Origin of the sequence: Mycobacterium sp. ENV421 (genome assembly GCF_002887815.1) — a bacterium.
Lineage (GTDB): Bacteria > Actinomycetota > Actinomycetes > Mycobacteriales > Mycobacteriaceae > Mycobacterium.
In genome coordinates this window covers 57,359-111,893 of sequence record NZ_PDHO01000018.1, presented here as the reverse complement: position 1 = coordinate 111,893, position 54,535 = coordinate 57,359, and the positions used below count along the sequence as shown (strand labels likewise).

At 66.1% G+C, this 54,535-nt stretch carries 52 protein-coding genes and 1 pseudogene (1 of these 53 only partly in view); 36 read left to right on the top strand and 17 right to left on the bottom strand.

From position 1 onward, the window contains the following. Positions 1 to 140 precede the first annotated feature (140 nt). The 4 genes and pseudogenes from CRM90_RS20195 to CRM90_RS20180 all read right to left on the bottom strand — a co-directional run bounded on the left by CRM90_RS20195 (position 141) and on the right by CRM90_RS20180 (position 3,582). Positions 141 to 1,124: a phosphotransferase family protein gene (locus CRM90_RS20195; RefSeq protein ID WP_102808721.1), complete on the bottom strand. Its 984-nt coding sequence runs from the start codon at positions 1,122 to 1,124 to the stop codon at positions 141 to 143. Continuing rightward, positions 1,121 to 1,906: pseudogene (locus CRM90_RS20190) on the bottom strand (SDR family NAD(P)-dependent oxidoreductase). The gene CRM90_RS20195 and the pseudogene CRM90_RS20190 overlap by 4 nt, the downstream one beginning before the upstream one ends. Positions 1,907 to 1,981: 75 nt before the next feature. After that, positions 1,982 to 3,088 carry an NAD-dependent epimerase/dehydratase family protein gene (locus tag CRM90_RS20185; RefSeq protein WP_102808708.1) on the bottom strand — a complete coding sequence of 369 codons (1,107 nt, stop codon included), beginning with the start codon at positions 3,086 to 3,088 and terminating at the stop codon, positions 1,982 to 1,984. Continuing rightward, a complete protein-coding gene (locus CRM90_RS20180; protein WP_233209412.1) occupies positions 3,088 to 3,582 on the bottom strand; it encodes a nuclear transport factor 2 family protein in 495 nt (164 codons plus the stop codon). Before CRM90_RS20180 ends, CRM90_RS20185 begins: the two co-directional genes overlap by 1 nt. Positions 3,583 to 3,670: 88 nt before the next feature. Between CRM90_RS20180 and CRM90_RS20175 the strand changes: the two genes are divergently transcribed. Genes CRM90_RS20175 through CRM90_RS20150 form a run of 7 tightly spaced genes read left to right on the top strand, consistent with a single transcriptional unit; the run spans position 3,671 to position 9,482 of the window. Continuing rightward, positions 3,671 to 4,312, top strand: coding sequence for a TetR/AcrR family transcriptional regulator (locus tag CRM90_RS20175; RefSeq protein WP_102808706.1), 642 nt, complete (start codon positions 3,671 to 3,673; stop codon positions 4,310 to 4,312). A 26-nt stretch (positions 4,313 to 4,338) separates the two neighbouring features. Continuing rightward, complete coding sequence (locus tag CRM90_RS31355) at positions 4,339 to 4,704, top strand: TauD/TfdA dioxygenase family protein (protein ID WP_286145648.1); 366 nt, start codon at positions 4,339 to 4,341, stop codon at positions 4,702 to 4,704. Further along, entirely contained in the window at positions 4,682 to 5,155 is a 474-nt protein-coding gene (locus CRM90_RS31350) for a TauD/TfdA dioxygenase family protein (protein WP_286145647.1), read from the top strand. The genes CRM90_RS31355 and CRM90_RS31350 overlap by 23 nt, the downstream gene beginning before the upstream one ends. Then, positions 5,155 to 6,282, top strand: a complete 1,128-nt coding sequence (locus tag CRM90_RS20165) for an LLM class flavin-dependent oxidoreductase (RefSeq protein ID WP_102808705.1) — start codon at positions 5,155 to 5,157, stop codon at positions 6,280 to 6,282. Before CRM90_RS31350 ends, CRM90_RS20165 begins: the two co-directional genes overlap by 1 nt. Further along, positions 6,279 to 7,448: a sulfotransferase family protein gene (locus tag CRM90_RS20160; protein WP_102808720.1), complete on the top strand. Its 1,170-nt coding sequence runs from the start codon at positions 6,279 to 6,281 to the stop codon at positions 7,446 to 7,448. Before CRM90_RS20165 ends, CRM90_RS20160 begins: the two co-directional genes overlap by 4 nt. Before the next feature lie 6 nt (positions 7,449 to 7,454). After that, positions 7,455 to 8,258: a sugar phosphate isomerase/epimerase family protein gene (locus CRM90_RS20155; RefSeq protein WP_102808704.1), complete on the top strand. Its 804-nt coding sequence runs from the start codon at positions 7,455 to 7,457 to the stop codon at positions 8,256 to 8,258. Positions 8,259 to 8,273: 15 nt separating this feature from the next. After that, positions 8,274 to 9,482, top strand: coding sequence for a DUF1214 domain-containing protein (locus CRM90_RS20150; RefSeq protein ID WP_102808703.1), 1,209 nt, complete (start codon positions 8,274 to 8,276; stop codon positions 9,480 to 9,482). 8 nt (positions 9,483 to 9,490) lie between these two features. Here CRM90_RS20150 and CRM90_RS20145 read toward each other — a convergent pair whose 3' ends face one another. Beyond that, a complete protein-coding gene (locus CRM90_RS20145) occupies positions 9,491 to 10,207 on the bottom strand; it encodes an enoyl-CoA hydratase/isomerase family protein (protein ID WP_102808719.1) in 717 nt (238 codons plus the stop codon). A 73-nt stretch (positions 10,208 to 10,280) separates the two neighbouring features. Between CRM90_RS20145 and CRM90_RS20140 the strand changes: the two genes are divergently transcribed. After that, the gene (locus CRM90_RS20140) at positions 10,281 to 11,816 is read left to right on the top strand and encodes an AMP-binding protein (RefSeq protein ID WP_102808702.1); all 1,536 of its coding nucleotides are present in this window, start codon (positions 10,281 to 10,283) and stop codon (positions 11,814 to 11,816) included. A 57-nt stretch (positions 11,817 to 11,873) separates the two neighbouring features. Here the strand turns inward: CRM90_RS20140 and CRM90_RS20135 are convergent, their stop codons facing one another. From CRM90_RS20135 to CRM90_RS20125, 3 genes are all read right to left on the bottom strand, one after another. Beyond that, complete coding sequence (locus CRM90_RS20135; protein ID WP_102808701.1) at positions 11,874 to 12,701, bottom strand: putative endonuclease domain-containing protein; 828 nt, start codon at positions 12,699 to 12,701, stop codon at positions 11,874 to 11,876. A 108-nt stretch (positions 12,702 to 12,809) separates the two neighbouring features. After that, on the bottom strand, positions 12,810 to 14,456 hold the full coding sequence (locus CRM90_RS20130) for an FAD-dependent oxidoreductase (protein ID WP_102808700.1): 1,647 nt from the start codon (positions 14,454 to 14,456) through the stop codon (positions 12,810 to 12,812). A 137-nt stretch (positions 14,457 to 14,593) separates the two neighbouring features. Continuing rightward, positions 14,594 to 15,295: an IclR family transcriptional regulator gene (locus tag CRM90_RS20125; protein WP_102808699.1), complete on the bottom strand. Its 702-nt coding sequence runs from the start codon at positions 15,293 to 15,295 to the stop codon at positions 14,594 to 14,596. Positions 15,296 to 15,466: 171 nt separating this feature from the next. On the opposite strand from CRM90_RS20125, the gene CRM90_RS20120 reads away from it, so the two are divergent. The 8 genes from CRM90_RS20120 to CRM90_RS20085 are packed head-to-tail and all read left to right on the top strand — an operon-like array spanning position 15,467 to position 24,568. Continuing rightward, the gene (locus tag CRM90_RS20120; RefSeq protein WP_102808698.1) at positions 15,467 to 16,330 is read left to right on the top strand and encodes an alpha/beta fold hydrolase; all 864 of its coding nucleotides are present in this window, start codon (positions 15,467 to 15,469) and stop codon (positions 16,328 to 16,330) included. A 2-nt stretch (positions 16,331 to 16,332) separates the two neighbouring features. After that, positions 16,333 to 18,012: a bifunctional 3-(3-hydroxy-phenyl)propionate/3-hydroxycinnamic acid hydroxylase gene (locus CRM90_RS20115; protein ID WP_102808697.1), complete on the top strand. Its 1,680-nt coding sequence runs from the start codon at positions 16,333 to 16,335 to the stop codon at positions 18,010 to 18,012. Beyond that, complete coding sequence (locus CRM90_RS20110; RefSeq protein WP_233209411.1) at positions 17,960 to 18,877, top strand: 3-carboxyethylcatechol 2,3-dioxygenase; 918 nt, start codon at positions 17,960 to 17,962, stop codon at positions 18,875 to 18,877. Before CRM90_RS20115 ends, CRM90_RS20110 begins: the two co-directional genes overlap by 53 nt. A gap of 29 nt (positions 18,878 to 18,906) precedes the next feature. Then, positions 18,907 to 20,637: an FAD-binding protein gene (locus CRM90_RS20105; protein WP_233209410.1), complete on the top strand. Its 1,731-nt coding sequence runs from the start codon at positions 18,907 to 18,909 to the stop codon at positions 20,635 to 20,637. Then, the gene (locus tag CRM90_RS20100) at positions 20,634 to 21,938 is read left to right on the top strand and encodes an LLM class flavin-dependent oxidoreductase (protein WP_102808694.1); all 1,305 of its coding nucleotides are present in this window, start codon (positions 20,634 to 20,636) and stop codon (positions 21,936 to 21,938) included. Before CRM90_RS20105 ends, CRM90_RS20100 begins: the two co-directional genes overlap by 4 nt. A 4-nt stretch (positions 21,939 to 21,942) precedes the next feature. Next, entirely contained in the window at positions 21,943 to 22,755 is an 813-nt protein-coding gene (locus CRM90_RS20095; RefSeq protein ID WP_102808693.1) for a coniferyl-alcohol dehydrogenase, read from the top strand. 14 nt (positions 22,756 to 22,769) lie between these two features. Then, positions 22,770 to 23,750 (top strand): cyclase family protein, encoded by a 981-nt coding sequence (locus CRM90_RS20090; protein ID WP_502693294.1) that lies wholly within the window; start codon positions 22,770 to 22,772, stop codon positions 23,748 to 23,750. Further along, on the top strand, positions 23,747 to 24,568 hold the full coding sequence (locus CRM90_RS20085) for an alpha/beta fold hydrolase (RefSeq protein WP_102808692.1): 822 nt from the start codon (positions 23,747 to 23,749) through the stop codon (positions 24,566 to 24,568). The genes CRM90_RS20090 and CRM90_RS20085 overlap by 4 nt, the downstream gene beginning before the upstream one ends. Positions 24,569 to 24,646: 78 nt before the next feature. On the opposite strand, the gene CRM90_RS20080 is transcribed toward CRM90_RS20085, so the two are convergent. Genes CRM90_RS20080 through CRM90_RS20070 form a run of 3 tightly spaced genes read right to left on the bottom strand, consistent with a single transcriptional unit; the run spans position 24,647 to position 28,885 of the window. Continuing rightward, positions 24,647 to 26,821: a molybdopterin-containing oxidoreductase family protein gene (locus CRM90_RS20080; protein WP_102808691.1), complete on the bottom strand. Its 2,175-nt coding sequence runs from the start codon at positions 26,819 to 26,821 to the stop codon at positions 24,647 to 24,649. Further along, positions 26,809 to 27,648, bottom strand: a complete 840-nt coding sequence (locus CRM90_RS20075; RefSeq protein WP_036344180.1) for a mycofactocin-coupled SDR family oxidoreductase — start codon at positions 27,646 to 27,648, stop codon at positions 26,809 to 26,811. Before CRM90_RS20075 ends, CRM90_RS20080 begins: the two co-directional genes overlap by 13 nt. A 31-nt stretch (positions 27,649 to 27,679) precedes the next feature. Beyond that, the gene (locus CRM90_RS20070; protein ID WP_102808690.1) at positions 27,680 to 28,885 is read right to left on the bottom strand and encodes a cytochrome P450; all 1,206 of its coding nucleotides are present in this window, start codon (positions 28,883 to 28,885) and stop codon (positions 27,680 to 27,682) included. Between the two features lie 194 nt (positions 28,886 to 29,079). Between CRM90_RS20070 and CRM90_RS20065 the strand changes: the two genes are divergently transcribed. Beyond that, positions 29,080 to 30,480 carry a xylulokinase gene (locus tag CRM90_RS20065; RefSeq protein WP_102808689.1) on the top strand — a complete coding sequence of 467 codons (1,401 nt, stop codon included), beginning with the start codon at positions 29,080 to 29,082 and terminating at the stop codon, positions 30,478 to 30,480. Here the strand turns inward: CRM90_RS20065 and alr are convergent. The 4 genes from alr to CRM90_RS20045 form a co-directional block, all read right to left on the bottom strand. Further along, a complete protein-coding gene (gene alr / locus CRM90_RS20060; RefSeq protein WP_102808688.1) occupies positions 30,441 to 31,622 on the bottom strand; it encodes an alanine racemase in 1,182 nt (393 codons plus the stop codon). The genes CRM90_RS20065 and alr overlap by 40 nt on opposite strands. Then, entirely contained in the window at positions 31,585 to 32,604 is a 1,020-nt protein-coding gene (locus tag CRM90_RS20055; RefSeq protein WP_102808687.1) for an aminotransferase class IV, read from the bottom strand. The genes alr and CRM90_RS20055 overlap by 38 nt, the downstream gene beginning before the upstream one ends. 22 nt (positions 32,605 to 32,626) lie before the next feature. Next, positions 32,627 to 34,147, bottom strand: coding sequence for an APC family permease (locus CRM90_RS20050; protein WP_102808717.1), 1,521 nt, complete (start codon positions 34,145 to 34,147; stop codon positions 32,627 to 32,629). An 89-nt stretch (positions 34,148 to 34,236) separates the two neighbouring features. Continuing rightward, complete coding sequence (locus CRM90_RS20045) at positions 34,237 to 35,133, bottom strand: LysR family transcriptional regulator (RefSeq protein WP_102808686.1); 897 nt, start codon at positions 35,131 to 35,133, stop codon at positions 34,237 to 34,239. 185 nt (positions 35,134 to 35,318) lie between these two features. Between CRM90_RS20045 and CRM90_RS20040 the strand changes: the two genes are divergently transcribed. Genes CRM90_RS20040 through CRM90_RS20000 form a run of 9 tightly spaced genes read left to right on the top strand, consistent with a single transcriptional unit; the run spans position 35,319 to position 45,349 of the window. After that, positions 35,319 to 36,134 (top strand): SDR family NAD(P)-dependent oxidoreductase, encoded by an 816-nt coding sequence (locus CRM90_RS20040; RefSeq protein WP_102808685.1) that lies wholly within the window; start codon positions 35,319 to 35,321, stop codon positions 36,132 to 36,134. A 46-nt stretch (positions 36,135 to 36,180) separates the two neighbouring features. Continuing rightward, entirely contained in the window at positions 36,181 to 36,846 is a 666-nt protein-coding gene (locus CRM90_RS20035) for a TetR/AcrR family transcriptional regulator (protein WP_036344187.1), read from the top strand. 7 nt (positions 36,847 to 36,853) lie between these two features. Continuing rightward, positions 36,854 to 37,048, top strand: a complete 195-nt coding sequence (locus tag CRM90_RS20030) for a ferredoxin (protein WP_047331619.1) — start codon at positions 36,854 to 36,856, stop codon at positions 37,046 to 37,048. A gap of 3 nt (positions 37,049 to 37,051) precedes the next feature. Further along, positions 37,052 to 38,290 carry a cytochrome P450 gene (locus tag CRM90_RS20025; RefSeq protein ID WP_102808684.1) on the top strand — a complete coding sequence of 413 codons (1,239 nt, stop codon included), beginning with the start codon at positions 37,052 to 37,054 and terminating at the stop codon, positions 38,288 to 38,290. 40 nt (positions 38,291 to 38,330) lie between these two features. Beyond that, positions 38,331 to 39,500 (top strand): amidohydrolase family protein, encoded by a 1,170-nt coding sequence (locus CRM90_RS20020; RefSeq protein ID WP_102808683.1) that lies wholly within the window; start codon positions 38,331 to 38,333, stop codon positions 39,498 to 39,500. 28 nt (positions 39,501 to 39,528) lie between these two features. Next, on the top strand, positions 39,529 to 40,797 hold the full coding sequence (locus CRM90_RS20015; protein ID WP_199189967.1) for a M24 family metallopeptidase: 1,269 nt from the start codon (positions 39,529 to 39,531) through the stop codon (positions 40,795 to 40,797). After that, complete coding sequence (locus tag CRM90_RS20010; protein ID WP_102808681.1) at positions 40,787 to 41,935, top strand: M24 family metallopeptidase; 1,149 nt, start codon at positions 40,787 to 40,789, stop codon at positions 41,933 to 41,935. Before CRM90_RS20015 ends, CRM90_RS20010 begins: the two co-directional genes overlap by 11 nt. Beyond that, complete coding sequence (locus CRM90_RS20005; RefSeq protein WP_102808680.1) at positions 41,928 to 42,938, top strand: enoyl-CoA hydratase/isomerase family protein; 1,011 nt, start codon at positions 41,928 to 41,930, stop codon at positions 42,936 to 42,938. Before CRM90_RS20010 ends, CRM90_RS20005 begins: the two co-directional genes overlap by 8 nt. Positions 42,939 to 42,943: 5 nt before the next feature. Then, a complete protein-coding gene (locus CRM90_RS20000) occupies positions 42,944 to 45,349 on the top strand; it encodes a CaiB/BaiF CoA transferase family protein (RefSeq protein ID WP_102808679.1) in 2,406 nt (801 codons plus the stop codon). Here CRM90_RS20000 and CRM90_RS19995 read toward each other — a convergent pair. Both CRM90_RS19995 and CRM90_RS19990 read right to left on the bottom strand, forming a co-directional pair. Next, positions 45,346 to 45,933, bottom strand: a complete 588-nt coding sequence (locus tag CRM90_RS19995; protein WP_102808678.1) for a TetR/AcrR family transcriptional regulator — start codon at positions 45,931 to 45,933, stop codon at positions 45,346 to 45,348. The genes CRM90_RS20000 and CRM90_RS19995 overlap by 4 nt on opposite strands. Then, positions 45,930 to 46,364, bottom strand: coding sequence for a nuclear transport factor 2 family protein (locus tag CRM90_RS19990; RefSeq protein WP_102808677.1), 435 nt, complete (start codon positions 46,362 to 46,364; stop codon positions 45,930 to 45,932). The genes CRM90_RS19995 and CRM90_RS19990 overlap by 4 nt, the downstream gene beginning before the upstream one ends. Before the next feature lie 119 nt (positions 46,365 to 46,483). On the opposite strand from CRM90_RS19990, the gene CRM90_RS19985 reads away from it, so the two are divergent. The 10 genes from CRM90_RS19985 to CRM90_RS19940 all read left to right on the top strand — a co-directional run. Continuing rightward, positions 46,484 to 47,674, top strand: coding sequence for an amidohydrolase family protein (locus CRM90_RS19985; RefSeq protein WP_102808676.1), 1,191 nt, complete (start codon positions 46,484 to 46,486; stop codon positions 47,672 to 47,674). After that, entirely contained in the window at positions 47,671 to 49,116 is a 1,446-nt protein-coding gene (locus CRM90_RS19980) for a FadD3 family acyl-CoA ligase (RefSeq protein WP_102808675.1), read from the top strand. The genes CRM90_RS19985 and CRM90_RS19980 overlap by 4 nt, the downstream gene beginning before the upstream one ends. Positions 49,117 to 49,368: 252 nt before the next feature. Next, on the top strand, positions 49,369 to 50,112 hold the full coding sequence (locus CRM90_RS30525) for an Rv1363c family protein (RefSeq protein ID WP_158249037.1): 744 nt from the start codon (positions 49,369 to 49,371) through the stop codon (positions 50,110 to 50,112). Then, positions 50,109 to 50,789: an Rv1363c family protein gene (locus CRM90_RS19970; protein ID WP_199189966.1), complete on the top strand. Its 681-nt coding sequence runs from the start codon at positions 50,109 to 50,111 to the stop codon at positions 50,787 to 50,789. Before CRM90_RS30525 ends, CRM90_RS19970 begins: the two co-directional genes overlap by 4 nt. A gap of 25 nt (positions 50,790 to 50,814) precedes the next feature. Beyond that, positions 50,815 to 52,311, top strand: a complete 1,497-nt coding sequence (locus CRM90_RS19965; protein WP_102808674.1) for a class I adenylate-forming enzyme family protein — start codon at positions 50,815 to 50,817, stop codon at positions 52,309 to 52,311. Between the two features lie 15 nt (positions 52,312 to 52,326). Then, a complete protein-coding gene (locus tag CRM90_RS19960; RefSeq protein ID WP_102808673.1) occupies positions 52,327 to 52,629 on the top strand; it encodes a hypothetical protein in 303 nt (100 codons plus the stop codon). Positions 52,630 to 52,637: 8 nt separating this feature from the next. Beyond that, positions 52,638 to 53,276 (top strand): fatty-acid--CoA ligase, encoded by a 639-nt coding sequence (locus tag CRM90_RS19955; protein WP_102808672.1) that lies wholly within the window; start codon positions 52,638 to 52,640, stop codon positions 53,274 to 53,276. 10 nt (positions 53,277 to 53,286) lie between these two features. Beyond that, positions 53,287 to 53,490 (top strand): (2Fe-2S)-binding protein, encoded by a 204-nt coding sequence (locus CRM90_RS19950; RefSeq protein WP_102808671.1) that lies wholly within the window; start codon positions 53,287 to 53,289, stop codon positions 53,488 to 53,490. 2 nt (positions 53,491 to 53,492) lie between these two features. After that, entirely contained in the window at positions 53,493 to 53,951 is a 459-nt protein-coding gene (locus CRM90_RS19945; RefSeq protein WP_102808670.1) for a nuclear transport factor 2 family protein, read from the top strand. Continuing rightward, positions 53,948 to 54,535: the 5' portion of an SDR family NAD(P)-dependent oxidoreductase gene (locus CRM90_RS19940; protein WP_102808669.1), read on the top strand. The gene runs 150 nt beyond the window's last position; only the first 588 of its 738 coding nucleotides appear in the window; its start codon is at positions 53,948 to 53,950; the stop codon falls past the right edge of the window. Before CRM90_RS19945 ends, CRM90_RS19940 begins: the two co-directional genes overlap by 4 nt.

The following is a 54,535-nucleotide window of genomic DNA, read 5'->3' as shown; positions in this document are numbered from 1 at the left end:
GACAACGCCGCATCGATCGCGTCGAGCGCCTCACCCACCTCGATCGAAAGCATGTTCGAATTGTATGCCCAACCAACGACAAAAACCGGCGCCAAAATCGATCTGTGGACGAACGCGGAACTGTGGAAAGAACTGCATCGCTACATGATTGGAATGTCCTGGCCGAGATGAGCCGAGGCTCGGGCGAGCAGCCCGGGCAGGCTGGCGGCCATCGCCTCCAGTTCAGGGTCGGGTGAAGGTCGGCGTCGGTTGTGTTTGACGATCAGCGACCAGGTCGCCGTCGATTTGAAACAGGCGAGCGCCTGGAACCACGCCAGCCGAGGCGCGTCGCGCCCCAGCGCATCCTCGTACTCGGCGACCAGTTCCCGCACCGGCGGGGTCGTCCCGCGATGGGGCGTGGCTCGCCGATAGGTGTCCGGGTCGGAGTTGATCAAAAACCAGCCCACGTCGACACGCGGATCGCCGACTGACCAGATCTCCCAGTCGATCACAGCGGTGATGCCCTGCTCGCCGGCCAGCAGGTTGCCCAACCGGAAGTCGCCGTGCACGATCGCAGGCGCGACCGGGGGCGGGGCGGCAACCCGTAGCGCGGACGCAACCTGTTGCCAACCGGGCGCGAGCGCCGGATCCACCGTTTCCAATGTGCGACACCACTTGTCGACTTCCGCCACGGGCGCGACCACGGGCTCCGCGGCGAGGCCGAGCTCGGCAGGGATCAACTCGTGCAGCGCACCCAGTGTCCGTGCGGCGTGACGGAACCGCGCGGCGACAGCGGGCTCGGGACCCGCGTCGTCGGTGTCGAACAGCGGCTCCACCGACGTTCCGGGGGCGAACGACATCACAAACAGCGGTGGGACCTCGGGGGGTTCGCCCGCGTCGTCGAACAGGATCTCCGGTACCGGAACCTGGGTGCCCTCCAGGATTCGGATGATCCTGGCCTGGCGGAGGACATCGCGGTGCGCGATGGGCGCATGACCGGGCGGGGCAACCTTCACCACGACGCGACGATCGGCGAGGTCACCGGCGAAGGTCAGGCTCGACGCCCCACCGGCCAACGGTCGCAGCCCGGAAATCCCCCGGGGGGCAAGACGGGTCTGCAGCTCGTCGAGGAGATCGGTTGTCAGTTCAGTGCGCCGATCTCGCGAAGAAATGTCTGGGTCTGCACGATGCGCCCTGTCACGGTCGACGAGTCGCAGGTACACAACTCCAACGCGGTCCGGGTGATCAGCTCGATGTCCTCGGTATCGGTCTTGGCCAGGTCCAGAGTGCCGGCACCCGGGGTGGCGACAGGGTTGGTCGGCGCGGCGGCGTTCACCGCAATACCGTCGTCGTACAGTTCGGCGGCAAGGCTTTTCGTCATCCGGTTCATCGCGGCCTTGGCCGTGCCGTAGATCCCGAACCCGGCGGTGCGGTCGAACTCGGAGAACGGCGGTCCCGGGGGCAGATCGCCGCCGACCGAGGTGAGGTTGAGCACCCATCCGCGGCCGCGCTCCCGCATGGCAGGGATGGCGAGCTGGGTCAGGTGCAGCGGTGCAACGACGTGCATCTCCAGCATCAACCGGACCCGCCGCGCGGGGAAGCCGTCCAGTGGGCGCAGGAAGGTCACCGCGGCATTGTTGACGACGATGTCGGGGGCGCCGACCTGAGCCACGGCCTCGGCGAACAACCGCTCGCGGTCCGCGGAGTCGGACAGGTCCGCAGCGATGGTGACCGCGGTGCCGCCGGCGTCGGCGATCTCTTGCTGGGTCTGCACCAGTCAGCCGTCGTATTTCGGATCGGGTTCTGCGGTGCGGGCGGTCAGCACCACGGTGGCGCCCTCCGCGGCCAGTCGCTGGGCAATTGCCTTGCCGAGGCCCCGGCTGCTGCCGGTCACCAGTGCCACCTTGCCCGCGCACCGTCCTGACACGTCGGCTCCTCTCGCGACCATCCGAGAACCGGTTCTCGGATATTTGTGTTGCCAGGCCTTCTCGAACTGAGATGCCTAGTTGCCGGCACCGGCCAGGATTTCGGGCCCGTACTTCCCGGCGATGAAGTTCCACGGGTCGGCGTACTTGCCGCGGCCTTCTTGGCGGCGTTGCGCGGCCAGCACCAGCCGCAACGCCGGCCTGATGACCGGTCCGGCCAGTGCGAGAACGGTTTTCAGTGCGCCGCTTTGCGAACCGGATACCCAGGCCACGGTCTCGGACCAGGGGTGCTCTTGAAAGTCCAGCAGCGCTTGGGATTCCGTTGTGTCATACCACCCGGTGAAGCTCCAGCCCCGGTCGTCGTCGGGGTCGCCGGGAAGACTGGCACCGGTCCCCAGTCGGCCCAGCCCCATCGCGGACATCATGTCGTCTTCGACGTCGCGGTGGGTGTGCAGGTGGGTGTCGTCGCCGCCGATCAACAGCACCTTGCCTGCGATGGCCTTGGCGCGGTCCACTCCGTTGGCGAAGGCCAACGCGACATCGCGGGCGTCGACGGTGTGCAACCGGTTGTCGCCGGGAGTGGCCCGCATCAGAACCAGGTAGTCGCTGTTCATCGAGCCTGCGGCATCGGGGGAGATGACACCGGCCAGGCGCAACATCGCGTACGGCAAGCCGCTGTCGGTGATCACCTTCTCGGCCAGCACCTTGTCCTCGCCATACTGGTCGATCGGATTCACCGGTGTCTGCGGAGTGATCAATTCGGGGTAGCGGTAGGGATTGCGGGATCCGTACACCGACGCACTCGACGCGTACACCATCGTCGGCGGCGCAGACAGCGCGGCTGCGCCGTTGACCAGATTGGTGGTACCGCCGACATTGACCCGGCGGGCCAGCTTCGGATTGCGGTACGACGCAGGCGAAAGCATCGCGGCCAGATGCACGATAGCGCTCGGAGAATGCTCGGTGAGCATTCCCTTCACCGCGTCGGCGTCGGTCAGGTCGGCGTACACCGGCAGGAAGGTTCCGGGGTGTGCCGCGGCGGCCAGTCGGGCAGCGACGGTCCGGGACGTCTCGGTCGGCAGATCCGTGGCGACGACGGTGTACCCCCGGTGTAACAGGATTTCTGCCGTGCGCCAGCCGACTTGACCGAACGCTCCGGTGACCAGAACTGTGCGCTGCGACATCAGACCATGCCTCGCTTTCGTGCCAGCCGCGCCGCGAAGTCCCGTAAGCGTGGCGAAATCCGGACAGAGAACAGGGGATTGAACACGTCCTCGCGCAGCCTGGTCAGCGTCGACGTCTTGATCCGCCACTGCCCGTCGGCCTTCTCGTAGGTCTCGTGATAGTGGCCGTATCCCGCGAGGTTGACCCCGGGGGCCAGGCGCACAACATCATTCAGCGCCCAGATACCTGACGCGGTCGTCGGCGAGGTCAGCGCGATCTCGGGGGCGTGCACCTGGTGCACCGTGGGTTGGGAGGGCTTGCCGAGAGTCTTCTTGATGAACGCGACCATGTTGTCGGCGCCGGTGATGAGCACTCCGCCGGACGCGGTGGTGTCGCTGACGAAGTCGTCGGCGAAGACCTCCCGCCAGCCCGCCCAGTCTTTGGTGTCGAGTAGACGGCAGTACCGGGCTTTCAGCTGTTTGATCGCTTCGATGTCCGCTGCCTCGTCGGTCACCGGCATAGGTTAGCGAACTGGCGCTGCGCGGGAGACAGACTCAGACGGTCGCCGCCGATGTGATAGACCGCGACGTAAACTCTCGCGAATGGCAAAGGCATCGCCGGCGCAGCGGCGGGGCGGTCGGCCGACACAGGTGGAGGCCGCCGCCCTTCACCAGCGGCTCAGGGAAGCCGCGGTGCGCACCTTCCTGGAGAACGGCTACGACGCGACCACGATGGTGGCGATCGCCGACGCCGCCGGAATCGCCAAGCCCACGCTGTATGCCCGCTACCCCGACAAGCGTGCCGTGTTCCTCGATGTCATCCCGTGGGCGTTCAGCCGTGCCGTGCCGGTCGACGCGGACGACACCGTCGACAAGAAGGATTTGCGCGCCGCCTTGATCGCCATCGGCCAGGGCGCGCTGCGTCATGCACTTGATCCGGACATCGTGCAGCTGCATCGAATCGCGCGAACTGAAGCGCATCGTTTTCCCGAATTCGCGCTCAGTGCCGACTCTCTGGGCTGGGCACGTCGCCAGCAGCAGGTGATGGATCTGCTGCGGCAACACGTAGCGGCCGGTGCCATCGACGTCGATGACATCGAACTCGCCGCCGAGCACTTCCTGGCAATGGTCGAGGTCCTGCCCGCCCGACTGGCAGATTTCGGCCTTTACCGCAGCCGTAGGGAAGAACGCCGACGTCTGCTGCACGCGGTCGATTTGTTCTTACGCGGAGTTCTATCCCGGTAACTGTACGCCTGTGTATAGTTTCGTCCATGGCATTGTCGGTCGTCGATATCGCACCGGCCATCGCGTCCGAAATCCGGGCGCCCAAGGCGGAGTTGCTCAACGGCGTGCATGCCGACACCATTCGCGACCTCCTCGAACGCCGTGGTGTGCTGGTGTTCCCGGGAATCGGATTCAGTGACTCCGAGCAGATCGAGTTCACGCAGACGCTGGGGACATTCGCACCCGAGCGCACGGGTGAACAGGTCTACTCCGTCACGCTGGACACCAGCATCAACGAGCTGGCCGACTATCTGAAGGGCTCGCTCTACTGGCACATCGACGGGACCATGAACGAGGTGCCGATCCGCGCCTCGTTGCTGTCCAGCAAGGTTGTGCCCGGACGGTTCCGGTGATACCGAGTTCGCCAATACCTACGCGGCCTACGACGCGCTGGACGATCCTGACAAGGATGCGCTCGAATCGCTGCGGGTGATGCACTCGGCGTGGAACACGCTGTTCTACTACGACCCCGAACCCAGCTTCAAGACTCTGCGGACGATGATGGCTATCGGGGATCGCGAGCTGCCACTGGTGTGGACTCACCGCTCTGGGCGCAAGTCGCTGGTGCTGGGTTGCACGGCTCGCCATGTGGTTCACATGGATTTTCGCAAGAGCGTGGAACTGCTTGTCCGACTGCGTGAATGGACCACACGGCCCGAATTCATCTACCGTCACCGATGGTCGGTCGGTGATCTCGTCATCTGGGACAACACCGGCACCATGCACCGGGCAACACCGTACGACCCGCAGTCGGGCCGGTTGCTGCACCGCACCAAGTTGGAGGGCGAGGAGCCGTTCGCCTGATGGACGTCAAGCCCGCCGCGTTCTTGCGCACGACTCTTCCCCTGGACTTGTCGGGTCTCGACGACCTCGACGACGGTCGGTACCACTCGGTCTGGCTGCCCGACCACATGGTGAGCTTCTGGCCGGATTCGCTGTGGACACCGGAATTCACCGACCTGGCCACCGTGTCACCGTCACCCCACCGCCACCTCGACGGCATCGCGGTCGCCGCGGCCGCCGCCGTGCTCACCACCACCGTCCCGCTGGCCACCAGTGTGGTCGACACGGTGCGCCGCCATCCCGCCTCGCTCGCCCAAAGCGCTCTGACCGTCGACCACCTGTCCGGCGGGCGGTTCATTCTGGGTCTCGGCAGCGGTGAGGCGGAGAACATCGTTCCGTACGGTTTTGATTTCGCGAAGCCGGTCAGCCGATTCGAGGAAGCGCTGGAAGTGATTCGGCTGCTGTGGGATAGCCCGGGTCCGGTCGATTTCGAGGGTCGGTTCTACCGGCTCGAACACGCCCGCCTGGACGCCGAACCCTACGAGGGGCGGTTCCCGCCGATCTGGATCGGTGCCAGCGGCCCGCGCATGCTCGAGATCGTCGGGCGCTACGCGGACGGCTGGTGGCCGGCCGGCGCCTGGACACCCGAGCATTACGCGGACATGCTCGCCACGGTGCGCCAGTCGGCCGAACGGGCCGGACGTGATCCACTGGCGATCACCCCGTGCTTCGTGCAGGTCTGCCTGATCGCTGACGACGACGCCGCTCTCGAGCGCATCGTCCGCGCGCCGTTGGTGGCGAGCTTTCTGCTACAGGTATCGGCGCCGGTGTTGCGGCGCTTCGGATTCGACCATCCGATGGGGGAGAACTGGGGCGGATTCCACGACATCACCCCCGCGACGCTCACCCGGGAACGTCTGGTCGAGTTCCTGGCGAAGGTCGAGCCCGAGGCGATCCTCGCGGTCGTACCGCACGGCACACCCAAGCACGTCGCGCGGACCATCAAATCGTATGTGGATGCAGGCTTGAGGGTTCCGAAGATCTTGGATTACAGCGCGATGGCCGGTCTGGAATTCAGCGCCGTGTCGGCAGCCAATGTGCGCCGAACCGAGGATGAGCTGTTGACGTTATGCGGGGTCCGGTCATGAGTGTCCGACTGAATGCCGAAGCCCTACTCGCGCGAGCCCGATCCGAGACGGGTTGCGTTGACTTCGGTGACCCGAGCCTACCGGAGCGGTTCACCCTGGCTGTCGACCACCTCAACGATATCGGCATGGGGGCCAAGGGAATTGCCGAAGCGGAGCGCGTCTGCCACTGGCTGCTGACGTCGCGACTGGAACTGATCGCCGACCGGAGCCGGTTTCCGATCGGCGAGGAGATGATCGACCGGCCGATGTTCGTCACGGGGGAACCGCGCTCGGGTACCACACTGATGCACGCGCTGATGTCGGTCGATCCGCACGGCCGCGCGCTGCGCTTCTGGGAGGTGATGTATCCATCGCCGCCGCCAGGTCTCACCGGCGTCGATGACCCGCGCCGGGCCACAGCAGACGCCGACTGGCGGGAGATCAACACCAAGATGCCCAAATGGCTGCACAGCCATCCGTACAACGACATGCTCGGTGACGGTCTCCCGGAAGACGAACGCACTTGGGCGTTCGATTTCCGGGTGATGACCCCGACCGCGTGGTGGCGAGTGCCGATGCAGACGCTGGTCGGCGGGCTGCCGACCGATCCAGCCGCGCAGTACCGGCTGCACAAGGCGATGCTGCAACAGTGCCAGTACCACCGGCCACGCAAGTACTGGGTGTTGAAGGGATTCCACGGGTTCCGTCTTGAAGCACTCTTCGACACCTATCCTGACGCGAATTTGCTCTGGCTACACCGCGATCCGGTTCAGGTCGCCGCATCGCGCACCATGATGATGGCCGACATTCTCGAGGGCATCGTCGGGCCCGTCGACCTGCAGGCGGCCGCAAAAATGCACCTTGAACTGACCCGGGACAGCGTCGCCAACACGATGAGCGCCCCGCTGGTGGACGACCCGCGGATCATGCACGTTCCATACCTCGATTTCATCGCGGATCCCGTCGCGACCGCACGGAACTATTACGCCTTCTGCGGACGGGATCTCACCGGTGAGGCCGAGGTTGCTATGTGTACCTACCTGGCCCAGAATCGCGGCGACCGATACGGCAAGTTCCGCTACTCCACCTCGCTGCTGACCGACATCGGCGAGGACCTCGACGATCTGCACGCCGAGTTCGCACCGTTTCGGCAACGGTTCAACGTTGCCATCGAGAAGCGGGACTGACCGGTCATGTGCGAACAGCTGTCCGTTCACGACGTCACCTTCCTCGGATCGAGTCCGGCTGAACTGCAGTGCAATTGGGCCGAGCTCGGGGTGCGGTGCCTCAGTGTGATCGACACAGAGTTGGTCGATCCTGAATTCCGGCGGATTGTCGCATCAGGTGACTATCTGGTGCAGGCCGTCTGTCACGTCTTCGGTGCCGGCTTAGTGCCTGCCGATGCGAGATCGGTCGACGCCGCCCGCGGCGCACTGTCGCAGCTGATAGAGGTTGCCGCGTCCGTGGATGCCCGCTGCATCTACCTGCTCACCGGTGGTCGCGGCGCGCTCGGCTGGGAGCAGGCCGCCGACGCTTTCAGTTCGGCGATCGAGCCGTGCGCGCGCGAGGCCGAGCAGGCCGGCATCAGCCTCGCCATCGAAAATGCTTCGGCCCTGTACGCCGACATCCACATGGCGCACAGCCTTCGCGACTGCATCACGCTCGCGGAGTTGGCCGGTCTCGACATCTGCATCGACCTGTTCCACTGCTGGGCCGAGGCAGACCTCGCGGGCCTGCTGCGCGCAGCGCTTCCGCGGACGCGGCTGATCCAGCTGAGCGACTACGTGCTCGGCGACCGTGGGCTTCCTGCCCGTGCGGTGCCCGGGGACGGTGTGATCCCGATTGAAACCGTTGTTGCGCAGGCATTGGCCGGCGGTTACTCGTTCGGGTTCGACTTGGAACTGCTGGGCCCGCGGATCGACGCGGAGGGCAGACTGGCGGCCGCCCGGCGGGCGTGCGATGTGGTCCGCCGGATGTTCCACAGGCTCGGCGACTGAGGAGAGGGGAGTCCGGTGGCGTTTGGCGACGGCCCGGAGGACGAGGCGCTGGATGATGCGTGGAGCGAGTTCTGCGACCGATTGAAGGCCGCAGGCCGACAGTCGTTCAAAGACTTCAACGCCACCTCAGGGATTCAGCGGGCCGATGCGTTCCGCTTCCTCACCCAGAACCTGGGGCAGGCCTTCGACCTTGCGCTGGAAACCCGGGATCCGCGGTACCCGAGCATCCACGCCTTCTGCAGTCCGACGCGCAAACTCGGCGGCGATAGTGCGGATTTCACCTATCAGCAGGCCTGGATTGACGGGGAATCGGTTTATCGGCTCGCCGGGACACGAGGTTCCGCGAAATTTTTCAACGTCACCGTACAGGGTGCGCGGCCGGTCGGCCCACACGTCCTGCACGAGCCGTTCGGTGATGTGCCGGAAGCGAATCTCTTAGGCCACCAACTGCATGTCGAACCCGACGGTACTTTCGAGCTGTACGTCGGTGGGCCCGAGCGTGGCCCGAACTGGCTGCCGACCACTTCCGCATCGCGAAAGTTGTTCATTCGCCAGGGCTTCGACGGATGGGATGAGCGGCCCGGGCAACTGCGCATCGAGCGCATCGACATGGCCGCACCCAAGCCGGTGCCGACGGCGGGCGCCATGGTCGAAGCGATGGGATGGGCGGGTGACTTCGTCACCGGCCTGATGACCAGCTGGCCGGAATTCCCGTACACCTACGGTGGTGTCGACAGCGAGCACCCGAATCGGTTTCCGGTTGTTGAAGCCACCGAGGCCGATACCAAGCGGGGCCGCGTAGCGACGAACATGTTCTGGGAGTTGAGCCCTGAGGACGCACTGATCGTCGAGTTCGACGCGCACGAGGGACTCTGGATGATCACCAATATGGGCGCGTTCTTCACCAGCATGGACTTTCTGTACCGTCCGGTCAGCTACACCCCGAGCCGGGCGTCGGTGGACGGTGACGGCAAGGTCCGCCTCGTCCTCGCCCACGACGATCCGGGCGTGCACAACTGGGTCGACACCCAGGGCTTCGAGCGGGGCAACCTCACCTACCGTCACATGCTCGGGGGAGAGCCCGCCGTCCTGTCCACCCACCTGGTCGCTCGTGCCGAACTGGACGACGCGCTACCTCCGGATACCAATCGCATCACCGCATCCGAGCGCACCGCGCAGATGTGGGAACGATTCACCGCGGTGCGCGCCAGGTTCCCGCTGTGATGCCGTCGCTACTTCCCGCGGTTCATCACCCGGTCGGCGGCGGCCCAGTGCTCGTCGGACACCCACAGTTCGGCGAAGGCGTCGATGGCTTCGGCCGGTGTCACGCCGCCGATCACCTTCTTGATACGGCCGGCCGGCCGGTTTGCCAACGACGTTGCCAGCGTGCGCCATTCGTCGTCGAACGAGTCTCGCGCCACGACGCGATCGATCAGCCCCCACCGTTCGGCCTCGCCGGCGGTGAGGACCGTGCCGGAGCCGGCGAGCAGCAGGGCTTTGCTTTTGCCGACGAGTGCCGCCAACCGTTCGGCGCCGCCCCAGGCCGGCATGATTGCCAACGTCACCTGGTTGAAGCCGATCTTGATGTCGTCCGCGGCGATCCGGATGTCTGCGGCGACGGCGACTTCGGCCCCGCCGCCGAGGGCATGCCCGTTGAGGGCGGCGATGACGGGGGCGGGGAAACCGGCGATGCGGTCGCAGATCGCGCGCATGCGGGCAGCCATCGCGGCGGCCTCCTCGGTGGTGCGCAGCGCGCTCAGTTCCTTGAGGTCGCCGCCGGACACGAATGCCCGGTCGCCGCCGCCGCGGATGACCAAGGCCTGCGCCCCGGCCGCCGCGTCGAGCGCCTCTTCGAGTTCACCCATGGTCGACAGGGCGATCGCGTTACGGGCATGCGGACGGTCGATGGTGAGGACCGCAAGGCCGTCGCTCGTCTCCAGATCGACCATGTTCACGTTCTCCAATTTCGGTATTGGCATTCTCAGTGACGGAGAATAGCATCGCCAAGCGGAGGTGCTGTAGTTGAGGAATATCCCGGTTGAGCTGAGCAAACGCTACATCGACGAGGGCTGGTGGACCCCGGATACTCTCGGTGAGCTGCTGGCCAGGGGGCTGGCGGCCAACCCTGACACCGGGTTCTGGGTGCACTCCGCGGTGCGGCCGTTCAGCGGGACCTTCCACGACGTGGAGGTCCTGGCACGCCGGCTGGCGGCGGGGTTGCGGGCCCGCGGGGTGGGCCCGGGCGACGTGATCGCGTTCCAGCTGCCCAACTGGGTCGAGGCCGCGGTGACGTATTGGGCGAGCTCGTTCCTCGGTGCTGTCGTCGTGCCGATCGTGCACTTCTACGGTCGCAAGGAATTGACCCACATCATCGGAACGGCACGGCCCAAGGTGTTCATCACCACCGAGCACTTCGGACACATGACGTACCAGCCGGACCTGTGTGCCGGGGTCCCGATCGTGGGTCTGGTGGGGGACAACTTCGAAGACCTGCTGGCCGACGAGCCGATGGACGGCGAGCTGCACACCGACCCGGCCGGCCCGGCGCTGATTGCATTCACCTCCGGAACCACCCGCGACCCGAAGGGCGTGATCCACAGCCATCAAACGCTGGGGTTCGAGACCCGCCAGCTGCTGGAGAACTACGCGCCCGACCGCGGCAGGCAGATCACCGCCACGCCCGTCGGTCACTTCATCGGCATGGTCGGGGCCTTCCTGATCCCCGTGCTCGAAGGCGCGCCCATCGACCTGACCGACGTCTGGGATCCCGGCCGGGTGCTGGAACTGATGGAGTCCGAAGGTATGTCGATCGGCGGTGGCCCACCGTACTTCGTCACCAGCCTGCTCGATCACCCCGAGTTCACCGACGCACACATGAGCCGGATCAAGCATGTCGGCCTCGGCGGCTCGACGGTGCCGATCGCGGTGACCCGTCGGCTCGCCGATCTGGGTGTGCACGTCTTCCGCTCGTACGGCAGCACCGAGCATCCGTCGATCACCGGGTCACGGCCGAGCGCGCCGGAGGACAAGCGGCTGTTCACCGATGGCGACGCGCGTCCCGGGGTGGAGGTTCGTCTGACCGACGAGGGCGAGATTCTCTCCCGAGGGCCGGATCTGTGCCTGGGCTACACCGATGACACGCTGACCGCCAAGGCTTTTGACGCTGACGGTTGGTACCACACCGGAGACATCGGCGTGCTCGACGAGGACGGCTACCTGACGATCACCGACCGCAAGGCCGACGTGATCATCCGCGGTGGCGAGAACATCAGCGCCCTCGAAGTCGAGGAGCTGCTGCTGAGTATGCCTGCCGTCGCCGAGGCGGTGGTGGTCTCCGCGCCGGATGCCCGTCTCGGTGAGCACACCGCCGCCGTGCTGCGCGTCAGGGAAGGTCACCAGATGCCGACGATGCAGGAGATTCGCGCACACTTCGAGAGCTGCGGAGCCGCACGACAGAAGTGGCCCGAGGAATTGCACGAGGTCGCCGACTACCCCCGCACCGCCAGCGGCAAGGTGCAGAAGTATCTGGTGCGCAAGCAGATTGCCGAAGTCCAGTAAGCGTTGACATCGCACTGGGAGCGAACTTTTCGCCGAAGGCTCGCTCTCAGTGCGCTTTCAACGCCACGCCTCGTGGACTCGTCGCAGGATGTCGTACCTTCGGTGACCTGCCAGCACTCTGACGCGCCGCCAGCCGACCTGTGCGATGTACTCCGATCGGATCACGTCGCCGCCGTAGATCTCGCGATCGAGGCGGTGTTGCTCGCCGTCGTATTCGACCGCGACCATGACATCGGGCCAGCCCATGTCGAGAAAGTAGTGCGAATACCCGTCGGCTCGCAGCACTGGAATCTGAGTCTTTGGGCGTGGAAATCCCGCGTCCATCAACAGCAGTCGCAGCCAGGTTTCACGCGGCGACTGCGCGCCGGCGTCGACAAGGTCCAGCAGCTCAGGCACGCGACGCAGACCTTTGACGTGGGGATGACTCTCGGCCACCGCGAGCACATCACCGACTCGGAAGTCGGTGGCCGCGGCCAGCGCGTCGAGCCGCTGGACAGCCTTGGCCGTGGGCCCGTGTCGCGCGAGGTCGAACGCGGTCCGCTCGATGCTGGTGACGGCCACACCGTGCCGCGACGTGATTTCCGCGTCGAACAACGTGTCTCGGCTGATCTGAACGCCCGCCGGAGACTTGCGACCGGGCCAATTCATTTCGATGACGGCGTTGTGGTCCACCCACTTTGCGCCATGCAGTGCTGACGCGGCCGCACCCGAGATGACACCTTGGCGTCCGGACCACAACCACGTGGCGATAGTCCTGTCGCGGAGCGAAGGCGCACGCTTCGCGGTGTAGACGTCAGGCAGCACGCGTTGGTAGTGCGCCCGCAGGTCGTACTTCGTAACCCTGCCCGCCGCCAATGCCTCGCTGCCGATGAACACCTGCGCCATGGGTTGCAGGGTGTCAAAGAGCGCACATGGACGTGTTCACCCATCCACAGGGCGTTGAGAGCGCACTCAGAGCGAAGATTTCGCGAAATCTTCGTCCTCGATGCGCTGTCAACGCGAAGGCGCGCCCGCTGCCGCCAGGCCCGCGCGGTAGCCGAACACCATTGCCGGCCCCAGGGTTCCGCCGGCCCCACCGTAGGCGCGGCCCGTCACTCCTGCCATCGCGTTGCCCGCGGCGAACAGCCCGGGGATCGGCATGCCGTTGACGTGCAGCACTCGGCCGTCGCGGTCGGTGCGCGGGCCGCCCTTGGTGCCCATGGCGCCGATGCCCACCGGCACGGCGTAGTACGGCGGGGTGTCCAGCGGGCCGAGAGTCTGCAGAGCCGGGGTGGACGCCGAGTTGTCACCCCAGTACCCGTCGTATGCACTTGCGCCACGGCCGAATTCGGGGTCCACCTCGTCAGCGACGGCGGCGTTCCACGCGGCCAGGGTGGCGCCCAGCCCGTCGGCGTCGATGCCGGTCTTCTCCTCCAGTTCGGCCAGCGTCGCGGCCTTGTTGAACCAGTCGGGCGCCTCACCGCCGGGCTCGACACCCAGGAAGCCGTAGCGCTTCAGGTGCTGATCATCGAAGACGATCCACGCCGGATCGTTGACGTACCCCAGGCGCGGGTCGAGCTGATGGAACGGTCCGGACATCGAGTTGTATTCGCCGGCCTCGTTGAGGAAACGCTTCCCGAACCGGTTGACGATGATGCTGCGCGGCCGGGTGCGCTCCAGGCGCACACTGCGACTGCGCGGCCTGCCGCCGAGCGTGTCGCCGGGGATCTGAATGACCGGCACCCACCAGGCCTCGCCCATGTTCGCCAGATCGGCGCCGTGCGCCATGGCCATCCGCAATCCGTCGCCGGTGTTGTTCGGCGGTGACACCGGTCCGCGCAACGGCCCCCGCAGATAGGCCTCGACCAGTCTCTGATCCCATTCGAAACCACCGGTGCCGAGGATTACCCCTTTGTCGGCACGGACTCGAATCTCACGATCACCCAGGGCGATCCGTACTCCGGTGATCGCCGACGCTGAGCCGGTCAGCTCGAGCGCGCGGGCCTCGGTGACCGGGGTGACGCCGAGATCCAGCAGGCCCTTGAGAAGGCCCGCGATCAACGCGGTACCGGCGACGCAGTAGTCGCCGTCCATATCGTCGACGGCGGCGTGGATGCGTGCCCGGGTCTCGGCGTCGATGCCGACGTTGCTGAAGTCGATGGGGAACGACGTGATGCGCGACGCCCAATCGTCCAGGGCGGCAAGGTCAAATGGCTTGGCGTTCAACGACCGTCCGCCACCTGGCTGACCACCCGGCAGTTCGGGCTTGTAGTCGGGGAAGCCTTCGGCGACCTCGAACTGCAGCGCGCTGTTGCCTTCGACAAAGTCCAGCATCGCCGGGCCGGTGCGCACAAAGGTTTCGACCAGTTCACGATCCATGACGCCCAGTGATTGGGCCTCAAGGTATTTCAGTGCATCGTCGACGGTCAGCTCACCACCGGCCGCCCGGTCATGCGCGGGAATCCAGACGATTCCGCCGGACACCGCGGTCGTGCCCCCGACGCTGGGGGCCTTCTCGAACACCGCGACCGATGCGCCACTGGCCGCCGCGGCCAGTGCGGCGGTCAGGCCGGCCGCGCCGGTACCGAGCACCACGACGTCGACTTCACGGTCCCACGTAGGTGGGCCAGACTGGCCGGAGTCCCAGGTGGTGTCCGCCATCGCTTCACTCCTCTTGCCGCACACTGGTATTGGCGTGTGCATCTACCGAACGTGGGTGTTCGTTGTTGTCACGCTAATGACGGCGATCGCACAGTGTCAAGCGCTCCATCCGGCAAAACCCCAGTTCAGCGGGGTGCTTAACTCAGAACCACCGAAAGGCGCTGCGCCGCTGCGATCGCTGACTCCCGCCCGCGCAGCACCACGTCTTCGCGGTGTGAGATCAGGTTGATGCACGTGTGCGGCGACCCGGCCGGCCGGTGCACCGGCACCGCGAGACCGTAGGTGTTGGGCTCGACCTCCCCGTAGGTGATGATCCAGCCCTGCTGGCGCGCGCGGGTGACCAGCGGGCGTTCGCCGGGCCGCCCCGGCATGCTGGCCAGCAGTGCGATACCGGCCGCGCCGCGGTCGAGGGGATAGCGGCTGCCCTCGTGGAAGGACAGCTGATAGGACACCCGGGTCGGCACGATCACGGCGATCGCGACCTGCTGATCACCCTCGGCCACCAGTAACGACACCGTGGTGTCGAGCTCGTCGGCGAGGTCGCGCAGCGTCGGCATCGACAGCTCGCGAATGTTGTTGTCGAACGACGCGCCCAGGGCGGCGAGCCCGGCCGCGGCGCGGAATCGCCCGTCCTCGGCTTTGGCCACCATCCGGTACGACGCCAACGTGCTCAGCAGCCGGTAGGCGATGGTCCGGTGCACCCCGATGTGGTCGGCGACCTGCTGAATGGTCAGCCCGCCCTTGGCGGCCGCGACCAGCTGCAACGCGTGCAGTCCGCGGGCCAGGGTTTGCGACCCGGGCGCAGCGCTGATCGGGCTCTCGGTGGGTGTCTGCGTCATGTCGTCCCCGTGCGTGAGGTGCGAAAGCGGGCTCGAGTCACCCCGAAGTGCCTTGACAGACCGCACTCCGAGAGTGATGCTCTTAAACTATCGCACACCGTAGTTCAATAATTACACATACCGCTTACAAAAAGCGAGAATCCCATTATCACCGAGGATAGGGGCAGCTGGGTGCCGGAGTTCGAGAGCGTCTGGAGTGATCTGCAGGGCGTTGCGTTCTCGCAGGGTTATCTGGATGCAGGCGGAGTGCGCACCCGCTATCTGCATGCCGGCGATCCGGGTAAGCCGACCCTGGTGTTGCTCCATGGCTCGGGCGGCCACGCCGAGGCGTACGTCCGTAACATCGAGGCGCACGCCGAGCACTTCTCGACCTGGTCGATCGACATGCTGGGGCACGGCTACACCGACAAGCCCGGGCATCTGTTGGAGATCCCGCACTACGTCGATCACCTTGCCGCCGTCCTCGACACCATCGGCGCGCAGCGGGCGCACATCTCCGGTGAATCGCTGGGCGGCTGGGTTGCGTCGCGCTTCGCCGTCGACCATCCCGACCGGCTCGAGCGGCTGGTGCTCAACACCGCGGGCGGTTCGCAGGCCGACCCCGAGGTGATGAAGCGGATCATCACGCTGTCGATGGCCGCCGCGGAGAACCCGAGCTGGGAGACCGTGCAGGCCCGGATCAAGTGGCTGATGGCGGACAAGTCCAAGGACTACGACGACATCGTCGCCAGCCGCCAGCGGGTGTACCGGCAGCCCGGGTTTGTCAACGCGATGCGCGACATCATGGCGTTGCAGGATCCGGATATCCGGCAGCGAAACCTGATGAGCCCCAGCGACTACGGCGCTATCACCGCGCCGACGCTGGTGCTGTGGACCAGTGACGACCCGACCGCCGACACGACCGAGGGCCGCCGGATCTCGGAGATGATCCCGGGTGCGCGCTTCGAGGTCATGCAAGGCTGCGGGCACTGGCCGCAATACGAGGACCCCAAGACGTTCAACCGCCTGCACATCGACTTCCTGATGGGCCGGTGAGTATGGAGTTCGACGTCGTCGTGGTGGGAGCCGGGCCAGTTGGACTGACGCTGGCCAATATCCTTGGCCTGCAGGGGGTCCGGACACTGGTCGTCGACGAGCGGGACGCGCTCATCGACTATCCGCGCGGAGTGGGCCTCGACGATGAAGCCCTGCGCACCTTTCAGGCGATCGGCCTGGTGGACGCCGTCCTGCCGCACACCGTGCCCAACCAGATCTTGCGGTTTTACGACGGCAAGCGCAGATTGCTCGCCGAGATGGCACCGCCCGACGCGCGGTTCGGCTGGCCCAAGCGCAACGGCTTCGTGCAGCCCCTCGTCGACGCCGAGTTGTACAAGGGGCTCAGCCGGTTCGACAATGTGGAGGTGGCGTGGGGTCATCCCATGACCTCGATCACCGAGACCGCCGATGGGGTCGTCGTCGAGTTGTCTCCGGCCGATTCCGAGCCCCGAAAGGTCAGCGCCCGCTACGTCGTCGGCTGCGACGGCGGCCGTAGCGCCACCCGTCGCCTGATGGGGGTGTCCTTCGACGGCACGACGTCCTCGACCCGCTGGCTGGTGGTCGACATCGCCAACGACCCACTCGGACATCCCAACAGCGAGGTCGGCGCCGACCCGGTTCGGCCCTACGTCTCGATCGCCATCGCCCACGGCATCCGGCGCTTCGAGTTCCTGATCCACGGCCACGAGACCGACGAGCAGGCCGAGGATCCCGCGTTCGTGGCGCAGATGCTGTCCCGCCTGGTGCCTTACCCGGACAGGTGCGACATCATCCGACGCCGCCTGTACACCCACCATTCGCGGATCGCGAGCTCATTCCGCAAGGGCCGCATTCTGATCGCCGGGGATGCCGCCCACCTCATGCCGGTGTGGCAGGGGCAGGGCTACAACAGTGGTATCCGTGATGCCGCCAACCTCGGCTGGAAGCTGGCGGCTGTGGTCAAGGGACGGGCCCGCGATGCGCTGCTGGACAGCTACGACGTCGAGCGCCGCAAGCACGCCCGTGCGATGATCGACCTTTCGACCACAGTGGGAAAGGTCATCTCACCGACCAACTCGCGTGTCGCCGCCGCCCGGGATGTGGTCGTTCGGGCCGCGTCGCTGGTCCCGACGTTGAAGCGCTATGTGCTGGAGATGCGGTTCAAGCCGATGCCGCGCTACGACCACGGTGCGGTGGTGCACAGCGAGCCACGGTCTCCGTCGTCCGCGGTGGGCACCCTGTTCATCCAGCCGCGGGTGGACACCCGGGACAACCAGAACGTCCTGCTCGACGACGTCATAGGCCCGTGGTTCGCGTTCGTGTGCTGGAGTAACAATCCCCGACAACTGTTGGGGGAGAAAGACTTCGCCGCGTGGAAATCGCTCGGTGCGGTCTTCGTTGGGCTGCGCCCGATCACCCAGTTGCACTGGACCGGACACGACGACCCCGACGTCATCGTTGTCGGGGACCGCACCGGCGCGCTCAAGGCGTGGTTCGACACGCACGAAGAGTCGGTGATGTTCCTGCGGCCGGACCGCTGCATCGCCGGCGCCTGCATCGCCCAACGCACACCGGAACTGAGCACGGCCCTGCTCGACACACTCACCTTGACCCCGGGAGGAGGCACCGATGCCACTGGCGCTCTGCTGTATGTCACACAGCCCGCTGCTGAACCTTCCCGGCCCGTCGGCGGAACTGCTTGACGACATCACCGCCCGGCTGGCCGAAACCCGGCAATTCGTCGCGGAATTCGACCCCGAGCTCGTGGTGATCTTCTCGCCGGACCACTACAACGGTTTCTTCTACCGGCTGATGCCGCCGTTCTGCATCGGCACCGCGGCCGCCGGCGTCGGCGACTACGGCACATACGCCGGACCGCTGAACGTGCCGGCCGCGCTCGCCAATGAGATGGCGGCCGCGGCGTGGGACGCCGGCGTCGACGTATCCCTGTCGTCGGCGATGGACGTCGATCACGGGACGGTGCAGCCGCTCGAGGTGCTGTTCGGGGATGCCGCCACGAGGCCGGTGATTCCGGTGTTCATCAACTCGGTCGCCACCCCGTTGGGCCCGCTCAAGCGCGCCCGCGCGCTGGGTGCCGCCATCGGTGACTACCTGGGCTCCCTGGATAAGCGGGTTCTGGTCGTCGGATCCGGTGGGCTGTCGCATGATCCGCCGGTGCCCACCCTGGCGACCGCGCCACCGGCCGCCCTGGAGCGCATCGTCGGTGGGGCGCCGATGTCACCGGAGGGGCGAGCTGCACGGCAGGAGGCCGTGATTGCGGCGGCACACGAATTCGCCCACGGGGACAGCACGTTGCAGCCGTTGAACCCGGACTGGGACCGTGCCCTGCTCGATCTCATCGACACCAACCGGCTGGCCGAGGTCGACGGTTGGACCAACGACTGGATCGCCCGTGAAGCCGGCAACTCCGCACACGAGATCCGAACCTGGGTGGCGGCATTCGCCGCGCTGGCATCCCAGGGTGATTATCAGACGCAGCAGCGCTACTATCGCGCTGCTCCAGAGTTGATCGCGGGATTCGCGATCCGGACGGCGGTACCCGAATGAGCGACGCTTGCGGAGCGAATCAACAGCAGGTGAGCGACAACCACTTCGATCATTCCGTCGACGTCCTCGTCATCGGCTCCGGCGCCGGCGGGATGACCGCGGCGCTGCGCGCCGACGCGTTGGGGCTCGACACCCTGATCGTGGAGAAGTCGCCCAGATTCGGCGGATCCTCGGCACTGTCCGGTGGCGGCATCTGGGTACCCGGAGCGCCGTCGCAGCGCAAAGCCGGCTATTCCCCGGATCCTGACGGAGTGTTCACCTACCTCAAGACCATCACCGGCGGTCTGGTCAGCGACGAACGGCTGCGCGCCTACGTGGAGAACGCCCCGGCGATGATGGAGTTCCTCGAAAACGCGAGCAGCTGGTTCGAGTTCGTCTGGAAGCCGGGATACGCCGACTACTACCCCGAGCTGCCCGGCGGCTCCGAGCGGGGCAGCACCATCAATGTGCCCGAGATCGACCTGCGCAAACTCGGCGACGAGGAATCGAAGCTTCTCGCGCCTCTGGCGTTGGCGCCGAAGGGAATCTGGTTCGCTCCCAAGGATCTTCGGCTGTTCTATCAGGTTCGGCAGAACTGGCGCGGCAAGGCCGTGCTGCTCAAGCTGATCTGGCGGATGTTCCGGGCCCGGGTGTTCGGCGATCGGATGGCGGCCATCGGGCAATCCCTGATGGCGAGGATGCGCCTTGCGCTCAAAGAGAAGGACATCCCCCTGTGGCTGTCGGCGCCGATGACCGAGCTGATAGTTGATGCCGACGGCGTAGAAGGGCGAGTGGTCGGCGCGGTGGTGGAACGCAACGGCAAGCCCCTGCGAATCTCCGCGCGGCGCGGCGTGGTGGTGGCTTCCGGCGGATTCGACCACGATATGGCCTGGCGCCGTGAGCATCTACCGGTGCTGGAAAAGGACTGGAGCTTCGGCAATCCCGCGGCCACCGGCGACGGTATCCGGGCGGGGGAGAAGGTCGGCGCCGCAACCGACCTGCTCGACGAGGCGTGGTGGTTCCCGGCCATGTGCTGGCCGGACGGCCGCCTGCAGTTCATGCTGAACGAGCGGATGATGCCCGCGCAGTTCGTGGTCAATGGCGCCGGCAAGCGGTTCATCAACGAGGCCGCACCGTATATGGATTTCGCGCACGCGATGATCGACGGCCAGCGCTCTGGTGTGGAGCACATCCCGTGCTGGCTGGTCACCGACATCGCGTCGTTCCACCGCTACGTGGTCGGCGGGCACCTGCCCATCCCGAAGGTGCCGTTCGCCCCGGTACCCACCGGTCGCAAGATCCCGCAGGCCTGGCTGGACTCCGGAATCGTCAAGACCGCAGACACCTTCGGCGAGTTGGCCACCAAGATCGGTGTGCCTGCAGACGAATTGCAGCGCACCGCAGCCCGATTCAACGAACTCGCTCGCAAGGGCCACGACGATGATTTCAACCGGGGCGACAGCGCATACGACAACTACTACGGTGATCCGACGCTGCCCAACCCCAACCTGGCTCCGTTGGGCAAGGCACCGTATCTGGCGTTCCAGATCATCCTCGGCGACCTGGGCACCTCCGGCGGATTGCTCACCGACGAGCACGCCCGGGTGCTGCGCGAGGACGGCACCGTCATCGGTGGTCTCTACGCCACCGGCAACGCCTCGGCCGCCGTCATGGGTCGCAGCTACGCCGGCGCCGGGGCCACCATCGGACCCGCTATGACGTTCGGATACGTCGCAGCAGAACACATCTCCCACAATTCCAATCGAGAGGTAACCGCATGAAGATCTCGCTGTTCTACGAGTTTCCGCTACCGCGGCCGTGGTCGGAGGACGACGAGCACCAGCTGTTCCAGCATGGCCTCGACGAGGTGGAGCTCGCAGACAAGGCCGGCTTCTCCACCGTGTGGCTCACCGAGCACCACTTCCTGGAGGAGTACTGCCACTCCACCGCACCCGAGATGTTCCTGGCCGCGGCCAGCCAGCGCACCAAAGACATCCGGCTCGGCTTCGGCGTGATGCACCTACTGCCGAACATCAACCCGCCGGCCCGCATCGCCGAACGCGTTGCCACCCTCGACCACCTGTCCAACGGACGGGTCGAATTCGGCACCGGTGAGGGTTCGTCGGTGGCCGAGCTCGGCGGCTTCGACGTCGACCCCGCCGACAAGCGCGCCCAGTGGGAAGAGGCGCTCGAGGTGTCGATCCGGTGCATGACCGAAGAGCCGTTCAGCGGGTTCAAGGGCGAGCATGTCGAGATGCCGGCCCGCAACGTGGTTCCCAAGCCCCTGCAGAAGCCGCACCCGCCGGTCTGGGTGGCCTGCACGCGCCCGTCGTCGGTCGAGATGGCCGCGCAGAAGGCCATCGGCGCACTGAGCTTCGCCTACACCGGCCCGGAGGCGCTCAAGGAGCGGGTCGACGGCTACTACCGCGACTTCGCGGAGCAGGGCGCGCCGATCACCCCGGCGATCAACCCCAACATCCTGGCCATCGGCGGCGACCTGTCGATGATGGTGGCCCGCTCCGACGAGGAGGCGCTCAAGCGGATCGGGATCGGTGGCGGCTTCTTCTCGTTCGGCATCATGCACTACTACCTGACCGGTATGCACACCCCTGGCCGGACGAAGGTCTGGGAGCGCTACGAGGAGGCCGTCAAGGAGGATCCGACGCTGGCGTACGGCCCGGGCCGCGGCGCCATCGGTTCGCCCGAAACCGTGCGGGAGTTCCTGCGGGGATACGAGGCCAGTGGCGTCGACGAGATCATCCTGCTGCTCAACCCGCGTAGCCACGAAGGCACGATGGAGTCCATCGAGATCATGGGCAAGGAGATCCTGCCCGAGTTCATCGAGCGGGATGCCAAGGCCGTCGCGGAGAAGGCCAAGCGCCTGGAGCCGGTGATCGAGAAGGTCGAGGCGCGCCGGCGGCCCTCGGAGGCACCGCTGTTCGACGAGACCTACGCCTTCGGCGGATTGCCGACCGGCCGCAACAAGTTCACCGCCGGAGAGATTCCGGAGGCGATGGCCGAGATCAACGAAGGCCGCGTGAAGGCCGCGCAATTGGAGAAGGAGAAGCGAGAGGCCAAGTAAGGCTGTGGTTCACATCGATGATCTGCTGCGGTATGACGGCCGCCGCGTGGTGGTCACCGGCTGCGCGTCGGGTATCGGCGCGCAGCTGTGCGATCAGCTGATCGCTCTGGATGCCGAGGTGGTCGGTCTCGATGTGCGCCGTCCGGCGAGCAGGCTCACCGAGTTCGTCGAGATCGATCTGGCTGACCCCGGCTCGATCGACCGGGCCGTGGACGCGGTAGGTGGCCCCGTCGACGCGCTGTTCAACGTGGCCGGGGTGTCGTCAGGGATCGGCAACCCCCTGTTGGTCGTGACGATCAACTTCCTGGGGACCCGTCACCTCACCGAGGCGATGCTGCCGCAGCTGGTGCCCGGCTCGTCGATCGTTTGCGTGTCGTCGCTGGCCGCCGCGAACTACCGTGAGAACCTGCCGCAGACGGCCGGCCTGCTGGCGACGGGATCGATGGCCGAGGGTGTCGGGTGGTGCCACGACCATCCCGACGCGCTGGCTGACGGCGGTTACCGGCTGTCCAAGGAGGCGATCATCGGTTACGCGGTCACCAATGCCGTGCCGCTGGGCGCGAAGGGCATCCGGATCAATTGCAGCGGACCGGGTGTCACCGACACCCCGATCCTCGACCAGCTGCGGTCGGCGTACGGGCAAGGACGACTCGACGACATCCCCAAGCCCCTGGGCCGGGTGTCGAACCCGGCGGAGCAGGCGGCGGTGCTGGCGTTCCTGGGCAGCAGGGCCGCCGGCTACATCACCGGTCAGGTCATCTGGGCCGACGGCGGCACCATCGCGGCGCGCCAAGCCGCCGACTACGAGAAGGGATGACCAGGGTGGCCACTATGAGCGATTTCCGTCGGGTCGCCGACGACGTCCGCAACTGGGGCCGGTGGGGCGACGACGACGAACTCGGCACGCTGAACTTCATCACTGCCGACAAAGTCGCGCAGGCAGCGGCAACGGTCAAGCATGGCAGGGTGTTTCCGCTCGGCGTCGACTTCGGTTCGTCAGGTCCGCAGGGGGCGTTCCAGTATCGGCAGAACCCCACTCATGTGATGACGATCGACGGCGGCGACGCGAACACGTTGCTGGAGTACGGGCCCTCGTGGCTGAGAAACCCGGCGGCCGTGCAGTTGAGCGGGTATTCCACGGCTGGGCCGATGCGGTTCAACGACGACATGATCATCATGCCGCTGCAGGCTGCCACGCAGTGGGATGCGCTGTCGCACGTGTACTACGAGGACAAGCTGTACAACGGCTTTCCCGCCGACTCGGTGACCAGTCTCGGCGCGTACTACCTGGGCATCGACAAGGTCGACGAAAAGGGCATCACATCCCGCGGCGTGTTGCTCGACATCGTGAAGCTGCGCGGGGTTCCCACGTTCTGTGAACTCGGTGAGCCGATCACACCGGCCGAACTCGACGAGGCGGCCCGCAGGCAGGGCGTCACCATCGAACCGGGCGATATCGTGCTGATCCGAACAGGTTGGTGGGCAAGGTTTTTGGTGACGCGTGACGGCCAGGAGCCCGGCGCAGGATTGGACTGGACGTGCGCATCGTGGCTGCACGATCATCAGGTCGCCGCGGTGGCGGCCGACAACCTGATGGTGGAGAACCCGGCGTCCGGTGTCGACGGCACCATCCTGCCGATGCACATGTTGTGCCTGCGGGATATGGGGTTGATGCTGGGCGAGTACTGGAATCTCACCGAACTGGCCGCCGACTGCGCGGCCGACGGTCGCTACGAGTTCCAGCTCGTCGCCCCGCCGCTGTCGGTTACCGGTGCGGTCGGCTCGCCGGTCAACCCGATCGCGATCAAGTGAGCATTCAGCATCGGACCCTCGTCGTCGACGGGCTGGTCACCCACTTCCTCGAGGCGGGGGAGGGCGAGCCGGTCATACTCCTGCACGGCGGCGAGTTCGGGGTGAGCGCCGAAATCGCCTGGGAAAGACTGATTCCCGAGCTCTCCCGGCGCTACCGGGTGTTGGCCCCGGACATGCTGGGTTTCGGTGAGTCGGCGAAGGTCGTCGACTTCACCGATGGCCGGGGTATGAGAATCCGGCACATCGCCCGGTTCTGCGCTCTGCTGGGCATCGACTCGGCGCACTTCGTCGGCAACTCGATGGGTGCCATCAACCTGTTGGTGGACATGACCTCGGCGTCGCCGGTGCTGCCGGTGCGCACCGCGGTCACGATCTGCGGCGGCGGTGAGATCCAGAAGAACCGGCACACCACGGCGTTGTATGAGTACGACGCGACATTCGAGGCCATGCGGGCGATCGTGGAGGCGTTGTTCTTCGACGCGTCGTACCCTGTCGACGAGGATTATGTGCGACGACGCTACGAGTCGAGCGTGGTCCCCGGAGCCTGGGAGTCGCTGGCGGCAGCCAGATTTCGGCGACCAGGAGTGGAGGCGCCGGCCACGCCGTCCAGTAAACGCGCCTACGAGCGCATCGCGGTGCCGGTACTGGTCGTGGAAGGGGCCGGCGACAAGTTGTTGCCCTCAGGGTGGGCCGCCGAGATCGCCGGGCAGATCACTGCGGGCCGTTCGGCGGTGATCGATGATGCCGGGCACTGCCCGCAGATCGAGCAGCCCGAGGCACTCGCCGAATTGCTGCTCGGGTTCTTCGCCGAGGTCTAGTCGCCGAAATCGACGTTGCGCAGCGTTCTACTCGCACCTCCCCGGCGAAACGTCGGTTTGGGCGAGGAAGAGAAAGGGTTAGGGCCGGACTCGCTCGATCCCCACAAACGCCGAGCTCAATGCCGGCGTCTGCGACAGCGGGTCGACGGGGGAGCCGTCGACGAGCAGGTTGCGGTTGACGCCGAACGATATCGGCTCGGCACCGCCGCGCGGGTCGAACACCCGCGAGCCCCAGCCGTGGTCGACGATCACGACGCCGGGTCGGGGCTTATCGCTGAGCACGGCGGTGAGTTCGATCGAACCGATGTCGGAGAACACCCGGACCCGGTCCCCGTCCGCGACGCCCAGCGCGGCCGCATCGTCCGGGTTGATCACCGCGTGGTTGTCCTTGCCCGACGGGTGCAGGCCGTCAATGTCGTTGAGCCACGAGTTCATCGAGTGCCGGCGCCGGCTGTTCGCCAGCTGGAACGGACGCCCGGCCGGTGCCACCGGATGCGGTTCGGTAAGCAGTTCGTGGGTGCGTGCCACGAACTCTGCGGGCGCAACGTGAATCTTCTTGTCCTCGGTGCGCAACGCCTTTCTCAGGTGGCCGAATTCGCGCTTGCCGAACACCCAGCCGTGCGGATGCGCCATCACGGCGCGCCAGCTGATCCCGCGACTCGATGCGATGATCATCCGGTCGATCCAGTGCGGCCCGAATGCCAGTGACGGCCTGCGGGTCACCCTCGCCAGCGCCCGCGTCGCTTTCACGAACCCGTTCACACCCCGGATCCCGAGAAAGGGCCGTTTCATCGCCAGCGTGAGATCGAGGAAGAACCGCCACTCCTCGCGAGCGTCATCTGGTGGGTCGACGGCCCGCCGCCCGTAGTGGACGTAGGGCTCGTCGTGCAGGCCGCTGGTGAGGGCCAGCAGATCGTCCCGCTCCAGCCAGTGCGCCGCCGGCAGCAGCCAGTGCGCGTGCCGGTGGCTTTCGCGCTGCAGGAAGTCGATCACGACCAACAAATCAAGCTGCTCCAGCGCGGCATCCAGGCGCGCGCCGTCCGGTCCGGAGATAACGGGGTTGCCCGCATTGATCACCATCGCGCGGATCTGCCCCGCCCCGGAAGTGGTGATTTCGCCGGGCAATTCGTCGAGTCCGTGATGACCGGCCACCATGGGCCGGCCCTGCACCCGGCTGAGGTGGTCCACCGGCTTGGCGAACGCCGCCAACTTCAGTGCGTCGACGTAGCCACGCTCGAAGCGCCGCCCACCCGGCCGGTCCATCCGCCCGGTGATGACGTTGAGGACATGCCCCAGCCACTCGCCGATGGTCCCGGACACATGGAGTGACACCCCGGTGCGGGTGATCGCCATGGCGCCCGGCGCGGCGGCGAAATCTCGTGCCAACGTTTCGATCTCGGCGCGGGGGATACCGCAGCGCGTAGCCAGCTCGTCGAGGTCGGCGTCGGCGGCCAGCGCGCGCAGTGCGGCCATCCCCATGGCGAGGTCGCGGCAGTCGCCACGGTGCTCGAGGCCATCGTCGAGGATCACCTTCACCATGGCGAGTAGCAGCGCCCAGTCCTGGCCGGGGCGGACAGCCAGATGAGTGTCAGCCTTCTCAGCGCTCTCGGTGCGGACCGGGTCCACCACCACGATCCTGGCGCCCTGCCGCTGCCGTGCCAGCGCCCGTTTCCAGCCGCCCGGCACCGTCTCCACCCAATTCCAGGCGCTCACAGCGGGATTGGCGCCCACCATTAGGAAGAAGTCGCAGTTGTCGACATCGGAGACGGGAACGAACAGTTGCGACCCATACATGGCCTGCGCCACGACATGCAACGCGTTCTGATCGACCGAGCCGACGTAGTAGCGGTTCTGGCTACCGATGGCGTCCAGCCAGCCGGTCATGAACAACAGGTTCGACGACGAGAAGCCGGACGGATTGCCGGTGTAGGTGGCGACGGCATCCGGTCCGCCTGCGGAGATGATCGCCGACATCCGCGCGGAGATGTCGGCGACGGCATCGTCCCACGTCGCCTCGACGTAACCGTCGCCCACCCGCCGCATCGGACGGGTGATGCGGCGCGGATGTTCGACCAACTGGGCGGCGGTGCGGCCCTTGGCGCAGAAGTCGGCCCAACTGTGCGGATTCTGTTTGTCCGCAGAGATTTTCACCACCCGACCCGCCTCGACGGTGACCTCGACACCGCACGAGGCAAGGCAGTACCGGCAGAACGTGTGGACGGTCTGCGGCGGTGTGGGGGTTACTTCAAACAACTGCCGCCGTCGACGGGCAGTGTGACGCCGGTGATGTAGCGGGCTTCGTCGGAGGCCAGGAACAGCACCGCGTTGGCGATGTCTTCGGGTTCGACCCAGCCGATCGGTAGGGTGTGCATGAGCTGTCCGACCACCTTCATGTCCTCCGGACCCGGGTTCTCCAGGTCGGGACGGAACAACTTCATCGTGCCCTCGTTCATGAACAGAGGGGTGTTGACGTTCGTCGGGTGTACCGAGTTGACCCGGATGTTCTGCGCTCCCAGCTCGACGGCGAACGTGCGCATCAGGCCGACCACGCCATGCTTGGCGGCGACGTAGTGCCCGGTGTGCGGGTAGGCCTTGAGTCCGCCGACGGAGCTGGTCAGGATGATCGATCCACCGCGGCCGCCTTCGAGGATATGCGGCACACCGGCTTTCACCGTCTTCCACACGCCGCCGAGGTTGATGTCGATCATCGCGGTCCAGTCGGTCTCGCTGGTCTTGTCCAGCGTCTGGCCGCCGTTGCCGATGCCGGCGTTCGCCACGATGATGTCGAGGCGGCCGAGGGCGTCGACTCCGGCGTCGACTGCGTTCTTGAGCGCGTCGTAGTCGCGGACGTCGACTTCGGCGGTGTAGATCTGCCGGTTGTGGCCCTTGACCAGATCAGCGGTCTCGGCCAGGTCCTCCGGCGTGGAGGCGGCGATCAGGTCGACGGTGTCGATCTTCTTGCAGATGTCGACCGCGATGATGTCGGCGCCTTCCGATGCCAGCCGCACGGCGTGCGCGCGGCCTTGCCCGCGGGCCGCGCCGGTGACGAACGCGACTTTGCCTTCTACCCGTCCTGCCATGGTTGTTCAGTCCCTTCGTAGGTGATGGATGTCAGGGGACGATCGTCGGCATGGCGTCCCAGCCTCGGACCGCCGTGGTCTGAGACTTTTGGGCGCCCGCCCAGTCGACTTCCCAGGTGGGGAACCGTTTGAGGATCTCTTCGAGCGCGATCCGACCCTCCATCCGAGCCAGCGCGTTGCCCATGCAGAAATGGGTGCCGGCCCCAAAAGTCATGTGCGACTTAAGCTCACGGTGAATGTCGAACACGTCGCCGTCGGGTGCGAACCGACGATTGTCGCGGTTGGCCGCGCCAACCAGCATCAGCATCGCCGACCCTGCGGGGACGGTCTGGCCGTAGTACTCGACGTCGCGGGTGACGTAGCGGGCGATCTGAAGAGCGGGCGGTTCCCAGCGCAGGATTTCTTCGATCGCCTGTGGGATCAAAGCCGGATTCTCGGCGAGTTCACGACGCTGGTCGGGGTATTCGGCGAGGGTTTTTCCGGCCCAGCCGATCAGCCGGGTGGTGGTCTCGGACCCGGCGGTCGCGATGACCGTCAAGTACAGGAGCAGTTCCTCGCGGTGCAGCCGCCGAACTGTGCCGGTCTCGTCGGTGAATTCGGCGTTGAGCAGATCGGTCATGATGTCGTCCGACGGGTGATCGCGCCGGTAGTCGATGAACTCGGCGAACACCTCGCCGGTGGCCAGGAGATCGACTTCCTTCTTCTGCAGGGTCGCCTCTCCGTGATCGGTGATCGCCCGCTGGCGGTCCTCCGGGATGCCGAGGAGCATGCCGATGACCCGCATCGGCATCTGCTCGCCGAGGTCGTTGACGAAGTCGAACCGGCCGGTACCGATCAGGGGATCCAGGCACCGGGTGGTGAATTCGCGGATCTGCGGCTCCAGTGCGGCAACTTTGCGAGGGGTGAACACTCGCGACAACAAATTGCGGTGGATGTTGTGGATCGGCGGATCCTCGAAAATCAAAGTGCCTGGCGGAATTTCCATGCCGGACTTGATGATCTCCAGCAGAGCACCCCGGCCGGAGATGAATGTTTCGTGGTCGATGACGGCCTTGTTGACATCGTCGAACCGGCTCAGCGCGTAGAAGTCGAGATCCGGGTTGTGGTACAGCGGTGCTTCCTCGCGAAGGCGCGCAAACATCGGAAACGGATTGATGTTCTGGTCGACGTCATAGGGGTCGTAGTGAAGATCGCGAGCGGCACTGACTGTCACCGGAATGTTCCTCCCATGGGCCATCGGTGGAGCAACAATTGCAGTTCTGTTCAAAACGTGTCAATGGCATGTGCGGAATGCGTGAGCTTTGCTGACCAAGTGAGAGAACATCGTTCTCATCCCGCTCGTTTAGGTGGTCGCAGCTGTTTGGTCGGCTAGGTCGTGACCAGGTTGAATAGGGGAGTGTCGCGCAGCGAATCGCCCATGAGGGCCCAGGTATGACGCTTGTTGCCGGCGTGGACTCGTCCACCCAGTCGTGCAAGGTCCTGATCTGTGATGCCGCCACCGGTGCGGTCGTGCGGTCGGCGACCACCCCGCACCCCCCGGGCACCGAGGTCGACCCCGAGCTCTGGTGGGATGCCCTCCAGCGCAGCATCGCCGACGCCGGTGGCATCGACGACGTGGCCGCGGTGTCGGTCGGTGGCCAGCAACACGGCCTGGTCTGCCTCGACCGGCGTGGCGCGGTGGTGCGGCCCGCCTTGCTGTGGAACGACACCCGCTCCGGTACGGCCGCCGCCGAACTGGTGACAGAACTGGGCGGAGCTGCCTGGTGGGCAGCTCAGATCGGCGTCGTGCCGGTCGCATCGGTCACCGTCACCAAGCTTCGCTGGCTGGCCGACCACGAACCGGGCAACGCCGACTCGACCGCCGCGGTGTGTCTCCCACACGATTGGCTGACCTGGCGACTGCGCGGTACCACCGACATCGGTGAGTTGTGCACCGACCGCAGTGACGCCAGCGGCACCGGCTACTACTCGGCGGCGGCCGGTGGGTACCGAGACGATGTGCTCACCACCGCCATGCGCGGCCGCCGGCCGGCACTGCCACGGGTCCTGGGTCCGCACGAGCCGGCTGGGCAGACCGCCACCGGCGCGGTGTTGGGGCCTGGCGCCGGGGACAACGCCGCCGCCGCATTGGGACTCGGTGCCGGCGTCGGTGACTGCGTCGTCTCGTTGGGCACCTCCGGAGTGGTCAGCGCCGTGAGTGAAGCGCCGCCGCGTGACTCACACGGGCTGGTTGCCGGCTTCGCCGACGCGACAGGCCGGTATCTACCGCTGGTGTGCACTCTCAACGGCGCACCGGTTCTGGCCGCGGTCGCGGAAATGCTGGGGGTGACCCTCGAGGACTTCTCCCGCCTGGCGCTCAGTGCGCCTGCCGGTGCCGAAGGCCTGATCTGGGTGCCCTACTTCGACGGCGAACGCTCACCGAATCTGCCCGCCGCCTCCGGTGCGCTGCACGGTGTGACCAGTCGTAATCTGTTGCCGGCCAACATTGCCCGAGCTGCCGTCGAAGGATTACTCGCCTCGATGCGATTCTGTCTGGACAAGATCGCCGAGCAGGGAGTCGGCGCCGAACGGGTGATGATCGTCGGCGGCGGGGTGCGCTCCGAAGCGGTCCGGCGGATCGCACCGGCCGTGCTGTCCATGGCGGTCGCGGTGCCTGAACCGGCCGAGTACGTCGCCCTCGGTGCCGCCCGTCAGGCAGCGTGGACGCTGAACGGCGGCGACTGCCCGAGGTGGTCGTCGGTCCGGTCCGTGGTCTATGAGGCCGAGCCGACTCCAACGGTGATGGAGCGCTATCAGGATGCCTGCCTGCTGACGCTGGGCCGAGATAGATAGCGCCGCACGGTGCGCCCTCTCACACCGGAGAGGATCTCGTAGTCGATCGTGCCCGCGGCGCGTGCCCAGTCCGCGGCCGTCTGCTCGCCGGTGATGCCCGACCCGAACAGCACTGCTCGGTCACCCTCGGTCACGCCGGTTGCGCCAGGGCCGAGGTCGACGACGAACTGGTCCATACAGACTCGTCCCGCACTGGGGAATCGTCGCCCGTCGATCATGACCGCGAACCCGTCCGACAGCACCCGAGGGACACCATCCGCGTAGCCACAGGCCACCACCGCGATCGTGGTGTCGCGCGGCGCGATCCACGTGTGGTTGTACGAAACGCCCTGTCCTGCCGAGATCTTCTTGACGAGCGCGATCTCGGCCGTCAGCGTCATCGCCGGTTCGAGACCGAAATCGCCGAGCTGTGGAACGGGGGTGCGCCCGTAGATGGCGATTCCGGCGCGGACCAGATCGCGGGACAGGTCCGGGCGAGTCAGTGCCGCAGCCGAATTCGACACGTGCACCACCTGCGCGGGTGTGGCCGCTCGGCGCAGGTCTGCCACGCAGTCATCCAGATGTACCGCCTGCCGAGTATTCAGCGGGTGGTCCGGTTCATCGCCTCTGGCAAGGTGTGTCATCGCGGTCCGCATCACCACCGAACCGGATGCCGCAGATGTGGCGATTGCGTCGCACAGCTGCGGCCACTCCGACAGCGCGGCGCCGCCGCGTCCGAGGCCGGTGTCGACCTTCACCCCGATCGTCGCGGCGGCGCCAACGGACTCGGCAGCCGCCACCACTGCCGACAACTGACCGACCGAGGACACCACCACTTCCACGCCTGCGACAATCGCGGCGGCGAAATCGCTTGTGGGCGTGTGGAGCCAGGCCACGATTGGAGCAGACACCCCGTCGCGGCGCAGTGCCAGGGCCTCGTCGACCGTGGCAACTCCGATCTCGGCAGCACCGGCCGCCAATGCTGCACGCGCGACCTGGGTGGCGCCGTGACCATAACCGTCGGCTTTGACAACTGCCATCAGACCCGATCGCGCACGCTCACCCACCACGCGCACGTTGTGGGCGATCGCGCCCAGGTCGACGACGGCCTCGACGGCCGCCACGTCAGTAGTCGATGGCTTCGATGAGCGGCGACGGCTCATCCATCAACGCCCAGAAGCGATCCCGGATCGCCACCGTCAGTGGGCCTGGTCGGCCGTCGCCGAATGCCTCGCCGTCCAGTGAGACGATCGGCGTCACGCCGCCCGCGGTGGTCACCGCCATCAGCTCGTCGGCATCGTAGAGTTCGCGGCTGGTCACGTCGCACAAGGTCGCTTCGATGCCCATGGCGTCGGCGATCTCGAAGACCGTCTTGCGGGTGATCCCGGGCAGCGCGTTGCGCGACGGGGAGAACAGGTTGCCGTCCTTGACGATCACGACGTTGAAGCCCGGCCCCTCGGCCACACAGTTGTCGGCGTCCAACAGGATGGCGGTACGCGCCCCGCGGTCCTTGGCCTCGAAGCTGGCCGCGGTCAGATCACCCCACTGGTAGTTCTTGATGGTCGGATCCACGGTGTTGCGGCCGGCTCGCCGGACGTGGCGCGGCACGATCGCAGTGGTGCCGAAGATCTGTTCCTCGGGCGGAAATGCCCAGAGGTAGGGGATCGCGTAGATGTAGACCTGATGGTTGAGTTTGGACAAGTCTTTCTCACCCTTGCGTTTTCCGTAGCCGCGGGTGACGGTCAGGTTGACGAACGACTCTCGAAGTCCCGACAGCGCGACGCAGCGCTTGGTGATGTCGGCCAGCTCCTCCTTGGTCATCCCGGGGTCCAGCCGCAGCTTGCGAGCGCCGTCGAGCAGCCGGTCCAGGTGATCGCCGAGCCGGAAGATGTTGCCATGCCAGACATGCGCGACGGTGTAGGTGAGATCGGAGTGGCCGAAGCCGGTGTCGAAAATGGAGATCCTGGCCTCCGAAGCCGGCACGTACTCTCCTTCGATCCAGGCGGCGCCGCCGGCGAATTCGGTGGAGTAGTCCAACTCGTAGTCACTGTATTGGATGACCGACCCGGGTGGGGTGTCCTCGCGGATGGCGCCGGGCTCGACGCTGACCAGATTGCTGGTGGCGAATTCGGTGTGAATTGTCATGTGGGTGCTTCCTTTTCGGGGTCTAGTCGTTGACCAGGTGGGTGCGGGCGAAGTCTGATCCGGCCTCGCCGCGGCTGAGCCGGCCACGCAGTCCGGTGCCCCACCACAGGGCGCCGACCGCGACGATGCCGAGGAACACCCAGCCATTACCGGCGAACTGTGGCAGGAATATCAGCGCCACCGCGACGGCGAGGAACACGACCAGCGCGGTGACGTAGACCGGTACGCGGAAGCGGCCCAGATCGAAGGTGCCCGGTTCGCCCTGCGGGATGGTGCCTTTGCGCACGCCGACCAGCAGGCCGATCGTCTGCAGGATGTAGACCGAGAAGAACAACAGTGAGGCGATACCGAGGATGTAGTTGAACGCCTTCTCGTTGACCAAAGCGGATAGCAGCAACACGGTGGACAGGCACCCGAGACCGATGACCGCATACGTGGGGGTCTTGCTCTTGGCCGAGACATGACGCCACAGGTGGGAGGCCGGCAGCATGTTGTCCCGCGCCATCGAGTAGGTCAGCCGGGTGGCCACCAGGATGTTGGACAGCAAGCAAGCCAGGATGTTGGTGAGCGCAACGGCGACAACGATTTTGGTGACGACCGGCCCGGCTTGCTGGTTGATGATCTCCTCGATCGGCGCGGCCGAATTGGCCTGCACGGCCGTTTCGTCCCGGATCGCCAGCACGTAGACGACGTACATCAGCAGTTCGATCACGATCGAGGTGACCAGTGCGTAGAACATGGTGCGCGGGACCACGTGGCGGGCGTTCTTGGTCTCTTCGGCGACGTCGGCGCCGGACTCCACGCCGATCAGGCCGAAGAACGGGCCGAGTGCGGCGGCCAGCCAGGCCACCGCGTAGGAGTCCTTGTCGCCGGATTCACCGCCGGTGAACAGTGCCGAGATGGGTTGGTGGTGGTCGGGGGCGGACAACGCGATGATCGCCACCAACAGTGTCGCGCCGACGGTGACGATCAGCTCCAGGCTCACGCCGATGTTGTTGACCATGGTGGCGAAGCGCACGCCGTAGATGTTGATGAGCACGCAGAGGAACACCACGCCGATGGCGACGAGGATCTGCTCGCTCTGCGTCATGTTCCAGCCGAACAGGCCGCCGAGGTAGCCCGACAAGATGAAGCCGACGCCTGTCATGCCACTGATCCAGCCGAGCAGGGCGACGAACCCGGTGAACCAGCCGAGGCTGGGGCCGTTGATCCGGCTGGTCCACTGGTAGGCGTAACCCGCCAGCGGAATCTTGGCTGTCAGGTCGGCCGCGATGAAGGCCCACAGCGAGAAGACGACTCCGGCCAGCAGCAGCGTCCACACGAACGGGCCGCCGGCGGTGAAATAGCCGGCGCCGAATCCGGTGAAGACCGCGGTCGTGGCACTGATGGTGGCGAATCCGATGGCGAACGAGGCAAGGGAGCCCACCGACCGGTCAAGTCGCTGCTGGTAGCCGAACTCGGCGAGCCGGGCGTCCTCGCTTTCGCCCGGACGGGCTGGGGGCGGTAACGGTGAATGAGTGGAGGGGGTCAGCGCATCGGTCATGGTCACTCCAGGTCAGGGCGGCTCATAGAACAACTGAAGCCAGGAAAACGCGCCGTGAACGGTTTCGGAAGTTCCACATTTCAATGGACTTATAAACGTGATTTATCAGCGGGTTCCTCGCCGAAGTTCCAGTGCTCCTGAACATGCGAGACCAGCGCCGCTGCCTGCGGAGACAGTCGCGCAGGGTGCCACGCGAGCGCGGTGTAGCTGGGCGGGCGCCCGGTGATCGGCACGTAAACAATTCCGGGCCGGTCGTAGAAATGCGCCACCGAGGATGTCGTGAAGCTGATCCCGAGGCCCCGGGCGATCATCGTGGTCTCGGCTTCGTACGTTGCGGCGATGCCGGCAATGGACGGCGGGCGGTTGCCGCGCACGTCCATCGCCAGCCAGTAGTCGCGCCAGACGCCGGCGGTCATCGGGGCGCACACGATCGGTTCGTCGAGCAGGTCGGTGATGTCGACCTCGGGGCGGGTGGCCAGCCGGTGATCCCGGGGCAGGCACGCCACCCAGCTTTCGGCGTCCAGTAGAAGCATCCGGTGATCGGGCAGATCCACCGGCGGCCGGATCAGCGCGACCTCTGTGCTTCCGTCGCCGAGACCCGCGGTGGGGTCGGCGAAGTCGTACTCGCTGGGTTCGACGACCACGCCCGGGTGCGCCGCCTCGAAGTGTCGAACGATGCGGAACAACAGATCTGCTCCGGTGCCGATCAGGTATCCGAGTCGCAAGACGCCCTGCTGTGTTCCCGACATCGTCACCAGGTTGGCGACGACGGCGTCAACACCGCTGAGCGCCTGCTGCACCTGGGGGAGCCACGCCGCGCCCAAATCCGTCAACGCGACCTCGCGGGTGTTGCGGGTGAACAACGCGACACCGAAGTGGAGCTCGAGTTGCTTGATCGCCGTCGACAACGCCGGCTGGGTGATGAACAGCTTGTCGGCGGCGCGCCGATAGTTCAGCTCGGTGCCAAGGACCGCGAAGTACCTCAACTGGCGCAACGTGACATCGACTTTCGTGGTGCCCTCCTGGCTCGAGACTGGTTGCGAGCTTCCAGTGTGCGTCGATCTCGGCGAGATCGGGCCATTTAAATCACGCGCTTGACTTACCACGCGGACTGCGAGTTGACTGCGAACGCGCACCGGATCGGCGTGCGGACGAGAGGGATTGGGCCGTCATGGGCAACGAATTGGCAGGCAAGGTCGCGGTCGTGACCGGCGGTGCGTCGGGGCTCGGGGCCGCCATCGTCGAGCGATTTCTCGGTGAGGGCGCGATCGTCGTGTTCGGCGACATCGACGCCGAACAGGGGCAGGCGCTGGCCGCGCGGCACGGGGAGAAAGCGCTGTTTGTACCGACCGACGTCGCCGTCACCGAGCAGCTCACCCGCCTCATCGATACTGCGGTCGAGAAGTTCGGTGCCCTCGACGTAATGGTGAACAACGCCGGCGTCTCCGGAAAGATGCACCGGAGTTTCCTGGACGACGGCCTCGAGGATTTCGAGCAGGTGATGGCCGTCAACGTCAAAGCCGTGATGGCGGGAACCCGGGATGCCGCCCGGCACATGACAGAACGCGGCGGCTCGATCATCAACCTGACCTCGATCGGCGGAATGCAGGCCGGCGGCGGTGTGATGACCTATCGGGCGTCCAAGGCCGCGGTCATCCACTTCACCAAGTGCGCCGCGATCGAACTGGCCAACCATGAGATCCGGGTGAACTGCCTTGCGCCCGGCCACATTCGGACGGCCATCGTGTCGAAGTCCGCGCACGGCATGGATCCCGAGCAGGTGGCGAAGTTCGAAGCGGGCATTCGCGCGACCATGCGCGCCGACCGGCCGCTGGAGCGGGAGGGAACCGCCGAGGACGTGGCCGAAGCGATCCTGTACTTCGCAGGCGACCGCTCGCCGTACGTCACCGGCACTGTTCTGCCGGTCGACGGGGGAACCGCGGCGGGCAAGCCGGTGCCGAAGAAGAAAAAGCCGGCAGATTCTTAAATCAATCGCTTGACTTAATCACGCTCGCGGCGTTGACTGGGCTGCGATGACCACCGCCACCACCCCTTCCGGGAGCACCCGCACCGATCGGGCGAGCCTGACCCGCGAAGCGATTCTCACCGCCGCCGAGCGGCTGTTTGCCGAGCACGGCGTCTTCGCGGTGTCCAACCGTCAGGTCAGTGAAGCGGCCGGGCAGGGCAACAATGCGGCCGTCGGCTACCACTTCGGCACCAAGACCGACCTGGTCCGCGCGATCGAGCACAAGCACGCCATACCGGTGGAACGGCTTCGCGAGCAACGGGTTGCGGCGATGGCCGACAGCACGGAGCTCCGGGACTGGGTGGAATGCCTGGTGCTACCGCTGACCGATCACCTGACGGAGCTGGGCAACCCCACCTGGTATGCCCGATTCGCCGCACAGGTGATGGCTGACCCGGCCTACCAGCAGACCGTCAGTCGCGACGCGCTCACGTTGCCCGCTCTGATCACGGTGCTCGAGGGCATCAATCGCTGCCTGCCGGACCTGCCGGCTCATGTCCGCGTCGAGCGCAAGATCATGGGCCGCAACCTGCTGATCCATACCTGTGCGGAATACGAACGTGCCCTCGCCGAGGGTTCAGCCCTGCCTCTGACCAATTGGCGCACAGCCGCTTCCGGACTGGTCGACGCGATCGTCGGTCTGTGGCTGGCCCCCGTGACACGACAAGGTTAGTACCGCGATGAAGGTCACCGTCGACCAGGACAAGTGTGTTTCCTCCGGCCAATGCGTGCTCAACGCGGCCGAGGTCTTCGATCAGCGCGACTCCGACGGTGTCGTGGTGTTGCTCGAAACCAATCCGCCTGCCGACCAGGAAGACAACGCACGCCGGGCGGCCGCGGCCTGTCCCGCACAGGCCATCTACGTCGAGGAGTGAGGCATGTCGGACACATTGACGTCTGACCCGACCGAGGCGGCAACCGCCCCGGAGTATCCGATGGCACGTGAGGCGCGCTGCCCGTTCGCTCCGCCGCCTGGGCTGCTCACGATGAACGAGACCAAGCCGCTGTCGCGGGTGCGGATCTGGGACGGGAGCACCCCGTGGCTGGTGACCGGCTACGAAGCCGCTCGAACGCTGTTCGCCGATTCTCGGATCAGCGTCGACGACCGAAACCCGGGCTTCCCGCATTGGAACGAACACATGCGTGCCACGGTCGACAAGAGGCCGCGCTCGGTGTTCACATCCGACGCCGAGGAGCACACCCGGTTCCGGCGAATGCTGTCCAAGCCGTTCACCTTCCGCCGGGTGGAGACGTTGCGCGAAGTCATCCAGCAGGTCACCGATGAATGTATCGACGAGATCCTGGCCGGACCACAGCCCGCCGATTTGGTCGCCAAGCTCGCCCTGCCGGTGCCGACCCGAGTCATCAGCGACATGCTCGGCGTGCCCTATGAGGACCACGAGTTCTTCCAGGAGCACGCCAACGCCGGCCTGGCCCGCTACGCCGCGGCCGACGCCATGCAAAAGGGCGCAATGAGTCTGCACCAGTACCTCATCAACCTGGTGCGCAAGAAGCAGGAAGAGCCCGCCGAGGACGCCATCTCCGACCTCGCCGAACGTGTCACAGCCGGCGAGATCGACGTCAAGGAAGCCGCGCAGCTGGGCACCGGATTGCTCATCGCCGGGCACGAGACCACGGCCAACATGATCGGGCTCGGCCTCCTCGCGCTGCTGGAGAACCCCGAACAGGCAGCGTTGCTTCGTGATTCGGACGATCCGAAGTTCATCGCGAATGCCGTCGAGGAATTGATGAGGTATCTGTCGATCATCCAGACCGGCCAGCGCCGGGTGGCCCTCGAGGACATCGAGATCGGCGACGAGACCATCAAGGCCGGCGAGGGCGTGATCCTCGATCTGGCCCCGGCCAACTGGGATCCCGCCATGTACCCCGACCCGGGCACGCTGGACCTGACTCGTGATGCCAGCCAGCAGTTGGGATTCGGCTACGGCAGGCACCAATGTGTCGGCCAGCAGCTGGCCCGTGCCGAGATGCAGATCGTGTTCCCCACAGTCCTGCGCCGCATACCCAACATGACATTGGCGATCCCGTTCGAAGAGGTGCCGTTCGCGGAAGACCACCTCGCCTACGGGGTCTACGAAGTCCCCGTTACCTGGTAGCCACCGAATACACGTTCCACAGCCCCGAATGGAGACCAGAATGACCAGCGCAAAAGCCACGCTGTATCCGCCGGAAGGTTTCGGTGCGCCGAAGAACCGCCACGGCCATTCCACCGGCGGGGTCGTGGGACTTCCGGCCGGTACCGAGATCTTCTCGGCCGACAACCACATCTCGGTGGCCGACGACATCTTCTACGACCGCTTTCCCGAGGAACTCAAAGGTTCTGCCCCGCGCATCTGGTACGAGGACGGCGCCTACATGGTCGGCATGAAGGGCAAGGCATGGACCGGTGGTGACTTCGGCCGGGTGCTGATGCAGTACGACGACCTCGCCGGCGCGGCGTCGAACAATATCGAGGCCCGCATCCGCGAGCTCAAAGAGGACGGCATCGACACCGAACTCGCCTTTCCGAACGCTGTACTCGCCTTGTTTCATTACCCGGACAAGTCGTTGCGGGAGCGGGTGTTCCGGATCTACAACGAGCACATCGCAGATCTGCAGGAGCGCTCCAACGGCCACTTCTACGGCGTCGGGCTGATTAACTGGTGGGACCCGAAAGGCACGCGCAGCACCCTGGAGGAGCTGAAAGCGCTGGGGCTCAAGACGTTCCTGCTTCCGCTGAACCCCGGCAAGGATGACGACGGCAACATCTACGACTACGGCAGCACCGACATGGACGCCGTGTGGGACGAGATCGAAGCATCGGGCGTACCCGTCAGCCACCACATCGGCGAGACGCCGCCGAAGACTCCGTGCCAGAACAACAGCGTGGTGGTCGGCATGATGGTCAACGTCGACTCGTTTCGCGAGCAGTTCGCCAAGTACGTGTTCTCCGGAATCCTCGACCGGCATCCCAGCCTGAAGGTCGGCTGGTTCGAGGGGGGCATCGCCTGGGTGCCCACCGCGTTGCAGGACGCCGAGCACATGCTGGCCTCCTATCGACACATGTTCAATCACGAGCTGGAGCACCCAGTGCGCGACTACTGGTCCAAACACATGAGCGCGTCGTTCATGGTCGACCCGCTGGGGCTGCAACTGATCGATCAGATCGGCGTCGATAACGTGATGTGGTCGTCGGACTATCCGCACAACGAGAGCACCTTCGGCTACTCGGAGAAGTCGCTGGCATCGGTGGTGGAGACGGTGGGTCCCGAGGCCGCAGTGAAGATAGTCAGCACCAACGTGCAGAAGTTCCTGGGGATCGCATGAGCGAGCGTGCGAGCGAATCATGGAGCTGATGACGACATCGACCCAGTCCGGCGTCGTCCAGATCGCCCGGACCGGGTATGCGTCGCTGGACATTCCGCAGGAACCCGACTTCAACCGGATGCGCAGCGAAGTCGGCGCGCGGCTGCATGCCGCGATGGCCGATCAGGGCGTGGACGCCCTGGTGCTACTGGGCAACGGCAACGTCATCTACGCGACCGGTATCAGCTGGCCGCTGGCGGACGCCGGGTTGTCGCATGTCGAACGGCCGGTGGCGGTGGTCCTGGCCGACGACGAGCACCCGCATCTGTTCCTGCCGTTCCGCGAGGGGGCGGCGATGGAGTCAGGCCTGCCTGATGACCATCTGCATGGGCCGATCTACCTCGAATTCGACGAAGGGGTAGCGGAATTCGCGAAGATCCTCGCCGGATTGGTCCCGGCGGGTGCGACGGTCGCGACCGATGAATTGACCGGGGCGATGCGACGAGCGGGCGGGGCGCTGTTCCCCAGCGCGCCGGTGGACGCGGCCCCTGTGGTCGGTGCGGCGAAACTCGTCAAGACCATCGACCAGATAGCCTGCATCCGGCGTGCCTGTCAGATCACCGAACTGGCGGTCGCCGAGATTGCGAAGTCGCTGGCACCCGGCGCTCGTCAGATCGACCTGTCTGCCGAATTCGTCCGTCGCACTTTCGAACTCGGCGCGACCACGAACATGTTCGACTCGATCTGGCAGGTCATGCCCACATCGAAGGCGCAGGGAACCTGGACCACGACCGGCGATCTCGCCCTGCCGCTGTTGACGACCGAGCGCGAATTGGCACAAGGCGACGTGTTGTGGACCGACGTGTCCATCTCCTACCACGGCTACTGCTCCGACCACGGGCGCACCTGGATCGTCGGTCAGGAGCCGACCCGGGCTCAGCAGCACCAGTTCGAGAGATGGAGTCGAATTGTCGACGGGGTGCTGGGGGTGACCAAGGCCGGCGCCACGTGTGGTGACCTCGGACGTGCGGCGATCGCCGCTGCCGGCGGGGAGAAGCCGTGGCTGCCGCATTTCTACCTCGGTCATGGTATCGGAACGAGTGCGGCCGAAATGCCCATGATCGGAACTGATCTCGGTCAGGAGTGGGACGACAACTTCGTCTTTCCGGCCGGAATGTTGTTGGTGTTCGAGCCGGTGGTGTGGGAGGACGGCACCGGCGGCTACCGCGGCGAGGAGATCGTCGTGGTTACCGATGATGGCTGGATGCCGCTGACCGCCTATCCATACGACCCGTACGAGGTACCCAATGGGAACTGAAATCGAGGCTGATGCCCGGGCTCTGCGGCTCAGCCGTCGTGAGCGTGCACTGGCCCAGATGGAGGCCCACGACCTCGACGTGCTCGTGCTCGGTCGTCAGGCCAATGTCCGCTATATTTCCGGAGCCCCGCAGCTGTGGGTGGTTGGCACTCGCCCGTTCGGTCCGATCTGCGAATTTGTACGCGCCACCGGCGAGATCCATCTCAACAGCACGTGGGATGAGGGCATTCCCGAGGAGATCCCGCACGAGAATCTGTATGGGTTCGCATGGAACCCGATGACATTGGTCGAGATACTGAAGAACATCAAGGGCGCCGACACCGCGCGTCGAGTCGGGACAGATGCCCTGACACCCACTTTCGCCAAACTGCTGCCGATGGCGTTCCCGAACGCGGAGCTGGTGGACGCCGAGCAGGCCATGCAGGCTGCCCGCCGCGTCAAGACTCCCGAGGAACTGCAGGTATTGCGGCACGCGCTGGCGATCGCCGAGGAGGGTCTGGCCACGGGTGCGGCGGCTCTCGGAGCGGGGACCACCACGAAGGCCATCACCGCTGTGGTGTTGGAGGCTGAGGCCGCCGGTGGAGTGAGCACCCCGGCCACCCAAGACGCCGCCTGGGTGACGTCGAAGGAGCATCCGTGGCGGCGCGCCGAGGGCGGTGATGCGATCCGCGAGGGCGACCTGGTGGTGTTGTCGGCCGGGGTGCTGGCCGACGGTTATGTCGCCGAGGTGGCCCGCACACTCTATGTCGGCGAGCCGACCGAGGCCGTGCGCGCGCTCTACCGGCGCCGAGATGCACTGTGGGACAGTTTAGTCGAGGCGTGCCGACCCGGCATGGCGACGAGCGCATTGTTGGATGCCTACGCTCGCGCCGGTGAGCGACTACCGGTCATGCCGGTGGCGCACGGCCTCGGCTTGGGCTTCGACCCGCCGGTCGTCTCGCCGCAGCTGCGGGCCACCGCCGAGGCTGAACTGTTGGAGGAAGGGATGGTGCTTGCCGTCGCCGCCCACGTCTGGGAGGAGTCGGTCGGCTCGGTGATCACCCGCGACGCCGTCTTGATCACCGCTGACGGGTGCGAGGTACTGACGTCTAGTCCGGCGTGGACCGCCGCGGCGAGCGTCGCTACGAGCAATGGCTGAGACGAAACGCCCGTCGGCCGAGGAGATCATCCTCTACGACAAGGACCCGAAGACCAAGATCGCGACGATCACCTTCAACCGTCCCGAGTACCTCAATGCGCCGACCGCCGCGGCGCGCCTGCGCTATTCGGACCTGCTGTACCAGGCCGGAGTGGACGACCAGGTCAAGGTCGTCGTCATCCGGGGCGTGGGGGAGGATCTCGGCAGCGGTGCCGACCTCCCCGAGTTCATGGAGTTGCAGAACGACGAGGACACCGGCCCCCGGCTCCGGGAGTTCCGGATCCCGCCCGGCACGGTCGAATACCCGCCGCAGGGAACGTATCGCCGCGGCGCCTCGGTCGGTGCCTGGTACGCCAGCCCGCAGTCGGGTATCCGCACACTGCAGGACTTCAAGAAGATCTCGATCCTCGAAGTCAAGGGATATTGCTACGGCTGGCACTTCTACCAGGCCGCCGATGCTGACCTGGTGATCTCCAGCGACGACGCATTGTTCGGCCATCCGTCGTTCCGCTACTACGGCTGGGGTCCCCGGATGTGGTGGTGGACCCAGATGATGGGCATCCGCAAGTTCCAGGAGATGGTGTACACCGGCCGGCCGTTCACCGCCGCCGAGATGTACGAGTGCAACTTCCTCAACAGCGTGGTGTCGCGGGACGAACTCGAAGACGAGGTCAGTCGGTATGCACTGGCCTGCGCGCGAAACCGGCCCACCGACACCGTTTTTCAGCAGAAGATGTTCTTCGAGGTGTTCAAGCAGTTCCAGGGCGAGTACTTGGGCAGCCTGCTCGGCAGCACGTTCGAGTCGCTCGGCGGCGCGGCCGCACGCGACGAGGACGAGTTCGACATGCACGCCGGACTCGACTCAGGTCTCGCGGGCGCGGTGAAGGACAACGACAGCAAGTTCCCACCGGAGTGGCGCCTGTCGAAGTCCGGACGTGCGAAAGTCAAGCCCCAGAAGACCGAGGCAGAGAAGACCGCGACCAAGAAGACGAAGAAGAAGTAGTAGCGATGACCGACTCACCACTGAGCGGCTTTGTCGTGGTCGACCTGTCCACCGGCATCCCCGGCGGGTACTGCACCAAGTTGCTCGCCGACGCCGGCGCCGACGTCATCAAAGTCGAGGCGCCCGAAGGTGATCCGCTGCGGCGATGGTCAGCCTCCGGAGCGCGGATCGGACCACACGAGGACGGCGCGCTGTTCAGCTTTCTGGCCGGTGGCAAGCACAGTGTGGTCGCTGACCCGGCCCTCGACGAGGATTTGCGCTGGGTGGGCGACCTGCTGGCCGGCGCCGACGCCGTCGTCTGGTCACCGGATTCGCCGCTGGCCGAACACCCGGCGCTGACGCCTGCCGCTGTGCACGCCGCCCACCCGCACCTGATCGTCGCCGCAATCACACCGTTTGGTCTGGATGGCCCGTGGAGTGGCCGCCCCGCAACCGAATTCACGCTGCAGGCCTGGTCCGGCGGCATCGTCGGGCTGGGCCGCGGCGCACCGGACCGCGCACCGGTCTACGTCGGCGGCCGGGTCGGCGACTATCTGTCCGGGGCGTACGCCAGTGCGGCGATCCTGGCGTCCCGCATGCAGGTGCTGGCCGGCGGCGCCGGCGATCTCATCGACCTGTCCATGCTGGAAAGTCACGTCATGGGTTTGACCTACTACCCGGTGACCTACTCCGACATGCTCGGGCGGCCCTGGCGCGACGCCCGCAAGCTGACCGTACCTGGCGTCGCCCGCGTCAAGGACGGCTTGGTGGACGTCGGATGTGGCACCGCTCAGCAGTGGTTCGACCTGTGCGCGATGATCGGACACGAGGAGTGGATCGACGAGAACGCGCCCGTGAGCATCACCGAGCAGGCCAGCGAGAAAGCCGACGAGCTGTATGCCTGGATGGCCGAGCACACCGGTGACGAGGTCCGCGAGCTGGCCACGGCGTTCCGGATCCCCAACGCGCCGGTAGCGACGCCCGACACCATCGAGTCGCTGGAGCATTTCGTCGCCCGCAAGACGTTCGTCACCCACCCGGCCGGCTTCCGCCAGCCCGGTCATCCCTACCGGATCACCGGTGTCGAGTTGCGCCCGCCGTCGCCGGCACCGCGACTCGGGGAGCACACCGACCGGCATCGCCAGGCGTCGCGCCCGCCCCGGCGGCCCGGCACTGCTCAGGATCGGTTGCCACTCAGCGGGATCCGCGTTGTGGATCTCACCACGTTCTGGGCCGGACCGTCGGCGACCCACCTGATGGCGCTGCTTGGCGCCGAGGTGATCCATGTGGAATCAGCGCGCCGCCCCGACGGCACCCGGATGATCGCCGGGGTTCCCGTCTCTGAGGATCACTGGTGGGAGAAGCAGCCGATCTTCGCAGCGCTGAACACCGGCAAGAAGGACATCACCCTCGACCTGGGCACTGAACGCGGACGTGAGCTGCTGCTCCGGTTGATCGCCACCGCCGACGTGGTCGCCGAAAACTACACGCCGCGGGTGCTCGATCACCTCGGCTTGGATTATGCTGCGGTACAACGCATCCGGCCGGATATCGTGATGTGCCGCATGCCGGGTTTCGGGCTGGACGGCCCGTGGCGGGACAATCCGGCGTTCGCGTACGTGATCGAGGCCGCCGCCGGTATCAGCTGGCTCACCGGCTACCCGGACCGCAACCCGTACGAACCGTATTCCGTCGGTGATCCGAACGCCGGCCTGCACGCGTTGAACGCGGTCCTGCTCGCGCTCGAACATCGCCGGCGCACCGGCGAGGGGGCACTGGTCGAGGCCGCGATGGTGGATGCGGCGCTCAACATCGCCGCCGAACAGATCGTCGAGTATTCCGCGTACGGCGCGGTGCTCCAGCGTGCAGGCAACCGGGGACCGTCGGCATCGCCGCAGAACCTCTACCGCAGCAACGAGATCGACGAGTTCGGGCGGGATGACTCCTGGGTGGCGATCGCCGTCGAAAAAGACGAGCAATGGCAGGCGCTGCGCAACGCGCTCGGCGATCCGGACTGGGCCGCCGATCCCGACCTCGACACCGAGAGTGGCCGGCGGGCCCGCGAGGACGTCGTCGACCGGCATCTGGGCGCGTGGTGCCGGGACCGCACCGGGGACGAAATCATCGCCGCGCTGTGGCCGGCCGGTGTCCCGGTGGCCAAGGTCATCCAGCCGCACCGGCAGACCGAGCTCGAACAGCTTGCCGCCCGCGAGTTCTTCGAAGTGCTCGATCACCCGGTGAACGAGCCGGCGCGATTCACCACGATGCCGTTTCGCCTGTCTCGCCGGACACCGCCGATCCACACCGCGCCTGCGCCGCTGCTCGGCCAGCACAATCATGAGCTGCTGGCCGAACTCGGCTTGTCCGACACCGATATCGAGGAATTGTCGGCAGCCGGAGTGATCGGCTCGGCGCCGCCGGGCGGAGGCTAGCGCTGGCCGGTGACGGCAGGGGTGACCAATTCCAGTAGCCACCCGCCCCACTGCGCGTCGGTGCGTTTGCCGGGCAGTGCCAACGCGCTGGACACGGTGACCAGCAGGCCGGTCGCGATGAAGGTACGAACACCCATGGCATCGGCGCCGGTGAGGTTCGTGATGGTCTGCTGCAGTGCCAGATAGCGGGCCGCCACCTCGTCGCGCACAACGGGGTCGCCCGCCGCGGCATACGCATGCAGCATTACCAGTGCGACGATGCGGTCTTTCTGCAACAGGCGGCGATAGGCATCGCCGAGCGCGACAAGGGGCGCGCCGGAGCCCTCCTGGTGCGCCGGGGCGGTCGCGGCGAACGCCTCCTTGACGCGATCGAACACCCAGGTGACGACTTCCAAGAAGAGTTCCCGCTTGGAGCCGAACATCTGCACGATGCGCGGATGGGAGACCTCCGCCCGCGCGGCGATCGCTTCCAATCGGGCTCCAGCCAGTCCGTTTTCGGCGAACTCGATCGCGGCGGCGGCGATGATCTCGCGGCGGCGAACCGCCGCCGGCTTGTGCACCCGCGGAGCCGGAGAGTGGCTCATCGTCGTTCGGTACCCCGGATCTGGCGTTTGACCAGTTTGTTGTCGTACAGGCACCGGTAGGTCGTAATCAGGCCGTCCTCGCCGAATTCCAGCCGATCATCGCCGTGGAACTCGACGACGGTGCTGGTGTTGGCGACGGTTCCGGTGAACTTCCACGCCACCAGCACGGCACGCCGACGGACATCGGCGAACAGGCCCTCGAGGGCAAAGCTGTTGTCGGGGAAGGTCCGTGCCATCTCGGTCACGAAGTTCTTGATCGGCTCGCGCCCATACACGGTCTGGCCCAGCGCCGGTTCGTCGTAGACCAGGTCTTCGGCGCACAACGCCGCGACGGCGTCGCCGTCGTGATCGTTCCATGCGGTGGCCCACCTATGGCAGAAGTCCTGCACAGCGGGGGGATCGGAAATCGCGGCGAGGCTGATTGCTGTCATGACGGCCAACTTACTGGTTTGTAAGAAATTCGACAACGGCCGGGGCTGGGGAGGGGGACGTATTGCCTCGACCGCACCTATGAGAATAGGATTCTCTCCAACTGCATAAGGAGGATTTCATGGGTCAACTGTCGCACCGGGTGGACGTGCCGTTTCCGATCTTCGACGCGGACAACCATCTCTACGAGCCGCCGGAGGCGCTGACCAAATTCCTGCCGAAGGAATACAAGGACTACGTCCAGTACGTGCAGGTCAACGGCCGCACCAAGATTGCGCTGCGCGGTCAGATCAGCAACTACATTCCCAACCCGACCTTCGAGGTCGTCGCCCGCCCGGGCGCGTGGGAGGAGTACTTCAAGTACGGCAACCCGGACGGTAAGACCAAGCGCGAACTGTTCGGTGAGCCGATGCGTGCCATCCCCGCGTTCTTCGAGCCCGGCCCGCGCCTCGAGGTGATGAACGAGCTCGGTCTGGACAAGACCCTGATGTTCCCGACCCTGGCCAGCCTGCTCGAGGAGCGGCTGTCCGACGACCCGGTGGCCATCCACGTCCTGGTCCACTCCCTCAACCAGTGGCTCGACGAGGTGTGGGGGTTCAACTACCAGAACCGCATCTTCACCACTCCCGTCATCACACTGCCGATCGTCGAGAAAGCGATCGAAGAGCTCGAGTGGGTGGTCAAGAGGGGCGCCCGCTGCATCCTGGTTCGCCCCGCGCCGGTCCCCGGATTCCGTGGGCCACGATCGTTCGCACTGCCCGAGTTCGACCCGTTCTGGGAGCGCGTCGTCGAGTACGACCTGCTGGTCGGCATGCACTCCAGCGACAGTGGCTACTCCCGGTACACCTCCGAATGGGACGGTGCCAGCGCGGAGATGCTGCCGTTCCAGACCAATGCGATGGGCATCCTCAACGAGTGGCGTCCGATCCAGGACTCGGTGGGGTCGTGGGTGATTCACGGTGCGCTGTACCGCCATCCGAAGCTGAAGGTCGCGATCGTCGAGGCCGGCTCGAAGTGGATGACTCCGCTGCTCGACGGCTTGGCCGAGGTCTTCCGCAAGGCCCCGGAGGCTTTCCCGAGTGATCCGGTCGAGATGGTCAAGAGCCGCATCCACGTCAGCCCGTTCTTCGAGGACGGCATCGACGATCTGGTCAACCTCGTCGGTGTGGATCAGGTGCTCTACGGATCGGACTGGCCGCATCCCGAAGGGCTGGCGGAGCCGACCTACTACATCGAGGCACTTCAGCATCTGAAGGCCGACGATCAAGCAAAGATCATGGGCGGCAACCTGTCTCGCCTCGTCACCGTGTGATTCGAGAAACACCCTGGCAGACCATCCCTGAGATGGTCTTGAGCGCGGCGGACCGATTCGGCGACTCGGAAGCGGTCGTCGACGGTCCGCTGCGACTGTCTTTCGCTGAGGTCGCGCACCGGGTGCGTTGTGCGGCAGGCGCGTTCGCGAACGTCGGCGTCGAGAAGGGTGACCGGGTCGCCATCTGGGCGCCCAACTCCGCGCAGTGGATGATCGCGGCCTTCGGGGTGCTCACCGCGGGCGGCATCGTCGTCCCGGTCAGCACCCGCTACAAGCAGGCCGAGGCCGCCGACATCATCACCCGCAGCGGTGCCAAGGCGGTCCTGGTCGAGAAAGGTTTCCTGGGACAGGATTTCATCGTCCCGGCCGGTGTGCCTGCGATCGACCTGAAGTCCGGCTTTCTCGACGACGGCCAACCCACGCAGCGGGAGGTCGGCGGAACCGACATCGCCGACATCATCTACACCTCGGGTACCACCGGCCGGCCTAAGGGCGTGATGATGAATCATCTGCAGAACCTGCGGATGTACGCCGAGTGGTGCGATCTGGCCGATCTGCGGCGAGGCGATCGCTACCTGATCGTCAACCCGTTCTTCCACACCTTCGGATACAAGGCCGGCTGCATCGCCACCTTCATCCGGGGCGCAACGATGCTGCCCGTTCCGGTCTTCGATGTCGAGCGCGTTGTCGAGCTGATCGCGGCCGAGAAAATCACGATGCTGCCGGGGCCACCGACGCTCTATCACTCGCTGCTGGCGGTGCCGGACAAGAGCAAGCTCGCCACGCTGCGGGCCGGGGTGACCGGTGCCGCCGACATTCCGGTCGAACTTGTCCGCCGGGTGCACGAGGAACTGCCGTTCCGCACACTGGCCACCGGCTACGGGCTCACCGAGGCCGGCACCGCGACGCTGTCCCGGCCGGGGGACTCGTTCGAAGACGTCGCCACCACGGCTGGCGTGCCGTGCGACGGAGTCGAGGTGCGCATCGCCGACGACGGCGAAGTGCTGGTCCGGGGCTACAGCGTCATGCAGGGCTATTTCGACGATCCGGCGGCCACAGCGGAGGCCATCGACGTCGACGGCTGGCTGCACACCGGAGACCTCGGCAGCTTCACCGAGTCGGGACGCCTGAAAATCGTCGGGCGCAAGAAGGACATGTTCATCGTGGGCGGCTTCAACGCCTACCCGGCCGAGATCGAGGGCTTCCTGATGGAACACCCCGCTGTCGCGCAGGCGGCGGTGATCGGGGTGCCCGACGAGCGGCTCGGTCAGGTCGGCAAGGCGTTCGTGGTGCTGAAAGGGGACCCTCCGCTGTCGGCGGACGATCTGATGGCCTGGAGCCGAGACCGGATGGCCGGTTTCAAGGTGCCCCGGTCGGTCGTATTCGTCGAGGGCCTACCGCTGAACGCGACCGGCAAGGTGATGAAGGACCAGCTGCGCTGAGTATCCGGAAATATCATTTCCGCACTAAGAATGCGTAATTTAAGCGTCGTATGCGCCGGTGTATCGAGTCCATTTACCGCCTGATGATAATGTCATTCTCACCGGTTATCGCGCGTCGGTCGTACGTGTGGCGGACCGCACAGTGGTCGCCCGTACGCTGGCGGGATGTTTGGTCCAGAGAGGAGTCCGACATGCGACGCATATCTGCTGTAGCGCGCCGCGTGCCGGACCGCAAAGACATGTGTGGGTGCCATGGCGGCTGAGGTCAACGAGAAGGCCGTCTCAGAAGCGCTGGCCGAGCTCGCCGAGGCCGAAGCCGCCGAGGCCGAAGCCCGAGCCGAAGCGGCGCGCGCCAAGGCCACCGCGGCGCGCTTGCGAGGTGCGGAGCCCGATTCCACGGATGAGGATCCCGCCGACGCCGACGCCGACTTCGACGGCGACGACGACTTCGACGGCGAGGCGGAAGACTACGACGACGACGCCGAGCTCGAGCCCCGCGGCTGGTGGGCTCGCATCGGTGCGGTCACGGTGGCGGTGGCGGTGGTCGTCATTCTTGCCATCGCATCGATGGTGGTGACCGGTCTGATGCTCGTCGCGCACCAGAAGGTCGTCGCCCAACGAGCGCATCAAGCCGAGTTGGTGGCCGCGGCGCGCGAGGGCGTGATAGCGCTGCTGTCCATCGATTACAACCGGGCCAAGGCCGACGTCCAGCACGTCATCGACTTGTCCACAGGAACGTTCAAGGACGATTTCACCAGGGGTGCAGACGATTTCGTCAAGACCGCTGAGCAGTCCAAGGCGGTCACCGTCGGCACGGTCAAATCTGCCGCGTTGGAGAAAGAGAGCGGCGACACCGGCGTGGTGCTGCTGGCTGCTTCTTCGACCGTAACCAATGCCAATGGGGCACATCAGGATCCGCGCGCATGGCGGATGAGCGTGACTGTCGCGCGAGATGGTGCCCAATACAAGATGTCGAATGTGGAGTTTGTGCCATGAGCAGTGACAAGACCACCGAGCCTGTTGAGGGCGACAACACAGAGGTAGCCGTCGTCGACGAGGAGTCGACCGCTACGGAACTGGATGCGGAAACCACCGCCGAGGCCGCCGAGGGGGACGACACCGCTGGCGAAGCCACTACCGAAGCCGAAACCCCGGCCTCGGGTGCACGGCGCGGTCCGCTGAGTTGGGCCGGTAGGCACTGGGCGGCGGTCCTGCTGGTGGTATTGCTGGTCGCTTCCGCGGGTGCCGCCGGCGGCGTCTACTGGTGGTTGTACCGGCCGGATCAGCAGACCAATTCCGCGGCTCAGCAGCAGGCGATCAACGCCGCCCGCGACGGCACGGTGGCCTTGCTGTCGTACTCCCCGGACAGCCTTGACAAGGACCTGGCCAACGCCAAGGCGCACCTCACCGGCGAATTCCTCAAGTACTACAGCCAATTCACCGACCAGATCGTCGCACCGGCGGCCAAGCAGAAGGGCGTCAAAACCGAGGCGACCGTCGCGCGGGCGGCGCTCTCGGAGATGCACCCCGGTGACGCGACAGTGCTGGTCTTCGTCAATCAGGTGACCACCAGCAAGGATCGGCCCGATCCGGCCCTGGCGACCAGCAGCGTCATGGTGAAGCTGACCAAGACCGACGGCCACTGGTTGATCTCCGAATTCAATCCGATCTAGGCCAGCTGAGCAGGAGGACCAATCGATGAGCGTGGCACTGTTGTTGGAGATGGCCGCCTCCGATGCCGAGCGCGTCGGGGTGGTCAGCGACGACCAGCGACTCACCGTGGGCGAGCTGAACACGCTCGCCGACGGCGGGGCGGGCGTCATTGACTCCCGCGGTGCCGGCAGCGTGGTCTACGTCGGCCTCGGCGGGGTCATGCTGCCGCTGCTCATCTTCGCCTCGGCGCGTGCCGCACGGGCGTTCACGCCGCTGAACTATCGCCTGTCGGCCGAGGCGCTGGCCGAACTCATCGACCGGCTACCCGACCCGTTGATCGTCTTCGACGCCGAATACGGCGACGTGGTGGCCGGTTTGGGTGCTGCGCGAATCGAATCACGGGAGTTCCTGGCCGCGGCAGCGACGGCCGAGCCGGTCGCCGAATTCCCGGATCCCGACGACATCGCGGTGGTGCTGTTCACCTCCGGGACCACGTCGCGGCCCAAAGCCGTCGAGCTGTCGCACAACAACCTCACCAGCTATGTGACCGGCACTGTCGAGTTCGCGTCCGCCGAGCCCGGAGACGCCGCACTGATCTGCGTGCCGCCGTACCACATCGCCGGCGTCAGTGCGGCGCTGTCGAATCTGTACGCCGGCCGAAAGATGGTGTACCTGCCCAAGTTCGACGCGCGCGAGTGGATCCGGCTGGCCTCCACCGAAGCGGTCACCAGCGCCACCGTGGTGCCGACGATGCTCGATCGCATCATCACCGAGCTGGAGACCAACCCCACGCCGTTGCCGTCGCTGCGGTCACTGGCATACGGCGGCTCCAAAGTTGCCCTGCCCCTGGTACGCAAGGCGCTCGAGCTGCTGCCCGCGGTGGGCTTCGTCAACGCCTACGGCCTGACCGAAACCAGTTCCACCATCGCCGTTCTCAGCCCGGACGACCACCGGGCGGCGCATGCGGCCGCTGACGAGTCCGCCCGCAAGAGGCTCGGCTCGGTCGGTCAGCCCGTGCCGGGGATCGAGGTGCAGATCCGCGCCGACGACGGTACGGTCCTGGGCCCCGAGGAGGTCGGCGAGCTCTACGTCCGCGGCGATCAGGTGTCGGGCCGCTACGCCGAGATCGGCTCGGTGCTCGACGCCGAAGGCTGGTTCCCCACCAAGGATGTCGCCTACCTCGATGCCGACGGATACCTGTTCATCGGCGGACGCTCCGACGACACCATCATCCGCGGCGGGGAGAACATCGCCCCGGCGGAGGTGGAGGACGTCCTCGTCGAACATCCCCACGTGCGGGACGTCGCCGTCGTCGGCGTCGAAGATGACGAATGGGGCCAGATCATGGTCGCCGTCGTCGTGCCCGTCGCCGACATCACCCCGGATCCGGAAGACCTGCGCGCCCATGTGCGCACCCAGCTGCGTGGTTCACGCACCCCGGACCGGGTGGTGTTCCGCCACGAATTGCCCACCACACCGACCGGCAAGGTGCTTCGCCGCCAGCTTGCCGACGAGCTCAAGTCGCCGACCGCCACCCCGTGATCCCAGGAGGACAACATGATCAAGACCGGCACCCGACTGCAGAGCCAGGTATGCGACACCCAGGTGATCGTCGTGCGCTCATCGGAAAGTCTCGACGACCTGCGGGCCGGCGGCGTCCCGATGATCCCGCTGGATGGCGAGAAAACCGAAGGCGCGCAACTGGATCCGGAGTTCTCCGGCGGCACTGTGATGGGTAAGCGTTACGTCGACTCCGACGGCGCCGAACTTCTGGTCACCAAGGCCGGAGCCGGCAGTCTCAGTGTCGGCACCACACCGTTGGAGCAGAAGACCGCAAAACCGCTGCCGGCCAGCGACTAGGCGTCGGCATGGACGGCGCGGCGGAGGTCGAGACCCACACGCTCGTGCTGGCTATGGACTACCGGGTCCCGGATCCCAGCCGGGTCTGGCCGGTGCTGCAACGCAGCGAGTCCGCGCTCGCCGAGCTCGGCGCGCATTACGTGTTGGTCTACACCTCGACGCGTGAGCGTGGTCGCGTCATGGTCACCATCTCACTGCGGAGCAAAGAGCCCATCCTCGAGGTCTTGCGCTCGCGGGTGTTCCTCAACTGGTTCGACGCTGTGGGGCTCGACGACATCCCTGCCATCTTCGCCGGCGAGACGGTGGACAAGGTCACGCTCGTCGAGCCGTCCGAGGCGACCCCGCCGGGGGTGATCGTCGGGGCGATCGCCGCGGTCGACGACGTCCCCGCGATGATCGGGCGAGTTCACCAGGGACTGCCGCGGTTTGAGGCCGCCGGGGTGCGGGCCGTACGCATCTTCAAGGCCTTCGACGACGACCACGAAGTGATGATCCTGCAAGAACTCGACGACGAAGCCGACGCCTCCGACTGGGTGAGTCATCCCGACGTGGCGGCGGAGTGGATGGGCCACACCGGAGTCGGGGCCTACCCGCCGGTCTTCGTCGGCCGGCTGCAGCACATCATGCGGCTGGACGAAACCGGCTGAGGATCAACCGATGTTCGTCTGCCTTTGCAACGGTGTCACGAGCCAGGTGGTGGCCGAGGCCGTCGAGGCGGGCGCCACCACCACCAAACAGGTCGCGAAGGCGTGCGGAGCGGGCGCCGAATGCGGCCGCTGCCGACGCACGGTTCGTGCCATCATCGACGCGGCCGACTCGGCGGAACGCAAGCGCCACAACGGCTTCCTACACAAGAGGTGACGATGGACGTGCAGCGCGTCAGCGACGAACTCGAGATCGCGTCGGTCCTGCACCGTTACGCCCGGGCAGTCGACACCCATGACTGGGATCTGCTGCGGTCCTTGTTCACCGACGATGCCCGTCTCGATTACAGCTCCGTCGGCGGCCCGGAGGACGGCCGCGACGAGGTCTGCTCCTGGCTGGAGCGATCGCTGGTGCTGATGCCGATGACGCAACACTTCGTCACCAACATCGAGGCGGACATCGACGGTGACACCGCAACAGTGCGAGCCATGTTCTACAACCCTATGCTGCTGCCGGGCGCGACTGAGACAAGCGCGTGCGGCGGTTACTACCACCACGTTATGGTCCGCACCGACAGCGGATGGCGCAGCAGGCAGCTGCGCGAGGAGAACCTCTGGTTCGACAATCCGCCGAGTCCGCTCAGGCGGGCGAAGTTGACCGAGGAGGCCGACACATGAGTGGTGTCATCGTCACCGGAGCCGCGTCGGGGATCGGCCGTGCTTCAGCCGAGGCGCTGATCGCCGACGGACGCCGAGTCGCGCTGTGGGACATCGCCCCGGCGGTGGCGGAGGTGGCCGAGGCACTCGGTATGCCGCACACCGTGATCGACGTGTGCGACGGCGACGCGTTGAGTGCTGCCGTCGACGCCGCCGCGGCCGCGATGGACGGAATCGACGGGCTGGTGCACGCCGCCGGGCGGGTCATCGCCGAACCGGTCGGCGCTTTCACCGAGGAATCCTGGGATGCGGTGCTCGACGTCAACCTGCGCGCCCAGGCGATCCTGTCGCAACTGCTGCTGCCACACCTGCAGGAGGCCGCCCGTGTCGGTGCAGCCCCCGCGATCGTCGGCATCTCGAGCATCGAGGGACTGACCGCCAACCCGTTCATCCCGGCCTACTGCGCCTCCAAGGCCGGCCTGCTGGGGCTGACCCGATCGATGGCAGCTCAGCTGGGTCCGGACGGGATCCGGGTCAACGCGGTGTGCCCCGGCTTCATTCGCACCCCGATGCTGCAGATCGCGCTCGACGTCGACGAGGTGCGC

What these genes read in the sequence shown, in the direction of transcription:
- CRM90_RS20185 (WP_102808708.1), bottom strand. Translation starts at nt 3,088, where the DNA reads ATGTCGCAGCGCACAGTTCTGGTCACCGGAGCGTTCGGTCAAGTCGGC.
- CRM90_RS20175 (WP_102808706.1), top strand. Translation starts at nt 3,671, where the DNA reads ATGGCAAAGGCATCGCCGGCGCAGCGGCGGGGCGGTCGGCCGACACAG.
- CRM90_RS31355 (WP_286145648.1), top strand. Translation starts at nt 4,339, where the DNA reads ATGGCATTGTCGGTCGTCGATATCGCACCGGCCATCGCGTCCGAAATC.
- CRM90_RS20165 (WP_102808705.1), top strand. Translation starts at nt 5,155, where the DNA reads ATGGACGTCAAGCCCGCCGCGTTCTTGCGCACGACTCTTCCCCTGGAC.
- CRM90_RS20160 (WP_102808720.1), top strand. Translation starts at nt 6,279, where the DNA reads ATGAGTGTCCGACTGAATGCCGAAGCCCTACTCGCGCGAGCCCGATCC.
- CRM90_RS20155 (WP_102808704.1), top strand. Translation starts at nt 7,455, where the DNA reads ATGTGCGAACAGCTGTCCGTTCACGACGTCACCTTCCTCGGATCGAGT.
- CRM90_RS20145 (WP_102808719.1), bottom strand. Translation starts at nt 10,207, where the DNA reads ATGGTCGATCTGGAGACGAGCGACGGCCTTGCGGTCCTCACCATCGAC.
- CRM90_RS20135 (WP_102808701.1), bottom strand. Translation starts at nt 12,701, where the DNA reads ATGGCGCAGGTGTTCATCGGCAGCGAGGCATTGGCGGCGGGCAGGGTT.
- CRM90_RS20130 (WP_102808700.1), bottom strand. Translation starts at nt 14,456, where the DNA reads ATGGCGGACACCACCTGGGACTCCGGCCAGTCTGGCCCACCTACGTGG.
- CRM90_RS20125 (WP_102808699.1), bottom strand. Translation starts at nt 15,295, where the DNA reads ATGACGCAGACACCCACCGAGAGCCCGATCAGCGCTGCGCCCGGGTCG.
- CRM90_RS20115 (WP_102808697.1), top strand. Translation starts at nt 16,333, where the DNA reads ATGGAGTTCGACGTCGTCGTGGTGGGAGCCGGGCCAGTTGGACTGACG.
- CRM90_RS20110 (WP_233209411.1), top strand. Translation starts at nt 17,960, where the DNA reads ATGTCACACAGCCCGCTGCTGAACCTTCCCGGCCCGTCGGCGGAACTG.
- CRM90_RS20100 (WP_102808694.1), top strand. Translation starts at nt 20,634, where the DNA reads ATGAAGATCTCGCTGTTCTACGAGTTTCCGCTACCGCGGCCGTGGTCG.
- CRM90_RS20090 (WP_502693294.1), top strand. Translation starts at nt 22,770, where the DNA reads ATGAGCGATTTCCGTCGGGTCGCCGACGACGTCCGCAACTGGGGCCGG.
- CRM90_RS20075 (WP_036344180.1), bottom strand. Translation starts at nt 27,648, where the DNA reads ATGGCAGGACGGGTAGAAGGCAAAGTCGCGTTCGTCACCGGCGCGGCC.
- CRM90_RS20070 (WP_102808690.1), bottom strand. Translation starts at nt 28,885, where the DNA reads ATGGCCCATGGGAGGAACATTCCGGTGACAGTCAGTGCCGCTCGCGAT.
- CRM90_RS20065 (WP_102808689.1), top strand. Translation starts at nt 29,080, where the DNA reads ATGACGCTTGTTGCCGGCGTGGACTCGTCCACCCAGTCGTGCAAGGTC.
- alr (WP_102808688.1), bottom strand. Translation starts at nt 31,622, where the DNA reads ATGAGCCGTCGCCGCTCATCGAAGCCATCGACTACTGACGTGGCGGCC.
- CRM90_RS20055 (WP_102808687.1), bottom strand. Translation starts at nt 32,604, where the DNA reads ATGACAATTCACACCGAATTCGCCACCAGCAATCTGGTCAGCGTCGAG.
- CRM90_RS20050 (WP_102808717.1), bottom strand. Translation starts at nt 34,147, where the DNA reads ATGACCGATGCGCTGACCCCCTCCACTCATTCACCGTTACCGCCCCCA.
- CRM90_RS20040 (WP_102808685.1), top strand. Translation starts at nt 35,319, where the DNA reads ATGGGCAACGAATTGGCAGGCAAGGTCGCGGTCGTGACCGGCGGTGCG.
- CRM90_RS20035 (WP_036344187.1), top strand. Translation starts at nt 36,181, where the DNA reads ATGACCACCGCCACCACCCCTTCCGGGAGCACCCGCACCGATCGGGCG.
- CRM90_RS20030 (WP_047331619.1), top strand. Translation starts at nt 36,854, where the DNA reads ATGAAGGTCACCGTCGACCAGGACAAGTGTGTTTCCTCCGGCCAATGC.
- CRM90_RS20025 (WP_102808684.1), top strand. Translation starts at nt 37,052, where the DNA reads ATGTCGGACACATTGACGTCTGACCCGACCGAGGCGGCAACCGCCCCG.
- CRM90_RS20020 (WP_102808683.1), top strand. Translation starts at nt 38,331, where the DNA reads ATGACCAGCGCAAAAGCCACGCTGTATCCGCCGGAAGGTTTCGGTGCG.
- CRM90_RS20015 (WP_199189967.1), top strand. Translation starts at nt 39,529, where the DNA reads ATGACGACATCGACCCAGTCCGGCGTCGTCCAGATCGCCCGGACCGGG.
- CRM90_RS20010 (WP_102808681.1), top strand. Translation starts at nt 40,787, where the DNA reads ATGGGAACTGAAATCGAGGCTGATGCCCGGGCTCTGCGGCTCAGCCGT.
- CRM90_RS20005 (WP_102808680.1), top strand. Translation starts at nt 41,928, where the DNA reads ATGGCTGAGACGAAACGCCCGTCGGCCGAGGAGATCATCCTCTACGAC.
- CRM90_RS20000 (WP_102808679.1), top strand. Translation starts at nt 42,944, where the DNA reads ATGACCGACTCACCACTGAGCGGCTTTGTCGTGGTCGACCTGTCCACC.
- CRM90_RS19995 (WP_102808678.1), bottom strand. Translation starts at nt 45,933, where the DNA reads ATGAGCCACTCTCCGGCTCCGCGGGTGCACAAGCCGGCGGCGGTTCGC.
- CRM90_RS19990 (WP_102808677.1), bottom strand. Translation starts at nt 46,364, where the DNA reads ATGACAGCAATCAGCCTCGCCGCGATTTCCGATCCCCCCGCTGTGCAG.
- CRM90_RS19985 (WP_102808676.1), top strand. Translation starts at nt 46,484, where the DNA reads ATGGGTCAACTGTCGCACCGGGTGGACGTGCCGTTTCCGATCTTCGAC.
- CRM90_RS30525 (WP_158249037.1), top strand. Translation starts at nt 49,369, where the DNA reads ATGGCGGCTGAGGTCAACGAGAAGGCCGTCTCAGAAGCGCTGGCCGAG.
- CRM90_RS19970 (WP_199189966.1), top strand. Translation starts at nt 50,109, where the DNA reads ATGAGCAGTGACAAGACCACCGAGCCTGTTGAGGGCGACAACACAGAG.
- CRM90_RS19965 (WP_102808674.1), top strand. Translation starts at nt 50,815, where the DNA reads ATGAGCGTGGCACTGTTGTTGGAGATGGCCGCCTCCGATGCCGAGCGC.
- CRM90_RS19960 (WP_102808673.1), top strand. Translation starts at nt 52,327, where the DNA reads ATGATCAAGACCGGCACCCGACTGCAGAGCCAGGTATGCGACACCCAG.
- CRM90_RS19955 (WP_102808672.1), top strand. Translation starts at nt 52,638, where the DNA reads ATGGACGGCGCGGCGGAGGTCGAGACCCACACGCTCGTGCTGGCTATG.
- CRM90_RS19950 (WP_102808671.1), top strand. Translation starts at nt 53,287, where the DNA reads ATGTTCGTCTGCCTTTGCAACGGTGTCACGAGCCAGGTGGTGGCCGAG.
- CRM90_RS19945 (WP_102808670.1), top strand. Translation starts at nt 53,493, where the DNA reads ATGGACGTGCAGCGCGTCAGCGACGAACTCGAGATCGCGTCGGTCCTG.